Annotated in this window: 42 protein-coding genes (1 of these 42 only partly in view); 16 read left to right on the forward strand and 26 right to left on the reverse strand. The window is 59.5% G+C overall.

Features of this window, described 5'->3' with window-relative positions:
* On the reverse strand, positions 1-373 hold the 5' end (the start) of the coding sequence (locus AC07RZ_RS20235) for an SDR family oxidoreductase (RefSeq protein WP_494669312.1). Its footprint begins 383 nt before the window's first position; the window shows 373 of its 756 coding nt (coding positions 1-373); its start codon is at positions 371-373; the stop codon falls past the left edge of the window.
* A gap of 105 nt (positions 374-478) precedes the next feature.
* On the opposite strand from AC07RZ_RS20235, the gene AC07RZ_RS20240 reads away from it, so the two are divergent.
* Complete coding sequence (locus tag AC07RZ_RS20240) at positions 479-1396, forward strand: substrate binding domain-containing protein (RefSeq protein ID WP_494669351.1); 918 nt, start codon at positions 479-481, stop codon at positions 1394-1396.
* Positions 1397-2248: 852 nt separating this feature from the next.
* Positions 2249-3838, forward strand: coding sequence for an MFS transporter (locus AC07RZ_RS20245; protein WP_494669313.1), 1590 nt, complete (start codon positions 2249-2251; stop codon positions 3836-3838).
* Between the two features lie 178 nt (positions 3839-4016).
* Here AC07RZ_RS20245 and AC07RZ_RS20250 read toward each other — a convergent pair whose 3' ends face one another.
* Complete coding sequence (locus tag AC07RZ_RS20250; RefSeq protein WP_342829517.1) at positions 4017-4250, reverse strand: hypothetical protein; 234 nt, start codon at positions 4248-4250, stop codon at positions 4017-4019.
* Positions 4251-4548: 298 nt separating this feature from the next.
* Here AC07RZ_RS20250 and AC07RZ_RS20255 point away from each other — a divergent pair, with 298 nt between their 5' ends.
* The gene (locus tag AC07RZ_RS20255; protein ID WP_494669352.1) at positions 4549-5931 is read left to right on the forward strand and encodes an aminotransferase-like domain-containing protein; all 1383 of its coding nucleotides are present in this window, start codon (positions 4549-4551) and stop codon (positions 5929-5931) included.
* A gap of 297 nt (positions 5932-6228) precedes the next feature.
* Positions 6229-7947 carry a malate dehydrogenase (quinone) gene (gene mqo, locus AC07RZ_RS20260; RefSeq protein WP_494669314.1) on the forward strand — a complete coding sequence of 573 codons (1719 nt, stop codon included), beginning with the start codon at positions 6229-6231 and terminating at the stop codon, positions 7945-7947.
* 195 nt (positions 7948-8142) lie between these two features.
* Here mqo and AC07RZ_RS20265 read toward each other — a convergent pair whose 3' ends face one another.
* Together AC07RZ_RS20265 and AC07RZ_RS20270 are read right to left on the reverse strand one after the other, a co-directional pair.
* Positions 8143-9285 carry a branched-chain amino acid ABC transporter substrate-binding protein gene (locus AC07RZ_RS20265; protein ID WP_144737663.1) on the reverse strand — a complete coding sequence of 381 codons (1143 nt, stop codon included), beginning with the start codon at positions 9283-9285 and terminating at the stop codon, positions 8143-8145.
* A gap of 110 nt (positions 9286-9395) precedes the next feature.
* Positions 9396-10628, reverse strand: coding sequence for an NAD(P)/FAD-dependent oxidoreductase (locus AC07RZ_RS20270; RefSeq protein ID WP_494669315.1), 1233 nt, complete (start codon positions 10626-10628; stop codon positions 9396-9398).
* 300 nt (positions 10629-10928) lie between these two features.
* On the opposite strand from AC07RZ_RS20270, the gene AC07RZ_RS20275 reads away from it, so the two are divergent.
* Positions 10929-12335, forward strand: coding sequence for an aminotransferase-like domain-containing protein (locus AC07RZ_RS20275; RefSeq protein ID WP_494669316.1), 1407 nt, complete (start codon positions 10929-10931; stop codon positions 12333-12335).
* 156 nt (positions 12336-12491) lie between these two features.
* On the opposite strand, the gene AC07RZ_RS20280 is transcribed toward AC07RZ_RS20275, so the two are convergent.
* Entirely contained in the window at positions 12492-12812 is a 321-nt protein-coding gene (locus AC07RZ_RS20280; RefSeq protein ID WP_494669317.1) for a hypothetical protein, read from the reverse strand.
* Between AC07RZ_RS20280 and AC07RZ_RS20285 the strand changes: the two genes are divergently transcribed.
* The 5 genes from AC07RZ_RS20285 (at position 12811) to msrB (ending at position 19527) form a co-directional block, all read left to right on the forward strand.
* Positions 12811-14349 (forward strand): FAD-dependent monooxygenase, encoded by a 1539-nt coding sequence (locus AC07RZ_RS20285; protein ID WP_494669318.1) that lies wholly within the window; start codon positions 12811-12813, stop codon positions 14347-14349. The two genes, AC07RZ_RS20280 and AC07RZ_RS20285, sit on opposite strands and share 2 nt — an antisense overlap.
* Positions 14350-14567: 218 nt before the next feature.
* Entirely contained in the window at positions 14568-15485 is a 918-nt protein-coding gene (locus tag AC07RZ_RS20290; RefSeq protein ID WP_494669319.1) for a LysR family transcriptional regulator, read from the forward strand.
* A gap of 111 nt (positions 15486-15596) precedes the next feature.
* Complete coding sequence (locus AC07RZ_RS20295) at positions 15597-16799, forward strand: NAD-dependent formate dehydrogenase (RefSeq protein WP_494669320.1); 1203 nt, start codon at positions 15597-15599, stop codon at positions 16797-16799.
* Positions 16800-17149: 350 nt separating this feature from the next.
* Positions 17150-18916 (forward strand): cytochrome c biogenesis protein DipZ, encoded by a 1767-nt coding sequence (locus AC07RZ_RS20300; protein WP_494669321.1) that lies wholly within the window; start codon positions 17150-17152, stop codon positions 18914-18916.
* Between the two features lie 8 nt (positions 18917-18924).
* Positions 18925-19527, forward strand: a complete 603-nt coding sequence (gene msrB, locus AC07RZ_RS20305) for a peptide-methionine (R)-S-oxide reductase MsrB (protein ID WP_494669322.1) — start codon at positions 18925-18927, stop codon at positions 19525-19527.
* Between the two features lie 73 nt (positions 19528-19600).
* On the opposite strand, the gene xylB is transcribed toward msrB, so the two are convergent.
* The 11 genes from xylB to AC07RZ_RS20360 form a co-directional block, all read right to left on the reverse strand.
* The gene (xylB, locus tag AC07RZ_RS20310) at positions 19601-21076 is read right to left on the reverse strand and encodes a xylulokinase (RefSeq protein WP_494669323.1); all 1476 of its coding nucleotides are present in this window, start codon (positions 21074-21076) and stop codon (positions 19601-19603) included.
* Between the two features lie 17 nt (positions 21077-21093).
* The gene (locus AC07RZ_RS20315) at positions 21094-21984 is read right to left on the reverse strand and encodes an AraC family transcriptional regulator (RefSeq protein WP_494669324.1); all 891 of its coding nucleotides are present in this window, start codon (positions 21982-21984) and stop codon (positions 21094-21096) included.
* A 37-nt stretch (positions 21985-22021) separates the two neighbouring features.
* The gene (locus AC07RZ_RS20320) at positions 22022-23113 is read right to left on the reverse strand and encodes an ABC transporter ATP-binding protein (RefSeq protein WP_494669325.1); all 1092 of its coding nucleotides are present in this window, start codon (positions 23111-23113) and stop codon (positions 22022-22024) included.
* A gap of 5 nt (positions 23114-23118) precedes the next feature.
* Positions 23119-24153 carry an NAD(P)-dependent alcohol dehydrogenase gene (locus tag AC07RZ_RS20325; RefSeq protein ID WP_494669353.1) on the reverse strand — a complete coding sequence of 345 codons (1035 nt, stop codon included), beginning with the start codon at positions 24151-24153 and terminating at the stop codon, positions 23119-23121.
* Between the two features lie 76 nt (positions 24154-24229).
* The gene (locus AC07RZ_RS20330; protein WP_494669326.1) at positions 24230-25123 is read right to left on the reverse strand and encodes a carbohydrate ABC transporter permease; all 894 of its coding nucleotides are present in this window, start codon (positions 25121-25123) and stop codon (positions 24230-24232) included.
* Positions 25111-25989 (reverse strand): carbohydrate ABC transporter permease, encoded by an 879-nt coding sequence (locus AC07RZ_RS20335; RefSeq protein WP_494669327.1) that lies wholly within the window; start codon positions 25987-25989, stop codon positions 25111-25113. The genes AC07RZ_RS20330 and AC07RZ_RS20335 overlap by 13 nt, the downstream gene beginning before the upstream one ends.
* A 67-nt stretch (positions 25990-26056) precedes the next feature.
* Complete coding sequence (locus AC07RZ_RS20340; protein WP_494669354.1) at positions 26057-27334, reverse strand: ABC transporter substrate-binding protein; 1278 nt, start codon at positions 27332-27334, stop codon at positions 26057-26059.
* 189 nt (positions 27335-27523) lie between these two features.
* Complete coding sequence (locus AC07RZ_RS20345) at positions 27524-28525, reverse strand: NADP-dependent oxidoreductase (protein WP_494669328.1); 1002 nt, start codon at positions 28523-28525, stop codon at positions 27524-27526.
* A gap of 24 nt (positions 28526-28549) precedes the next feature.
* On the reverse strand, positions 28550-29404 hold the full coding sequence (locus tag AC07RZ_RS20350) for an oxidoreductase (protein ID WP_494669329.1): 855 nt from the start codon (positions 29402-29404) through the stop codon (positions 28550-28552).
* An 89-nt stretch (positions 29405-29493) separates the two neighbouring features.
* Positions 29494-30114 (reverse strand): TetR/AcrR family transcriptional regulator, encoded by a 621-nt coding sequence (locus AC07RZ_RS20355; protein ID WP_494669330.1) that lies wholly within the window; start codon positions 30112-30114, stop codon positions 29494-29496.
* A gap of 99 nt (positions 30115-30213) precedes the next feature.
* A complete protein-coding gene (locus AC07RZ_RS20360; RefSeq protein ID WP_494669331.1) occupies positions 30214-31176 on the reverse strand; it encodes a Dyp-type peroxidase in 963 nt (320 codons plus the stop codon).
* Between the two features lie 145 nt (positions 31177-31321).
* On the opposite strand from AC07RZ_RS20360, the gene AC07RZ_RS20365 reads away from it, so the two are divergent.
* Both AC07RZ_RS20365 and AC07RZ_RS20370 read left to right on the forward strand, forming a co-directional pair.
* Complete coding sequence (locus AC07RZ_RS20365; protein ID WP_494669332.1) at positions 31322-32413, forward strand: tartrate dehydrogenase; 1092 nt, start codon at positions 31322-31324, stop codon at positions 32411-32413.
* A gap of 123 nt (positions 32414-32536) precedes the next feature.
* Positions 32537-33754, forward strand: a complete 1218-nt coding sequence (locus AC07RZ_RS20370; protein ID WP_494669333.1) for a M20/M25/M40 family metallo-hydrolase — start codon at positions 32537-32539, stop codon at positions 33752-33754.
* Between the two features lie 280 nt (positions 33755-34034).
* On the opposite strand, the gene AC07RZ_RS20375 is transcribed toward AC07RZ_RS20370, so the two are convergent.
* The 10 genes from AC07RZ_RS20375 to AC07RZ_RS20420 all read right to left on the reverse strand — a co-directional run bounded on the left by AC07RZ_RS20375 (position 34035) and on the right by AC07RZ_RS20420 (position 41909).
* Entirely contained in the window at positions 34035-34430 is a 396-nt protein-coding gene (locus AC07RZ_RS20375; protein WP_144737906.1) for a RidA family protein, read from the reverse strand.
* A gap of 17 nt (positions 34431-34447) precedes the next feature.
* The gene (locus AC07RZ_RS20380) at positions 34448-34675 is read right to left on the reverse strand and encodes a hypothetical protein (RefSeq protein WP_494669334.1); all 228 of its coding nucleotides are present in this window, start codon (positions 34673-34675) and stop codon (positions 34448-34450) included.
* 90 nt (positions 34676-34765) lie between these two features.
* Entirely contained in the window at positions 34766-35479 is a 714-nt protein-coding gene (locus tag AC07RZ_RS20385; protein ID WP_494669335.1) for a formylglycine-generating enzyme family protein, read from the reverse strand.
* A gap of 54 nt (positions 35480-35533) precedes the next feature.
* Positions 35534-36454 carry an NAD(P)/FAD-dependent oxidoreductase gene (locus AC07RZ_RS20390; protein WP_494669336.1) on the reverse strand — a complete coding sequence of 307 codons (921 nt, stop codon included), beginning with the start codon at positions 36452-36454 and terminating at the stop codon, positions 35534-35536.
* Positions 36429-36893 carry an RrF2 family transcriptional regulator gene (locus AC07RZ_RS20395; protein ID WP_494669337.1) on the reverse strand — a complete coding sequence of 155 codons (465 nt, stop codon included), beginning with the start codon at positions 36891-36893 and terminating at the stop codon, positions 36429-36431. Before AC07RZ_RS20395 ends, AC07RZ_RS20390 begins: the two co-directional genes overlap by 26 nt.
* Before the next feature lie 106 nt (positions 36894-36999).
* Positions 37000-38832, reverse strand: coding sequence for a carbohydrate-binding protein (locus AC07RZ_RS20400; RefSeq protein ID WP_494669338.1), 1833 nt, complete (start codon positions 38830-38832; stop codon positions 37000-37002).
* 124 nt (positions 38833-38956) lie between these two features.
* Positions 38957-39220: a hypothetical protein gene (locus AC07RZ_RS20405; RefSeq protein WP_494669339.1), complete on the reverse strand. Its 264-nt coding sequence runs from the start codon at positions 39218-39220 to the stop codon at positions 38957-38959.
* Positions 39221-39223: 3 nt separating this feature from the next.
* Complete coding sequence (locus AC07RZ_RS20410) at positions 39224-40207, reverse strand: glycosyl hydrolase family 18 protein (RefSeq protein ID WP_494669340.1); 984 nt, start codon at positions 40205-40207, stop codon at positions 39224-39226.
* A gap of 430 nt (positions 40208-40637) precedes the next feature.
* Complete coding sequence (locus AC07RZ_RS20415) at positions 40638-41093, reverse strand: hypothetical protein (protein WP_494669341.1); 456 nt, start codon at positions 41091-41093, stop codon at positions 40638-40640.
* 36 nt (positions 41094-41129) lie between these two features.
* The gene (locus AC07RZ_RS20420; RefSeq protein ID WP_494669342.1) at positions 41130-41909 is read right to left on the reverse strand and encodes a molybdate ABC transporter substrate-binding protein; all 780 of its coding nucleotides are present in this window, start codon (positions 41907-41909) and stop codon (positions 41130-41132) included.
* Between the two features lie 174 nt (positions 41910-42083).
* On the opposite strand from AC07RZ_RS20420, the gene AC07RZ_RS20425 reads away from it, so the two are divergent.
* From AC07RZ_RS20425 to AC07RZ_RS20440, 4 genes are all read left to right on the forward strand, one after another.
* Positions 42084-44054 carry a putative Ig domain-containing protein gene (locus AC07RZ_RS20425; RefSeq protein WP_494669343.1) on the forward strand — a complete coding sequence of 657 codons (1971 nt, stop codon included), beginning with the start codon at positions 42084-42086 and terminating at the stop codon, positions 44052-44054.
* Between the two features lie 188 nt (positions 44055-44242).
* Complete coding sequence (locus AC07RZ_RS20430; RefSeq protein WP_494669344.1) at positions 44243-44464, forward strand: hypothetical protein; 222 nt, start codon at positions 44243-44245, stop codon at positions 44462-44464.
* A 28-nt stretch (positions 44465-44492) separates the two neighbouring features.
* Positions 44493-45029, forward strand: a complete 537-nt coding sequence (locus AC07RZ_RS20435; protein ID WP_494669345.1) for a hypothetical protein — start codon at positions 44493-44495, stop codon at positions 45027-45029.
* A gap of 181 nt (positions 45030-45210) precedes the next feature.
* On the forward strand, positions 45211-47199 hold the full coding sequence (locus AC07RZ_RS20440; RefSeq protein ID WP_494669346.1) for a putative Ig domain-containing protein: 1989 nt from the start codon (positions 45211-45213) through the stop codon (positions 47197-47199).
* Positions 47200-47424: the final 225 nt, after the last annotated feature.

A 47424-nucleotide genomic window follows, 5' to 3' on the forward strand; every position in this document is an offset into this window, starting at 1 on the left:
GGAGCGCCTTCTGGACGGTAAAGAGCACACCCTTCACGTTGCGATTGAATGTGTCGTCATATTGCTCTTCCGTGATGGCGCCCAGGGGCAGCATGGAGCCGCCGCCAGCGTTGACGTACAGTACGTCGATGCGGCCGGCTTCCGCTTTGACGCGTTCGTACAGGTGGTTGAGATCGGTGAGGTTGCCGGAATCCGCCTGGATGCCAGTGGCCTTCGACCCGATCGCTGCGACTGCCTTGTCGAGTTCTGTTTTGCGACGGCCGGTAATGAAAACCTGTGCGCCTTCCATTGCGAAACGCTTGGCTGTAGCCAAACCGATTCCAGAGGTGCCGCCGGTGACAACGGCAATTTTTCCTTCGAGTTTGCGTGACATGAATTTCTCCTTGATTGGGGTGATGTGCTGCTACACGACCAATTTATGGCATCATGGAGATCTTTAAAATAGCAATAATTGAAAATCATCTTTGCAAATTTGAAGATGTCAAAACTACCGGATTTTGAAGGCCTTGCAATGTTTGCCAAAGTCGCCGAGGAGGGCTCCTTCGCCGCGGCCGCCGCAGCAATGGGGGTATCGGTTGCCACGGTGTCCCGTGCCGTCACGCGTCTTGAGGAGCGGCTGGGCGGCCGCCTGTTCAATCGAACCTCGCGACGGCTTTCGCTGACGGACTATGGCCATTCGCTGGCCGAGCGAGCAGGGGCGATGTTCGCGGTGGCCGAGGAGGCGGAGGACTTTGCGCGCGAAACCTCGAGCCGCCCCCGTGGGCTCATCAAGCTGGCGGCGCCGTTGTCATTCGGATCGAGCTGGGTCGCGCCATTGCTGCCTGAGTTCTTTCGGCTCTATCCCGATATTTCGGTAGATCTTCACCTCGGGGACGCGCACGCCGATCTGATCGGCGACGGATTTGACGCGGCCCTGCGTATCGCCATCATGGAAGACTCGTCGCTGGTCGCGCGTCTCATCGCGCCGGTACGCCGATTTGTCGTGGCTTCACCCGCCTACCTGTCAAGATATGGCTATCCCCGGCATCCGCGCGATCTCGGGGTGCACCAATGTCTTTCCTACATGAGCAGGAGCAAGCACGATGTGTGGCGCTTCACCAACCGGGAAAGCGGCGAGGAATGTGCGATCACGCCATCCGGGATGTTACGGGGAACGAGCCTGGAAGCGCTGGTGCCGGCGGTCCTTGCTGGAATCGCCATTACCGAGCTCCCGGAGTTCGCCGCAGCCCAGTTCCTGCGCGAGAAGCAGCTTGAAGCCATATTGACCGATTGGCGCTTACCGGAAGGTGGCCTGTATTTTGTAACTCCCTCCAACCGCGCTCGAGCAGCAAAGATCAGGGCCTTGGCTGATTTTTTCATCTCAAAACTTACCGAGGCAGCATGGCGTGCGGATTAGATTAAGAAATGAAACTCGGCCAGGCCCATGCAGGTCATTGAAGGATTTCAACTTTCGTTACCGTGACAATCAATACATCTGCTCGATAAGACGCAAATAATTATTGGCCGTCGCGAGGTTTAGTGCCAGCTTTTCCGGTGTATGGATTTACGTTACCCTTGGTACTGTAGTTATCGTTTCTGGTGGAGTTGCGGTTGGTAGCATGGTACGAATTAACGTGCGTGCCATTGCTGCGCGTATAGCCATGAACTGTATGGTTTGAACTGTAACTTGAAGCCGAATGGGATGAGTATGAAGAGTGGGATGATGAATGACCTCCACCACGGGCATAAATGCTACCGGAAAGTCCCATCATCATTGCCAATACCGCGATGCCGAGTGCTATACGCATATTCCCCCCGAGTGATTGGTAATTTGAAAATGATAAGAGTAGCATGCTTTATGGCAAGATTTCGGGCGCCGCGTTCGAGGCAAATTTTATTAAAACTCGACAGACTTTATTCTTTCTTTTCAGATATTTCATGTTTTCCTTTGTACGACTATGACTTCGCATAATTTGTATTATGTAAAATTTAATTCGCAGGAAGCGGAGGCTATCTGCAGTATTCGTTGGTTTGCATAAGCTAGCCTCTCGTTCGGTAAGCCTCATGCTCAATCAGAACCTTCCAAATGTCCGAACTTTCATCCGGCTGCACATGTGAGGCCGAGTTCTCCCCCAGAAAACTTGACGGCAAATATGCCTGATTTTAAGGTCGCAGCAACTCGACGATTCTTCTCTCGGATATTGCACCCGGCATAAATAACAATTTAGGCTATGCTTGGCACACACCAGCTCATGCGGGAGTGATGTCAATGACTGTATCGCCTGCCCGCCCTCGCGACGAGGGCGCCGTTGCCGACGCGGCGGCGGATTCACTGTGCAAACTCAGCGCGCGCCCGTGGGTGCTGGCGGCCACGATACTCGCCTCAAGCATGGTGTTTATCGATGGCACCGTGGTCAACGTAGCCCTTCCCGCCTTGCAACGCGCATTCGGCGCCAGCGCATCTGATGTGCAGTGGGTAGTTGAATCCTACGCCCTATTCCTGGCGGCGCTGCTGTTGGTTGGCGGCGCCGCAGGCGACCGCTTCGGGCGGCGGCGCGTGTTTGCCCTTGGCGTCGCGCTATTTGCTGTAGCGTCCATCTGGTGTGGGGTGACTGGCAGCGTCATGCAATTGATTTTCGCCCGAGCGGTGCAGGGAATCGGCGGCGCCTTGCTGGTCCCAGGCAGCCTGGCGCTTATCAGTGCTTCGTTTCCCGAAAACGAACGTGGCAAGGCGATCGGCACCTGGTCCGGTTACACCGCCATCACCGCCGCGATTGGACCGGTGGTCGGCGGATTTCTGATTGAGCATGTTTCGTGGCGCCTGGCATTCCTGATCAACGTTCCGCTCGCCTTGCTGGTCGTGTTCCTCACGTTCAGATATGTGCCGGAAAGCCGCGACCAGCGCGCCTCAGGCAGCCTCGACTGGACCGGCGCTGCACTGGCCAGCATCGGGCTGGGATGCCTGGTCTATGGCTTGATTGAATCGTCGAACAAAGGATGGGGCGACGTTACGGTGATTGCTACGCTGGTTTTGGCTGCGCTGATGATCGCCATTTTCATCGGCGTCGAGTTACGGCATCCAGCCCCTATGCTGCCGCTCGGCTTATTCCATTCCCGCAATTTCAGCGGAGCCAACTTGCTGACGCTCATGCTATATGCGGCGCTTGGCGGCGGCCTGTATTTTCTTCCGATTAACCTGATCCTGGTGCAAGGATATTCCGCGGTCGCCGCTGGCGCTTCGTTGCTGCCATTCGTGCTACTGATGTTTTCCCTGTCAAGGTGGAGCGGCGGACTGGTTGACCGATACGGCGCCAAGAGACCGCTGGTGATTGGCCCGATGATTGCGGCGATCGGCTTTGCCTGGTTCGCCATTCCCGGCGTCGGCGGCAGTTACTGGGCAAATTATTTCCCAGCGGTGCTGATATTGGGATTCGGCATGTCGATCAGTGTCGCGCCGCTAACCACGACGGTCATGAATGCGGTCGACCAGAGCCTTGCCGGCGCGGCATCAGGCGTCAACAACGCCGTTTCGCGTACGGCCGCCCTCCTCGCCATTGCGATTTTCGGAATTGTGATGAACCTGGCGTTCAATGTTAGCCTGGACCGGCATCTCAAGAACTTGAATATTGCCCCGGAAACCCTACACGCGATACAGATGCAGCGTGCAAAACTTGCTGCAATCGAGTTCCCGGAAGAGGCAAGCAAACGGGAGAAAGCGCTCCTGAAAAGCGCAATCAGCCAATCGTATGTATCCGGCTTCCGATGGGTGATGTTGCTCTCCGCATTGTTAGCGTTGGGGAGTGCTCTAAGCGCTCGGGTGTTAATTAGCGCCCATTCTCAAGAAAACAAAAAATCTTGATCGGCTCTCCCTTTAGTTTAACTCGATGCATCTCACTAGCTAAACGACCCAAAATAGCATCTGCCACAGTAGAGTTTTTTCACCTAAATAGCTATGTGACCCGCCTGCCGAAGCTGCCCAATAGCCGCATCGGGAATTGCTGCCGCATCACTGGATATCGGCCGACTATTCTTTGCCATCATGGAAAGGTCAAGTCCAAACCGAGCATCCTGGCAAAGACGAAAGTGACGAGCACCAGGCCCAAGAGCGATAGCACGAAGGCTGCGGCCACCTTGCCGCCCGCGCGTAGCACCGCGCGCTTCTCCTTCCCCTTCTTCCCTTGGTCGTAATGCCACTTGATGGCGAAGAACATGCCCGTGCCGAGCACGAGAACCTTGAACGCAACTAAGACTATAGGGATCCAATCCATCATTTTGAGTATTTCCAGGCTATTGCTTGACACTATCTATCGTGAGGAACACTACCTCAAAACGCTGCTTCAGCAGCTTCATTTTTTGTTCAAGCCATCCCCTCAGGCATCCTGCTTGAATCTTTCATTACATCTTCCTATGAAATAAGAATGGCATCCAGCGGAGTGATTTGCCGAATGCAGACGAGAGAGGAGAAAACGTCAACGACTGCCATGCAAGGATGATGTTGCTGCACGTCCTGAGGCATACTACCTAAAAGCAATTTCCATACATCGAGACAAAATGTCCCAGTTGAAAAACATGCAAGATGAAAATTTGCCGATCTGGGCGCCGCGATTGGCCGTGCACGGCGGGCCACGTTTTTTGCAGATTGCGGATGCGTTGCAGGCGGCGGTGGTAGAAGGATCGCTGAAACCGGGTGACCGTCTACCTCCGCAGCGCCAGTTGGCAGCACAGCTGGACGTCGACCTGACGACGATCACGCGCGCATACGACGAAGCCAGACGCCGCAACTTGTTGGAGGGCCGCGGCGCTCGCGGCACTTATGTCGCGGCGCCGAAAGTCGAATTGACCTCGATCCTCGACCTGAGCATGAATACCCCACCACCGCCGGATGGCGTGGACTTCGACGACATGTTGAAACAAGGTTTGTCTCAAGTACTGATGAGGGCAGATAATGAATTGCTGATGACTTACCACTTGGCCGGGGGAAGCGACTCCGACCGTAACGCTGGAGCCAAATGGCTCGAACCGATGTTTGGACATCTGGATTTTCGACAGGTTGTTGTCTGTCCGGGTGCGCAAGCGGCGATCGCCGCATTGATCCTTGCGCTGACGGAGCCTGGCGATGTCATCCTGGCAGAACCAACGGGTTATCCCGGCCTGCTTGCCGCGGCGACCCAATTCGGCCGGCACATCATTGCGGTGGAAGCGGACAAGCACGGAATGGTGCCTGAGATGCTTGAGGAAGCGTGCCGCCGGCACAAGCCTGGGCTGGTCTACCTCAATCCGACATTACAGAATCCGACCGCCATCACCATTCCGGAACGCCGGCGCAAGGAGCTCGCCAGCATCGCGAAGCGCTGCAATGTACGCATCGTCGAGGACGATCCCTACTGGCTCCTTGCCGATGCCCCGCCACCGCCTATTGCCACGTTTGCCCCGGAACAGGTGTACTACATCTCAACCCTGTCGAAATGCCTGACGCCCGGTTTGCGTGTCGCCTTCGTGCTGATACGCGCCCCGCACGCGCGCGAACGTTTCCTGGTCGCGCTAAGATCATTTGCGCTGATGGTTGCTCCTCTGACGGCCGCACTGGCCACTCAGTGGATCCTCGACGGTTCGGCTGACGGATTGATGGAAGGCGTACGCAACGAGGCGCGCCTGCGCCACTGGATGGCTCGGGATATTCTGGCGGGGCGGTACAGCGGCGCCGGAGACGGCCTGCATGTATGGCTCGAGTTGCCGGCGTATTGGAACTCCTCACAGCTTGCGCGTGCAGCCGGCAGCGAGGGCATCGCAGTCACGCCGGCGGAGGCATTCGCAACCGGCAGCGGATCCGTGAATGCAATCCGGATCTCTTTGGGTAGCATCAAGGACCGTGGACGTTTACAGGCGGGTCTTCAACGGCTGTCTCATCTGCTTGCGCGGCGGCCCGAGTCGTTCAGCGCTGCTGTGGTTTGACTGTCCAGGAAACACGGTGCTTCATCGGGGAGTCCTCTCGATGTGGCCGCACATTGGTTTGCTGCCTCAGCGTTTATTTGTCGTGAGATCACGCGCGAAAGTGAACAGGCTGGAAGAAAGCTGCGTTAAGTTCACATCCGATCAATGAGATTGGAATCGTTTGTTTTGTGATGAGCTCGCAAATCAAGCATAATTGCGGACCTGTTCCTCGATTGAATGAGGTTTTTTCGGTATCCGGCACCGTTTTTGATTGAGGGTGCCTATCGCTTTCAATATTACTTACGACCAACAATTTCCATGAGTCAAGCAAATAACAAGAATACTGTAGCAAACGCCAAAGGCAAGCGCTTCTCCCGACGTAAATTTCTTGGAGCTGCCGTTGGCGCCGCAGCCGTCTGGGGCGGCTACTCGGTCCTGTTCGGCGGCCAATTCCGCGCCGCCAAGGCGGATCGCACGGTGGACGTGCTGCTGATCGGCGGCGGCATCATGAGTGCGACGCTCGGTGTCTATCTGTCCGAGCTGGAGCCTGGCTGGACCTATGAAGTGTTCGAACGCCTGGACCAAGTGGCGGAAGAAAGTTCGAATGGCTGGAACAACGCGGGCACCGGCCACTCGGCGCTCTGCGAACTGAACTACACCCCGATGGACGACAAGGGTGAAGTGCATATTACCCAGGCGATCGGCATCAACGAGAACTTCCAGATCTCGCGCCAATTCTGGTCGCATCAGGTGCGCAAGGGCATTCTGGGCAATCCGCGCGAATTCATCAATTCGACACCGCACATGAATTTGGTCTTTGGTCCGGAGAACCGTGAATTCATTCGCAAACGCGTCGCGGCTTTGAAGGCATCGCCGCTGTTCGCTGGCATGGAAATGACGACGGATCCGACCAAGATTGCTGAATGGATTCCGATCATGGTGGAAGGCCGCAAGCCGGACGAGATGGTCACCGCCACCCGTTCGCCGCTCGGCACCGATGTCAACCTAGGCTCGATTACCCGCCAGTTTTACAAGCATCTCAGCAGCAATGCGGGCGGCAAGATCACCACCGGATATGAGGTACGCTCGATCACCCGCAATGAGGATGGCTCCTGGCGTGTATCGGCTTTCGACATCAAGGATAGTTCCAAGATTCAGACCGTTGATGCACGCCACATCTTCATCGGCGCCGGTGGCGCCGCATTGCCGCTGCTGCAGCTGTCGGGCATTCCTGAGGCGAAGCAGTATGGCGGTTTCCCGGTAGGCGGCGAATTCCTGGTCACGGATAATCCCGCCATTACCTCGCGCCATCTGGCCAAGGTCTACGGTCTGGCGGATACGGGTTCGCCACCGATGTCGGTGCCGCATCTGGATACCCGAGTGCTGGATGGTAAAACCGTGCTGCTGTTCGGGCCGTTCGCCACCTGGTCCACCAAATTCCTCAAGAACGGATCGTATTTCGATATCGCGAAGGCAACCACGCCCTCCAATATCATTCCGCAACTTCAAGTCGGCGCCCATGAGTTTGCACTCGTCAAATATCTCGCGCAGCAATTGGAGCTGTCCAGGGAAGACAAGATGACGGCGTTGCGCCGCTACATGCCTGAGGCAAAGGACGAAGACTGGCGTTTGTGGCAAGCCGGCCAGCGTGTGCAGATCATCAAGAACATCCCCGACAAGGGCGGCGTATTGAAGCTGGGTACCGAAGTCGTGGTTTCTGAAGATCGCTCCGTGTCTGCATTGCTGGGCGCGTCACCTGGCGGCTCTACCTCGCCAGCGATCATGCTGTCACTGCTGGAGAAAGTTTTCCCCGATCGGATGAAGACACCTGCCTGGCAGAAAAAAATTCGCGAGATCGTTCCCACTTATGGACAAAAGCTCAATGAGAACCCGCAGCTGCTTGCGACGACATGGGCAAGCACCGCTGAAACTTTGCAATTGACTATCGCATCGCCAAGTTTGGAAGGCTTCGTTCAAGGGGCCGCTCCCATCGAGCACCCTGGACAAGTGAAAAAAGTGCCAGATATCGCGCTGTAGCGCTGCGAAGCTCAATTTAAGCGACATCCACTTACTCCCTATCTGGTTGGCAATAGGGTCAGAGCCGAATATTGCCACGTGAATATTCGGCTCTCCCCCAACCGGCTCCGACTGTCAAAACGTCGCGGAGCTCGCGCTGCAGAGTCCGGACGGGGCGGCAATGCTCTTTTCCACCGCATCGCTCATACCGATGCATCAATAAGTCTTCACCGCAACCGGCACGCTATTGGTGAAACGATAGACCGTCACCGGGGAATTCTTCAGATCCCTGTTTTGATCGAATTCGTAAGAACCTGCAATGCCTTTATAGCTGACGGTCGCCATCGCCGGAGCAAACTTTTTCGGATCCACCGAATTGGCTTTCTTCATTGCCTCTGCAACCACCATTACCCCGTCATAGAAGGATATTGAATACATCAACGGCTTCAGCTGGAAGCGCTTTTCATAGCGTGCCGAAAAGTCTTTACCGAGCGGATTCTGGTCAAGAATGATGCCGCCGACCGTACACAAGACTTTTTCATCAACCGCATCGCCGCCGAGTTTCCCCATCTCGGCATTGCAGATGCCGTCGCCGCCCATCAGGTAAACATTCATCCCCAGCTGCTTCATCTGGCGCTTCATCCCGGACCCCTGGCTGTACATGCCGCCATAGAATATGCCGTCCGGTTTTTTGCTCTTGATGGAAGTAATGATGGCGTTGAAATCGGTGGCCTTGTCGTTGGTGTAATCGCGCCCGATAATTTCAATGCCGTTGGCCTTGGCCTTCTTGATGAATTCATCCGCGACGCCGACGCCGTAGGCGCTGCGGTCATCGATCACCGCGACTCTTTTCAGGGCTATTTCCTTTGCTGCGTAGATGCCCATCGTGCCGCCCAGCGCGTTGTCGCTAGGCGTCACCCTGAACACGTAGGGATAGCCTTGCGTGGTTATTTTCGGATTGGAGGCGATCACCGCGAGCACGATCTGCGCATCGTTGTATACCTTGGAGGCAGGCATCGCGACCCCTGAGTTGTACGGTCCTATCACTGCCTTGACGCCCTCATCAACCAGTTTCTGCGCCACCTGCACGCCGATTTTCGGATCGGCCTGATCGTCTTCGTTGAGCAGCTGGAACTTGATTTTCGAACCGCCAATCACCAGTCCTTGCTGGTTGAGCTGATCAATCGCCATTTGTGCGCCGTTCTGGTTGTCCTTCCCGATCGCCGCTTGCGCTCCCGACAATGGGCTGGTCAGGCCGATTTTGACGATTTGCTCACCGGCGCCGAAACACAATGCCGGCATGAGCGCCGCTGTCACGCCAAAGCCTGCCAAGGCCTGCTGAAAAGATATTTTGTCCATGACCATCTCCAAGTTGATGTTTGAGAGAACACAAATCCCATTCTTGCCACGCGATTTCCTGAATCCGGATCTGTATTTTTTGCGCCCCTGCCGCCCTGCACTTCCTGCTTTCAGTTAAAACGATCCGCTGCATACGGCGCCAGGCTGAACGGCGCAGTCCGGCCGGCGACCAGGTCTGCAACCACGGCGCCGCTCAGGCCGCCCAAGGTCAGGCCGATATGCTGGTGGCCGAATGCATAAATCACACGTGCCGATGCGCGCGATCGGCCCATCACGGGAAGGCCGTCCGGCAATGTCGGCCGGAAGCCCAGCCAGGATTCGCTGGGGGCGGTCAACGCCGGCAAGGCGCGCTGCGAGGAAAATCGCAGCAATTCCAGCAGCCCTTGGTGTTTGCGCGGGTTCAGGCCGGCCAGTTCGACCGTGCCGGCCACGCGGATGCCTTTTTCCATCGGTGTCATGTAGAAACCCCGCTCCGCCCAGCCGACCGGGCGCGAGATGAGATTGGCGGTGCCGGGATAGGTGATGTGGTAGCCGCGTTCGGTGTCTAGAGGAATGCGGTCGCCGCACTGCATGGCGAAGGGGCGCGAGTGTGCGCCGGTGCAGACCGCGACGTAGTCATGGGCCGCGCCGCCTGCGGCGGTTTCCAGCAGCACGCCATTCGGTTGCGGCTTGATGGTATTTACGGCACGGGTCTCCATGCGCAAGCCCGATTGGCTTAGCCAGGTCTCCAGGGTTTTCAGAAAGGCCTCCGGGTCAGACAAAAACCAGGAGCCGGAAAACAGGACGCCGCGGTCGAAAAGAGGGCTCAATTGCGGTTCCATTTGCTGGACCTGCTCGCGGCTGACAATGCTGAAATCGACGCCAAGCGAGCGCCGCAAGGTTAACGCCGGCTCCGATGCACGGAAGGCCGCCGCCCCCGAATATAGATACAGGCACTCGCTGGGACGGATGAACTGCGCCAGGTTTGCCTGTCCGATCATTTCACGATAGCCGTCATGTGCGCGGCTCAGCAGCACCGACAGAGCGCCGGCGGAAGCCGCATAGCGCCGTTCCGTCGAGTTCCACAGGAACCGCGCCAGCCACGGCGCCAATTGCGGCAGGTAACTCCAGCGCAGGCGAAACGGGCTGTCCGAAGATAGCAAGAAACGGGGCAGATCCCGGAACACCGACGGATTGTTTACCGGGATGCACGCATAGTTGGCAAAGGTGCCCGCGTTCCCATACGAGGCGCCGCCGGCGACGCCGGCCGGATCGTACACGGTGACCTGGTGACCGTCCCGCATCAGCCAATACGCTGCCGACAGGCCAACAAAACCAGCGCCGAGAACTGCCACATTTGCCATGACCGGCCCGCCCGTAGATAAAGGAATGTCCAAGTACGCCGAGCTTTCCGCTGCAGACCGTCCGCACCGGGCGTGCTCTTCTACTTTAGATGGGAATACAAATAATTTTAGTATCCACACAAAATTTACAATTCACATATTTACATAAGTTTTGTATGGGTACAAGATATTTTTATCCTTCCTTTCTGGCAGCCACAAACTCTTATCTACCAGCAATGTTGTTGATAATTGGAAGAACAAGACTGGGTTACAATGCCCGTGTTTGCACGATTCAAATTATTTTTGTATGGAGCCATTCTCTTGCCAAAACACGAAAATCGTCGTTTCGCCCCTCCCCTGCGCGGCCCCGGACTGGCAAAACCGTTCACCTACCAGGAGCTGGCTGCCAAGCTGGAAGCCGACATCCGCAGCGGTGTCTATGCGCCGGGGAGTTGCCTGCCGCCGCAGCGGCAACTGGCGGAGGAAATGGGCATCAATGTCTCGACCGTGTCGCGCAGCTATCGCGAATTGCAGCTAAGCGGACTGGTGATCGGTAGCAAGCGGCGCGGTTCGATGGTGACCGGCGGCGCGATGCCGCATGTGCCGGCCGTCGGCCCGTCCCATTCCAACGGCATTGACCTGACCGTGAACCGTCCGGCGACGCGCGATTATCTTGACCAGCTGGCGCTGACCATGGCCGTTCTGCCGAAAGATCCGCGTTTTGTCGAATTGCAGGAGTATCAGCCGCCGCAAGGTCCGTCCTGGGCCAGGACCGCTGGCGCGAAATGGATGGCGGCGCCCGGCTTTGAGCCGGACCCTGAGAATGTCGTTGTCACCAGCGGCGCGCAGCATGCGCTGTACGCGGTGATGAACAGCCTGATGGGAATCGACGGTGCAATACTGGCGGACCGCTTGACTTACTATGGCTTGAAGGCATTGGCGCCGGTATTCCATTTCGAGATCGTCGGAGTGGCCAGCGACGCTCAGGGCATGTTGCCGGAAGTGCTTGAGCGCGAGTGCGCAACACGCAAGGTGAAGGCGATTTTCATCGTGCCGAACTTCCAGAATCCTACCGTCGTTGTCATGAGCCTGGAGCGCCGGGCCGCGCTGGCGGAAATTGCTCGGCGCCATGACGTTCAGATCATTGAAGATGATGTCTACGGCCCCTTGGTCGATCAGCGCCTGCCGCCGCTGGCAAGCTTGTGCCCTGAGCGCACGTATCACATTTCGTCGACTTCAAAACTGCTGGCTCCTGGCTTGCGCCTCGGCTTTTTGGCGACACCGCCGCACCGTGCCGCGATTGCCGCCGAAGCGGTGCGCACCACCGCCTGGATGCCGGCGCCGATCTCCATGCTGATCGCCTCCTTGTGGATCGAAAACGGCATCACAACCCAGCTGCTCGCAGCGCAACGCAAAGAACTGAAATATCGCCACGATCTGGCGCATGGCATACTCAACGGCGCACAGGTCAGCAGTGATCCCGCATGCATGTTTATCTGGCTGGTCCTGCCAGCTCCCTGGCGCGCCGATGACTTCGCAGCCAACGCAAAGGCGCGCGGCGTTAGTGTGATGCCGGCTTCGGCATTTGCTGTCGATCGCTCGGAAAGCGAACACGGCGTAAGAATCAATCTTTCCAGCGCTTCGTCGCGGGAAGACCTGATCGTGGCGTTGAAGATCCTTGCGGAAACGCTGAATGATCGCCCGCGGGCGCTTTACGGCAATGTTTAAGCGCTGGCATAGTCAATATGCAACGTGTCGGCGGCGCCTTGCCGTCCTTGCTGCCGGCGCCAACGTCGATCAACGATGCCTGCTCGATGGTTTTCTTGCCCGACGCGATCAAGCAATCATGTAGCACTATCCGGCAACTTGACACCTTGCGACTTTTTATCCAATATCACGCGCATCGGGAAATTTAATCCCGATGCACATTTCCTGTTTCATGATCCATATTGAAGCAGCTGAAACCAGCGCAAAATCCACACTTGCCAATCGAGGTTGCCCCAGCCGGCTCACATTCCTGAGCCTGCACGCTGAACGCCATTCACACGTTTCTGACTCGATCGGGACGATGAATTGAAACTCCGCCGCCAAGGCGGCAAGTTGCGTTGCATTTGCGGATTGCTTACCACTGCTGATCGTCAGCGAACCGCCCTTCTCCTTTTTGACAATACATCTTGGCGCCAAGGCGCTGAAGGAATTTTCCATGATTCATGACGTCGTGATCGCCGGCGCAGGTCCGGTCGGCTTATTTCTCGCCTGTGAGCTCCGGCTCGCAGGCATCTCGGTGCTGGTGCTGGAGCAAGCCGAGGACCCGCGTTCCCCGTTAAAGCGGCTGCCGTTCGGCATGCGCGGACTATCAGCGCCCACCATCGAAGCTTTCTACCGTCGCGGGCTGTTGAACGACATAACGACGCCGCCCCGCGCGAAAGATGGCGCGGGAAACAGCCCTGCCTCAAGTGCCGGGCCGGAGATGCAACAGCCGCGCCGCCAGGCCGGCCATTTCGCCGGCATCCCGTTCGACTACGACAACGTCGATGCCTCGCAATGGCCGTATCGCCTGCCAAGCCCGGCCACCACCAACATGGCGGCTGAGATGGAGCGCATCGAATCCGCCTTGGCCGCTCGCGCAAGCACGATGGGGGTCGAAATCAGGCGCGGCCTCGGCGTCGAAGACATCGACCAGTCGGATGATGAAGTGGCCATTCGAACCAATGGCGAAACTTTTCGCGGACGCTGGCTCGTCGGTTGTGACGGCGGCCGCAGCACGGTGCGCAAGGCAGGCGGCTTTGAGTTCGCCGGCACCGATCCCGAATTCACCGGCTATTCCGTCCAGGTCGAGATTGGCGACCCTGGCAAGCTTGGCTCAGGCCGCACCTACACGCCGACCGGCATGTATTTTCAATCGCGGCCCGGGACCATCGCAATGGTCGAGTTCGACGGCGGCGCTTTCCACCGGACCCAGCCGATCACACTTGAGCACGTACAGGCGGTGTTACGCCGTATCTCCGGCGCCGAGGTCACCCTGGCTGCCCTCCAGCTTGCCGCCACCTGGACCGATCGCGCTTACCAGGCGAAGGCCTACCGCAAAGGACGGGTGCTGCTCGCCGGCGACGCCGCGCACATCCACTCCCCTTTGGGCGGCCAGGGGCTTAACCTCGGGCTTGGCGACGCCATGAACCTTGGTTGGAAACTTGCTGCTACCATCCGCGGCCGCGCGCCGGCCGGCCTGCTTGACAGCTATTCGAGTGAACGGCAGCCGGTGGGAGCCCAGGTCCTTGACTGGTCACGCGCCCAAGTCGCGCTGATGCGGCCAAGCGTGCATTCGCGCGCGCTCGAAGCGATCATCCGCGATCTCATCGACACGCGCGACGGCGCAACATACTTCGCCGAGCGCGTATGGGGTGTTTCCCTCCGTTACGAGCTTGGCGGCAGCCACCCTCTGGTGGGCCGCAGCGCTCCTGATTTCGAGTTGGCCGATGGGACAAAGCTCGGTGCGCTCCTCAGCAAGGGGAACGGCCTGTTCCTGGACTTTGACGCTGGCAGGCCGTTTCAGGCGCTTGCAGGCGGCTGGGGCGATCGGATCGCGTATGTTGCCAGTGACGCCAAGGATCGCCTGGGCTTGAGCGCTGTACTGGTACGCCCCGACGGCGTCGTCGCCTGGGCTGCCGAGGCCGCCCCCAGTCACGAGGAAGCTGCGCGAGCCGCGTCGCAATGGTTCGGCGAACCCGGAAAGATGGGTTGATTTGCCGGAGCCGGCCAGGTGAAATATTGGAAGAAACCTCGGAAGTTTCAACTACTCGGCGGGGATCCGTCCGCTGTCATTTGCATCCAAACGTTATATTTTAATGGGAATAACGTAATATACGTTTCAGCCGCAATCGCCTCGATTGCAAAACCGCCTGGAAAACCTGCTTTGGCGGGTATTCATAACGTAGCCGGGTCGAAATCCTTATCGTTTCCATGTTTATAAGACAGCTCAAATATTTGGTGACATTGGCAGACATAGGACACTTCTCACGCGCCGCAGAAGCATGCCATGTATCGCAACCGGCTCTTTCCAATGCCATCCGCAACCTTGAAAAGGAACTTGATCTCAGCCTGGTGCGCCGCGGCAGGAATTATGAGGGGTTGACGGCGGAAGGCGAACGCGTTGTCGGCTGGGCGCAGCAGATGCTGTCGAGCTATGACGCAATGCGCCAGGAGACTGTCGATGCGCATAAAAACTTGTCCGGAACCTTGCGCATCGGCGCCATTCCAACCACGATGCCGATCGTCCCCTTGCTGACCCAGTCCTGCCAGGCCAGCTACGACCAGATCAAGGTCACCGTCCTGTCTCTGTCTTCCGATGAAATTGCGCGCCGCCTGGATACCTGCGACATCGATATAGGATTGACTTTCATGGACGACAAGTCGATGGAGGGTTTCCAGGTTTATCCTTTGTTTGTTGAGCGTTACGTGCTCGCCGTGCGTAACGGTTCCGTGCTCCAAGGCCGGACATCATTGACCTGGGCCGAGGTGGCGGAACTGCCCTTGTGCCTGCTGACCGCCAACATGCAAAGCCGCCGCATCGTCGACGCCGCCTTCCGGCGCGCAGGCGTCAGCCCGCGCATCCGCATGGAGAGCGATTCGATTTTCGCCCTGTATTCCCAGCTGCGCTGCAGCGATTTTTGCGCGATTGTGCCGCACAGTGTGCTGAGCCTGATCGAGTTGCGGCAGGAAATCGCCATGGCGCCGATCACCCCTGGACTTTCGCGCGACATAGGTCTCGTCGTGCGCCGCCAGGATACCTACTCGCCGGTCATCGCGGCGGCGCTTGAAATGGCGCTCAAGACACCGCTGCAGGCGCGCTTCGACAGTTTGATAAGCGGCGTGTATTGAACGATTGCTTTACGGTATTGGATCGTTGACGGTGAACCGCCCAGAATCCTCCATGTCGCCTTGCTTGTAAACCAGCAACGGCAACGACATCAACCTACCAGGAGGATTCAAATGGCAAAAATTGTCTGTGTTCTGTATGACGACCCGGTCACCGGCTATCCGAAAACCTACGCCCGCGACGACCTGCCGCAGCCGGAACGCTATCCGGATGGGCAAAGCCTGCCTACGCCGAAAGGCATCGACTTCAAGCCCGGCGCGTTGCTGGGGAGCGTCTCGGGCGAACTAGGCCTGCGCAAATACCTGGAAGCCCAGGGCCATCAACTGGTGGTCACTTCCAGCAAAGACGGCGACAACAGCGTTCTCGACCGCGAACTGCCGGATGCCGAGATCGTCATTTCCCAGCCGTTCTGGCCGGCATACATGACCGCCGAGCGCATCGCCAAGGCCAGGAAACTGAAAATGATCGTCACGGCCGGCATCGGTTCAGACCACACCGACCTGCAGGCGGCGATGGAGCGCAACATCACGGTCGCCGAAGTGACCTACTGTAATAGCCACAGCGTGGCCGAGCACGTCGTCATGATGATACTGGCACAGGTGCGCAATTACATTCCGTCCTACAACTGGGTGGTCAAGGGCGGCTGGAATATCGCGGATTGCGTGGCGCGCTCCTATGACCTGGAAGCCATGAATGTCGGTACGGTCGCCGCCGGCCGCATCGGCTTGCGGGTCTTGCGCCTGCTTAAGCCGTTCGACGTCAAATTGCATTACCTGGACCGCCACCGCCTGCCTGAGGCCGTGGAAAAAGAGTTGAACCTGACCTACCACTCCAGCCTGGAAAGCCTCAGCAAGGTATGCGACGTCATCACCCTCAACTGCCCCCTGCATCCGGAAACGGAGCACATGGTCAATGAGAAGTCGCTGAAAAATTTCAAGCGCGGCGCCTACCTGATCAACACCGCACGCGGCAAGCTGTGCGACCGCGACGCCATCGTCAGCGCGCTGGAGAGCGGACAGCTGGCCGGTTATGCCGGCGACGTCTGGTTCCCGCAGCCGCCTCCGAACGACCATCCATGGCGCACCATGCCGCACCATGGCATGACGCCGCACATTTCCGGAACCAGCCTCTCGGCGCAGACGCGCTATGCCGCAGGCACCCGGGAAATCCTGGAATGCTATTTCGAAAACCGGCCGATCCGCGACGAGTACCTGATCGTTCAAGGCGGCAAGCTGGCAGGGGTAGGCGCGCATTCCTACAGCAAGGGCAATGCCACCTCAGGATCTGAAGAGGCAAGCCGTTTCAAGAAAGCTTAAACCGGCCGCAGGCCTGTGAATTCAGGCCTGCAGCATTCCACGCGTGGAAACCGCCTGTCGCGCCAGGCCCACGCATGATTAACAGCGGTCATGCGCCCCTGCCCCATTTGGAATGACCAAATTGTCATTCATTTGTAATGCATTTGCCCTCCCTCCTGCCCTACCCTGTTTTCCTGGAATCCCTCGGTGCAATTATCGGATCCGCCCTCAACGTCACGCGCCATTCGGCGCAGAATATTGTTGTAATGACTTGGCGGAACCGGCGACTAATCTGTTGTAGCCCGGGAAACGGTGAAAGACTGCATTGCCGCAGCTGACACGATGCCGATCGCATTGATAACGGAGAAAAAATGATCTTGTTTTTGCTGGTGTTCCTTGGCGGCGTGCTGACCATTCTCAGCCCTTGCATCCTGCCGGTTTTGCCTTTCGTGTTTGCCCGTGCCGAACAGCCGTTCCTGCGGTCCGGCCTGCCGATGCTGGCCGGCATGGCCGCAACCTTCGCCGGCATCGCGTCGCTGGCGGCGGTAGGCGGCGCCTGGGCTGTGCATATCAACCAATATGGCCGCGTGCTGGCGCTCGTCATGCTTGCGGCATTCGCGCTGACGCTGCTGTCCAAGCGCCTGGCCGATATGGTTGCAAAGCCATTCGTTTCGCTGGGAAACCGCCTGGTGCAAGGCGCATCGGATAACCAGGGCGGTTCCGGCGCGGTGCAGGCGTTCTTGCTGGGCATCGCCACCGGCCTGTTGTGGGCGCCGTGCGCCGGTCCTATCCTGGGGCTGGTGCTCACCGGCGCAGCCATTTCCGGTCCGAATGCGCACACTTCGCTGTTGTTGTTTGCCTATGCGGCTGGTGCGGCAACATCGCTTGGCGCCGCATTGCTGATTGGCGGCCGCGTCTTCACGCTGATGAAAAAATCGCTGGGCGCGGGCGAATGGATCCGGCGCGGCCTGGGCGTGGCGATTCTGCTGGCTGTCGTCGCCATTGCCGCCGGCTGGGACACCGATGTCCTGACGCGCTTGTCGCTCAACAGCACCAACCGCCTGGAACAATCCCTGATTGAACGGATCAAGCCCGCGCCTGCCGACGATGCTGCCATCGCAATGAGCGGCGGCAACGCCATGATGAGCAGCGCGGGGAAACATCGGGAGCCGGGCGTTGAAGGCCAGCTCCCTTCTTTGGCGGGCGCGACGGCGTGGATCAACTCAGCGCCGCTGACGCCAGAGGCATTGCGCGGGAAAGTCGTCCTGGTCGATTTCTGGACTTACTCTTGCATCAATTGCCTGCGCTCCCTTCCTTACGTCAAGGCCTGGAGCGAGAAATACAAGGACTATGGCCTGGTCGTGCTAGGCATCCACGCTCCTGAATTCGCCTTTGAAAAAGACCTGACGAACGTGCAGCGCGCGGTCAATGAAATGAACATCGGCTATCCCGTGGCGCTGGACAACAACTTCAGCATCTGGCAGTCCTTCAATAACCAGTATTGGCCGGCACATTACTTTATCGACGCGCAAGGCCGGATCCGAGGCCATCATTTCGGCGAAGGCAACTATGACGAATCGGAAATGCTGATCCGCCAGCTTCTGGCTGACGCCGGCGCAAAGAACCTTCCGGCGCCGGCTGCATCGATCCATGCCGGCGGCGTGCAAGCCGCGGCCGACAACGAGCATATGCAGTCGCCGGAGACCTACCTGGGGTATGAACGTGCCGACGACTTCGCGGCAGCGCCGGAGCTTCAGCCGGACCGTGTGGCCGAATACCGGCTGCCGAAGCCCTTGGCGCTCAATCAGTGGGGGCTGGACGGCAAGTGGCAAGTCGACAAGGAAAAAGCCGTGCTGGCCGGCGCAACAGGCAAGATCTCTTTCCGCTTTTATGCACGCGACCTGCATTTGGTGATTGGCCCCGGCGCGGACGGAAAGCCGGTGCGGTTTCGCGTCACGCTTGACGGCCAGCCGCCTATGCAATCGCACGGCGCTGACATCGGCGACAAAGGCGACGGCACAGTCCGAGAACAACGGCTCTATCAGCTGATCAGGCAGACTGGCAATGTCGGCGAACACACCTTTTCCATCGAATTTCTCGACGGCGGCGCTCAGGCGTTCGCATTCACTTTTGGCTAGGAGGCGATATGAATATCCCGGATAACAAGGCAAAGGCCGGTGCAACCGCGCCGAATGCCCAGCGCCGCATGTTCATGAAAATGGGCTTGGGCGCCGTCGCGGCCGGCAGCTTGCTGGGGCGAGCCGTAGCGGCGCCGCTGGCCACTGCAAACCCGGGCACTGAAGTGACCATCGATCTGTTTTCTCCTGCGGGAAAACTCGACAAGACGGTCCGCCTCCCGAAACTGGTAAAGACCGACGCTGACTGGCGCAAGCAGCTCTCCGAGACCTCCTACCTGGTTGCACGTCAAGCAGGAACGGAGCGGCCGTTTACCGGCAAAGACTGGAATAACCACAAAGATGGCTTGTATCGATGCATCTGCTGCGATACCGCGCTATTCGACTCCAAAACCAAGTTCGAATCGGGCACCGGCTGGCCGAGTTTCTGGCAACCGATTTCAGCAACTAACGTTGTCAGCGAAACCGACCGCAGTTTTGGCATGCAGCGCACGGCGGTATCTTGCCGTTTGTGCGATGCTCATCTGGGGCACGTATTTGACGATGGCCCCAAGCCGACCGGCCTGCGCTATTGCATGAACTCGGCAGCCATGCGATTTGCCGCCCGCGCATGAAATTGCAAGTTCAGCAGGCGGCGGCCCGGTACCAACTGATCCTGGGCCGCCGCCTGTGATGCCGGCATTCGGTTCAGCCCGTCCGCGGCTGTTGCAGCGTGCTGTCATTCGTCGCCAGGTACAAGCGTTTGTAACGTTCATAGCGCGGCTTGAGACGTGCCGCTAGCGCGGCGGACGGCACAATCAGCTCATCCCCCGGCAAGCTGCTGCACACCACCTCCGCCGCTTCGCCGGTAGCCGCCATGCGCGCCAGCCGGGCAGCACCGAAGGCAGCGCCAAGGTCGCCATCGACCGGCCGCTGCAGCGCAAAGCCGCAGGACGAGGCTACCAGCGAGCCCCAGAAACGGCTGCGGGCGCCGCCGCCGACGAATACGGCCTGGCTGATGCGCGTGCCTGCCGTGCCTAGCGCTGCGTAGCCGTCGGCCAGCGAGAATGCCACGCCTTCCATCACGCTATAGGCAATCGCAGCGGCATCGGTATTCGAGCTCAGGCCGAAGAACATGCCGCTGGCCTGGGCATTGTTGTGCGGCGTGCGTTCGCCGTTCAGGTAGGGCAGGAAAATCGGCGCCGTTTCGATCACGGCGTCTTCCGCCAGCCGCGCAAACGCCGCTTCACTGCTGTGCCCGGTCAGGCGCGTAGCCCATGACAGGCTGGTGGTGGCGGCCAGCGTTACGCTCATCTGGCACCAGCGCTGCGGCAAGGCGTGGCAGAAAGCATGCATCGCCTGCGCCGGGTTCGGCGAGAAATGATCGTTCGAGACGAATATCACGCCCGAGCTGCCGAGCGACACCACGGCGCTGCCGGGGGCCACGGCCCCCACCCCGACTGCCGCGGCGGCATTGTCGCCGGCGCCGCCGGCTACCAGCACTTTGCCGCTGAAGCCCCATTGGCGGACCAGGTCGTCCTTCAGCTGGCCGGCCACATCGCGCCCCTCGATCAAGGCAGGCATCTGCTCGCGGCCCAGGCCGGTCGCCTCCAGCATGCGCTCCGACCAGTCGCGCCGGGCGACATCCAGCCACAAGGTGCCCGCGGCATCCGACATGTCCGACACCAGTTCACCCGTAAGGCGGTAGACCAGGTAATCCTTGGGCAGCAATACCTTGGCGATGCTGCGGAACACGGCCGGCTCATGCTTTTGCAGCCATAGCAGCTTGGGCGCGGTGAAACCCGGCATGGCCAGGTTGCCGGTGATCTGGCGCGATTCCGGCACCAGCGCTTCCAGTTCGATGCATTCGGCGAAAGAACGGCTATCGTTCCACAGGATCGCCGGCCGCAGCACACGATGGCGCGCATCGAGCAGGACGGCGCCGTGCATCTGGCCCGAGACGCCGATCGCGCGCACCGCGGCAAATGCCGCCGGCGCCGCTGCCCGTAATTGATCCAGGGCGTCGCAGGTCGCTTGCCACCAGTTTTCAGGACTTTGTTCCGACCACAGCGGATAGGGCCTGCCGATGCTCTGCTTGACGGCGCTGCTGGCGATCGCTTTGTTGCCGCCATCCACCAGCATGGCTTTGATCTCGGAAGTGCCGAGGTCGATTCCCAGGTACATGAATGAATCCTTCTTTTTTATTGGGTTGCGGACTGGCTGGATCCGCAGCTGCCTTGCGTAAGATGGCAGGCCCTGAACTTGGACGGCGACATCTGCTTTTTCTGCAAGAACTGGTGATTGAAATGCGAGACGTTATTGAAGCCCACCCGGTAACAGATATCGGTCACCGACAGCTCGCTGTTCATCAGCAGTTCGCAGGCGCGGTTGAGCCGCAGATGGTTGACGTACTGGACGAAGGTCAGTCCGGTATTCTTGCGGAAGAAGCGCGAGAAGGCGGCGCCGGCCATGCGCGCCAGCTCGGCAACGTCGGCTTCCCTCAGGTCGGCGGTGTAGTTTTCCAGGATATACGCCAGCACCTGATTGATGACGGCGTTGCGGCGCTGGTCGATGCTGGGGTCGTAGCTGGGGCTGGCCAGCCGCACGCGCGGCGCATGCGACAGGAAATCCAGCAGGTCCAGGAACAAGATCACACGCCGAGTATCGCTGGCGTTGAGCATGGCGCTCAGCGCTTCATGCGCGCGCGCCTCCGCTTCCTTGCCGAACTGGACGCCAAGGCGCGCTTCGTCGAGCAGGTTCTGCACCTGGCCGAATTCGGGAAACAGCGCCATGCAATCCTGTATGAATTCGGCGCCGAACTGCAGCACCAGGTCGCGCTCCGCCACGCTGGCGCCGGGCGCCAGTTCGCTCACCCAGTTGTGCGGAATGTTGGGGCCGGTGAACACCAGGTTGCCCGGCCCGCAATCGCCGATGTAGTCGCCGACAAACATCTTGCCGCGGGTCTCGCGCAGGTAGTGCAGCTCGTACTCGGGATGGTAGTGCCAGCGCGCCACCTGGTGCGGATAACCATGCGACCAGACGCGGAACGACTGGTACTGCACTTTCTGGATAAGCTCAAGGTCTGGCTGCATGGTGTCGTCTCCTGTTGTTGTCTGTAGCCAATAAATATCAATGGCGCACTACCAGGCTGCGACCTGTCTCTGCATCGAACACATGCAGGTCGTTCATCGAGACATTAAAGCATACTTGCTCCCCCATCCGCGGGCAACGGTTGGCCGGCACCAGCGCAGTGATTTCGCGCCCGGCATGCAGCAGGCTGACCAGCGATTCGGCTCCCAGCAGTTCCACCAGGTCGACCTGCCCCAGTATTTCAACCTGCTGGTCGCCGGCGCTGGTGGTGAACATGTGGTTGGGCCTTACCCCGAGCACGACGGATTGGTCGTCGCCGATGGCAAACAACGATTGCGGCAGGCGCCACCGGGCTTGGCCGCTGTCGAGCACGGTCATCCCATCCTTATGGCTGGCGACGCAATCGATGAAATTCATGGCCGGCGTGCCGATGAATCCGGCGGCGAACCTGGATACCGGGTGGTTGTAAATTTCCGCCGGCGTGCCGACCTGCTCGATCCTTCCCGCTTTCAGGAGCACGATGCGGTCGGCCAGCGTCATCGCTTCCAGCTGGTCGTGGGTAACGTAGACCGAGGTGGTCGCCAATTGCCGGTGCAGGCGCTTGATGTCGCCGCGCAGCTGGGCGCGCAGCTTGGCGTCCAGGTTGGACAGCGGCTCGTCGAACAGGAATACCGCCGGCGTCTTGATCATGGCGCGGCCGATCGCTACCCGCTGCTGCTGGCCGCCTGACATCTGCTTCGGCTTACGCTGCAGCAGCGGCTCCAGGCTGAGCATCTGCGCCACTTGCCCGACCCGCTGGCCGATCTCGCTTTCCGGCGTCTTCAGGCGGCGCAGGCCAAAGGCCATGTTGTCGTACACCGTCATGTGCGGATACAGGGCGTAGTTCTGGAACACCATGGCGATATCGCGTTCGCGCGGCGGCAAGTCATTGACCTGCCTGGCGCCGATATGCAAGGCGCCGCCGCTGATTTCCTCCAACCCCGCCATCATGCGCAGGATGGTCGATTTGCCGCAGCCGGAAGGGCCGAGCAGCACGATGAATTCAGCGTCCGCGATCTCCATGCTGAAGTCGTGGACCACCGGATTGCCTTCGTAATGTTTTACTAGCTTGTCGCAAACAATGCTGGCCATGGTGCTTACTCCAATTCGATCTGGATCTTGACGTCGTGCGGATTGCCGCTGGCGGCCGCGTCGAAGGCGGCGACGCCGTCGGCGAATTTGAACGAGCGCGAAATGAATGGCTTGACATTGATCTTGCCGGAAGCGATCAAGGCCAGCGCGCGCGGGAAGATATTGGCATAGCGGAACACCGATTCGATGCGGATTTCCTTGGCCAGGATCGCCACGATATCGATCGCCACCTTGTCAGCCGGCAAACCCACCAGCACCAGGCTGCCGCCCGGGCACAACAGGTCGAAGATGCCGTCGTAAGCCTTGTCGCTGCCGCTGGCCTCGAACACTATATCGGCGCCCCACTCGCCGCTCAGGCCGGTGACCACCTCCAGCAGCGACTGCTGGCGCAGGTTGACCGTGGTGATGCCGGGATAGGCGTGGATCAGGTCCAGTTTTTCCTGCACCAGGTCGCAGATCACCACCCGGCTGCAGCCGCCGGCCAGCGCCGCCAGCGCCGTCATCATGCCGATTGTGCCGGCGCCCATCACCACCGCCAGGTCGCCCGGCTTGATCCTGGCCTTGGTGGCGGCCTGCAAGCCGATCGCCAGCGGTTCGACGATTGCGCCTTCGGCGAAGCTGACATTGTCCGGCAGCTTGAAAGTAAACGCGGCCGGATGCGAGACAAACGGCGTCAGGCAGCCGTGGACCGGCGGCGTCGCCCAGAAGCGCACGGCCGGGTCGAGGTTGTAGAGGCCGAGCCGGACCGCCTTCGATTCGAAATCCGGCACGCCCGGCTCCATGCAGACGCGGTCGCCTACCTGCAAGTGCCTGACGTCGGCGCCGATTTCGGTCACCACGCCGGCGGCTTCATGTCCCAGCACCATCGGTTCCTGCACCACGAAGGAACCGATGTTGCCATGCTGGTAGTAATGGACGTCGCTGCCGCAGACGCCGACCGTATGGATCTTGATCTTGACGTCGCGCGGACCAATGGCCAGCGGCAAGTCAATCTCGCGCAACCGGATGTCATGCTGTTTTTCGAGAACCAGGGCTTTCATCATCTACTCCATTATCTTGTTAGCGCAGCGAGACGGCGCTGCTCCGTTTTTTGTCTTGTCTGGTCTTGCGCAAAGCTCAACGATGCTTGAGCATGGAATTGAGCAGCTGGCTCAGCAAGCCGAGGAACACCAGCGGCGGCAATGCCAGCAGCACGGTGGAAGCGTTGACCACGCCCCACGGCACTTCCTGTCCCATCGAGGTAAAAGTGGCGGCGATCACCGGCAGCGTCGCGGCCTGTTGCGAAGTCAGGGTCAGCGCCATCATCAGTTCGTTCCAGACCAGCACAAAGCTGAATACAACGCCGCCCAGCAAGGTCTTGGACGCGATCGGCAAGGCAATGCGCCAGAACACCGCATACGGTCCGTAGCCGTCGATGGTCGCGGCTTCCTCGACTTCGCGCGGGACCCGCTGGAAGGCCGGGATCGAGAGCCAGATGATGGTCGACAAGGTAGTCAGGAGATAGGTCACTATCAGCGAAAAACGGGTGTCATAGACGCCAAGGTCGATCCAGACCGCCATCAGCGGAATCGCCACCGCCACCGGCGGCAGGAAACGCAGCGACAGCACGAAGAACTGGACATCGTCGCGCCGGCGGAACGGATAGCGGGCGATGGCGTAAGCAGCGGGCACGCCCAGCAGCGCCCCCAGCCCCACTGCGGCACCCACCACCAGGATGCTGTTGTACAAGCCCGACAGCACTTCCGGCGTGTGCAGCACCTGCCGATAGTTGTCCAGCGTCGGCCGGAACAGGAAGCGCGGCGTCGGCGAGATGATATCCATCAATTCCTTGAGCGAATTCAGAAACGCCCACAACACCGGGAACAAGGCCACCGTCACCAGCAGCGCCAGGCCCAGCCAGCTGATCGTCTTGGATAACCCGTGCACCAGGCTGCCTCGGGCGGCAGCTTTGCCGGGCGCTGTCAGTTGCACTTCGGCCGCCACCGGCATGTCTGCAATTATTCTTGCCATTTTTTCGCTCGCTTCCAAATGATTGTGAACAGCGCGGTGGTCAGCACCATCATCAGGACCGCCATCGCCGAGGCGTAGGAGATATCGCCGGACAGGCCGATGCCTTGGGAATAGGCGTACATGTCCAGCGTCTCGGTGGCGATGCCGGGACCGCCTTTGGTCATGACGTAGATCAGGTCGAATGAACGCAGCGACTCGATCATCTTGATCAGCGCCAGGCTGACCAGCGGCGCCCGCAGCATCGGCAGCGCCACCAGGGCATACACTTCCCAGCTGCGGGCATAGTCGATGCGGGCCGCTTCCAGCGGTTCCGGCGGCAAGGTTTCCAGCAGCTTGAGCACAATCACGGCAAAGAACAGGCCCCATTGCCAGACATCGACAAACGCCACCGCCAGCAGCGCCAGGCCGGGATCAGACAGGAACGCGATGTTGCCAAGGCCGACAAAACCCAGCAGCCAGCTGACAATGCCCAGCAAGGGCGAGAACATGAATTTCCACAGGAAGGCCGCCGACACCCTCGGCAGCAGCACCGGGATGATCAGCAGCACCGACAACAGGTTGCGCGTGCGGGGCGAAGTTTTCTCGAACAGCCAGACCGCCAGCAGCACGCCCACCACCAGGGTGCCGAGCACGGTGACCGCTTCCCATTGCGCGGAAACCTTGATGGCGTTGAGGAAGCGGCGGTCCGCCGCCAGCCGTGAAAAATTTTCGAACCAGACGAAATGGCTGTCGGCGTACTGCAGCATGCGGTCGCGCAGCGCCAGGTAGATCGCGCCGATGGTGGGCACCAGCGCCAGCACGGCCAGTATCAGCAGCGGCGGCAGCAGGAACACATAGGGCAAGGAAGAGCTATGGCGTTTATTCATTGTCGTTTCTCGAAAGGCTGCGCCAGGCGGCGCCGGACCGGAACCGCCTGGTTATCCGGAGCGGCGCTCAGTTGCGGCGGCCGGCGCGGGCGATGACGGCGTCGGTATACCTGGCGGCGTCGTCCAGCGCGGCCTTGGCGTCGGTACGGGTGCCGGTGAACAGTTCTTCCAGCACAACGCCAAGGTTATCGCCAACCTGCGGCCACAGCGGCGACGACCAGATATTCAGCCTGGTGGTGTCGGTGATCGCGTTCAGGCCGGCGACGATTCCCGGCTGCACATGCTGCTGGAAGTAAGGGCTGCCGATCGTGCTGCTGCGGTTATAGTCGCTGAACACACCGTCCTTGAGGCGCGCCTGCTCCTGCTCCTTGCTGCTGGCCCAGGCGATGAATTTGCCGGCTGCCTGGCGCGTGCACTCATCCTTGCTGCCGTAGGCGGCAATCGCAAAGCCGTGGCCGAAACCTGCCGAAGACAACGGCGCCGGCGGCCGTGCATAGCCGACCTTGCCTACTACCGACGATTTGGTCGGGTCTTCCATCCAGTCGGCGAACGGCGTCGACTCGATCATGAAGGCGACCTTGCCGGCACGGAAGCTTTCGACCGCATTGCTCCAGTCGTAGGTGGCGGTGCCGGGCGGCGTGTACTTCAGCAGGTCCATGTAGGTTTGCGTGGCTTTCACGCCAGCCGCCGAATTGAAACCGGCCTTGCCGTCCTTGCCGACCCATTCGCCGCCCACGGCGGTGAAGAACGGCGACCAGCGCCACACGTTCATGCCCGAACCGCGCTGGCCGCGCGCCACCCAGCCGTAGACCGCCGGCGGGTTATTCAGCTTCTTGATGGCGGCCTGCAGTTCTTCCAGCGTCTTCGGCACCGCAATGTGCGCCTTGTCCAGCAAGTCCTTGCGGTAATAGAGGAAGTCGCCGCCGCCATACAGCGGCGCAAAATAAGCGACATCCTTGTAACTGGCGACGGCACGGCGGCCGGGCAGGAAATCGTTGTAGTCGTATTCCTGCGGATAGTATTTCAGCAAGGGCAGGATCCAGCCGGCGGCGGCGAACTCTGCCACGTTGGCTTCGTCCACGTAGTAGACCTGGTAGGCGCCGGCCTTGGTGGAGGCGTCCAGGCGCGACTTGCCGCGGCGGTCGTTTTCGCCGAAATACACCAGGTCGACCTGGGTGCCGCTGGCCTTGCGGTAGTCGGCCAGCGACTTCTCAAGCGTGGTGAGGCCCAGGGTCTTCTGGGCCAGTACTTTCAATTGCGGAACGCTGCAGGAATCGGCTGCGGAAGCGGCCGGCATCAGGAACACCAGGCCGGCAAGCGCACCGGCATAGGCGAGTTTATTCATCACTATCGTCTCCTCTGTTTTTTATGTGCCGCGTCTGTGTGACGCAGGGAGACTATAGGGTTGCCCGGCTGGCGGGCGCTACCACAAAAACCGGGGCCGGCTTGTAGTATTTTCACACCCGGGCGGGCCGGCGGATTTTCTACAAACCCGCCCTTCTGGCCGTTTTCTGGATGGGCAACGTGATCTCAACTAGCGCACTTTGACCACGACTTTCCCTTTCGCGCGCCCGGTTTCGACGTAGTCCAGCGCCTGCCTGGTTTGCTCGAACGGGAACACCCGGTCGACCACCGGCCGGATGTGGCCGGCTTCGATCAGCTTGCCGATTTCGCTCAACTGCTGGCCGCTGGCGCTCATGAAGTGGAAGGAGTAGCTGGCGCCGCTGCGCCTGGCTGCTTTCCGGATACCGTAACTGAGCAGTCCCATCACCAGCTGGAGAAAACCGTTCATGCCGCGCTGCCTGGCGAAGTCGGGATCCGGTGGGCCGGCAATGCCGATCAGCTTGCCGCCTGGCTTGAGCACGCTCAGGGATTTCTTCAGCGTGTCGCCGCCCTGCGTGTCGAGCACCAGGTCGTAATCGTTCAGCTTGGCTGAAAAATCGTCTTTCCTGTAATCGATGACGATGTCGGCGCCCAGGCTTTTCAGCATGTCGGCGTTGGCCGCGCTGGCGGTGGTGGCGACCGTGGCGCCGATGTACCTGGCCAGCTGGATCGCGATCGTGCCGACGCCGCCTGAACCGGCGTGGATCAGCACTTTCTGGCCTTTCTTCAGCTGGCCTTTTTCGACCAGCGTCTGCCATGCGGTCAACGCCACCAGCGGAATCGACGCGGCCTCCTCCATCGTCAAATTGCCCGGCTTGAGGGCCAGCGAACCTTCCTTGATTGCGATGAATTCGGCAAAGGTGCCGATGCGGTCGTCGTCCGGCCGCGCATAGACTTCGTCGCCCACCTTGAAACGGCGCACGCGCGCACCGATGCGCACTACCACGCCGGCCAGGTCGCAGCCCAGGATCAGCGGCATCTTATACGGCAACAGCAGCTTGAATTCGCCGTCCCGGATTTTATTGTCCACCGGATTGACGCCGGCAGCGTGGATCTGCACCAGGACGTCGTCGTCGCGCAGTACCGGCTCGGGGCGGTCGCCCGAGGTGATCACATCCGATTTGCCGTAGCGGTTGATGAAGTAGGCTTTCATGTGCTGCTCCCGTTTTATCGTAGATTATTGTGGCAGAGCCGTGACAGGTTTGCGCAGCGCAGGCTGGGAGTCAAGCCGCAAATCCTTGCGCACGCCGGCTTCGACCAGCGCGGCGGGCGCGAACCGGCGCAGGAAGCGCAGGCGGCCGGCCAGCGCACCCGAGGTATAGCGTACTTTCGGCGTCGCCGCCAGCGCCACCTGCACCACCGTCTCGGCCACCACGGCCGGACCATCCGCGCCTTCCAGCGCTTCCTTCACGCGCAGATCCAGTCCGGCGCGCAGGTCGCGATACTCGTCGAGCGCCTGGTCGGGCTGCAGCTGGTTGGCGTCGAACGCCGACTTGATGTAGGCCGGTTCGACCAGCGAAACACGGATGCCCTGGGTGCGCAGCTCCTGGTCCAGCGATTCCGAGTAGCCTTCCACCGCGTGCTTGGTGGCCGAGTACAGCGCCATGTACGGCATCGGCACAAAACCCAGTACCGAGCTGATGTTGATGATGCGCCCGCTTCCGCGCTGCCGCATGTGCGGCACGACGGCGCGGATCATCCTGACGATCCCGAAGAAGTTGGTGTCGAAAATCGCCTGCGCCTGCAGGATCGAGCTCTCTTCGGCGGCAGCGGGCGCGACGCCAAAGCCGGCGTTGTTGACCAGCAGGTCGATGCGCCCTTCAAGCCGCAGCACTTCGTTGACGGCGGCCGCCACCGATTCGTCGCTGGTCACATCCAGCGCCAGCATCTGGAATGCGCGCTTGCCGTTTTGCCCTTGCGCGCCACGGCGGCTGCTGCCATACACCTTGTAACCCGCCCTGGCGAGCTGCTCGGCGGTGACTTCGCCGATGCCCGATGACGCTCCGGTCACGATTGCGATCTTGCTGTTCATTGTGTTTCCTCTCAGTGTAATCATTTAATATGACGATCGTCATATTTTGTATCAAAAAAAAGCCCGGAACGTCGGCTGCCAGGCCGGCCTTATTTGCCAGCCTCGGAAAAATGCCTGAGCGCCGCTTCGCGCAACGCGGCGGACAGCCTGGGATCGTCGACCGCCCGCGCCATTATCATCGTGCCGACCATCGAAGAGACCATGAACATCGCCTGCTCATGCGCGCCCGGCGTTCCCCAGTCGGGCAGCTGGCGGGCCACCATATCGATCATCGCCTTGATGTGGCGCGTGGCCGCGTGCCGCACCTCCGGCGCCTGGCGGTGCATCTCGGAGCCCAGCGCGGCCACCGGGCAGCCGTTCTCGACGTCTTCCAGGTGCTGCTGCGATAAATAGGCTTGCATCACTGCCTGCAAGGATTGCCCCGGCGCGGCGGCAGCGGCGATGTCAGCCGACAAGCTCACCGCTTCGGCGCCGGCGCTGTCAGCCGCTTCAGCCAGCAGCGTCTCGCGCGAGTCGAAGTGCGCGTAAAAGCCGCCGTGCGTGAGGCCGGCTTCCTTCATGATATCCGCCACCCCGGTGCCGGCATAACCGCTGCGCCGGATCGCGCGCGCGGCTACCTCGACGATGCGGTCGTGCGTCGCTTCCTTGCGGCTCTGGGTGGCGCGCCTGGCGCCTGGGCGGGTTGGCTTAATCGGCATGACGATCATCATATATTATTTTCAAAAAACATGCACGATGTCTGATTAGACAAATATTCTCCATGCGGCTTTGCCTTGGAGAACTGCCTTGCCAGGCAGTTGAACCAGAAATCAGTCAGGATCCGCGGGCGAGATATGCATTTTCGACAATGCATCCAGGCTCGGCACAAAATAGATCGCCGAGGAAAGTGCGGTAGAGAAATCCAGCAGCCGGTCGGTTTTCGAGACACCGTCGGGGCCTACGCCGTACATCTGTTCAAGCATTCCCATCGTGACCGTGATGTCGCTGCAAAAACCGACAAACATGATGCCCGCCTCTTTCGCGTTTCCGTAATTGGCGTTCCTGCGGACGATATCCTTTTCTTCGCCGTTTCTCCGGAACTGGTTCCTGCCGACATGGGAATCTTCCGGCAAAGGCGATAGCTGGTGGCTTCCAGCCTTGGTCCTGCCCCAGACGTTTTCAGCTTCGTGAACAGGCAAGCTCCTTAATTTTTCAACATCCATCTTCCATTTCTGGATCAGCACGGTTGACCCGCCCGCACCCTTTTCGCCGTCGGCAATGATGGCCACGCTGTTGGCGCGGAACGGATTGGGATTCGCAACGCCATCCGCAAAGCCGTCGAATGTCACGTTGTTGTGATAAGGGAAGCAAATCTGCTCGCTGGCAAGATCGGCAAAAGGACCCAGCAGCGACACCGCTTTGCTCATGCTGTCATACAGGGTTGCGGCGTTTGATTGCGTGATCCAGATCCAGACGTCCTGCTGGGCAGCGGGGGCGATCTTGCCGTCGGCGCCTACGACATCCTTGTCAAAAGAATAAAGATTATCCGGGACATCCGCCGGACAAGCCTTCCGCCATAGTTCAGGCTTGAACCCCAGGACAATATTCGCACTGCCGCCGGTCAATTGATGATGCCGGTTGAGCGTTGGATCGGCAATGCCGGTTATTTCCGACTCCCAGAGCTGTCCCAGCGTCTTGAAAAATTGCCCGGTGTCGATGCCCTCTTTCAACGTAAACTGCAAATGAACCTCATCGCGGGCCACTACCGAAAGCATTGTCTGCGGGATTGCCATATCATTTGACCCTGTCTTTATTCTCTGTGGTGATCTTAAACCAAATCCGCGGTCCGGCTGCAGCTGCGACGCGTGTACAGGATAGGAAAACGCAAATGACAAGGACACCCTGCCCGGCGCCGCCGACACCGATGAAAGAGGATAAATGATGAGCACATACAAAATTGCCGTGCTTCCCGGCGACGGCATCGGCAAGGAAGTCATGCCGGAAGGCTTGCGCGCGGTCGGCGCCGCCGCCAAACGCTTCGGCATCGCTCTGGAACTGACGCAATTCGACTGGGCCAGCTGCGATTACTACGCACAAACCGGCAGCATGATGCCGGAAGACTGGAAAGCGCAGCTGTCGCCGATGGATGCGATTTATTTTGGCGCAGTCGGCTGGCCGATGATCGTCCCCGATCACATTTCCCTGTGGGGATCGCTGCTGAAATTCCGGCGCGAATTCGACCAGTACATCAACCTGCGCCCGGCGCAGACCTTCGAAGGCGTCCGCAGCCCGCTGGCGGGACGCAACGCCGGCGACATCGACATGATGATCGTGCGCGAAAACACCGAGGGAGAATATTCATCGGTCGGCGGCATCATGTACCAGGACACGCCCAACGAGATCGTCATGCAGCAGGCCGTATTCTCGCGCCGCGGCACCGAGCGGGTGCTGAAATACGCGTTCGAACTCGCCAGGACCCGGCCCCGCAAGCACGTCACCGTCGCCACCAAAAGCAACGGCATTTCGATTTCCATGCCCTGGTGGGACGCCCGGGCGGCGGAAGTCGCCGGCGCCTATCCGGACATCAGCTGGGACAAGCAGCATATCGACATCCTGTGCGCACGCTTTGTATTGCAGCCGCAGCGCTTCGACGTAGTGGTCGCCTCCAACCTGTTCGGCGACATCCTGTCTGACCTGGGCCCGGCGTGCACCGGCACCATCGGCCTGGCGCCGTCGGCCAACCTGAACCCGGAACGCAATTTCCCGTCGCTGTTTGAGCCGGTGCACGGTTCCGCACCCGACATCTACGGCAAGAACATCGCCAACCCGGTCGCCATGATCTGGTCGGGAGCCATGATGCTCGACTTCCTCACAGGCGGCAGCGGCGCCGGACGGCAGGCGCATGACGCTATTGTCGCCGCGGTCAAGTCGGTGCTGGCGAGCGGACCGCACACGGCCGACCTGGGCGGCAATGCATCCACTACCGAGATGGGCGAAGCCATCGCTCGCCGCATCAGCGAAGCCGCCTGAACCAGTTCACTGAATCCTTTGCCGGAGCCATCCAGTCTGTGCCAGAATCCAGTTCAATAATTCAACAATCCAACATTCAAACGGGAGGTCACAATAATGTTTCATTTTGCACGATCCGCATTCATGTCAAGCCTGGGTTTAGGCATAGCTCTTGGTTTAGCCGCTCCCCCTTCTTTTGCCGAACCCGACAAACAGGTTTATGAAAAAGCCGAGCAATACAAGGGCGAAGCCTTGAAACTGCTGGAACGTCTGGTGAATATCGATACCGGCACCGGCGACGAGCCGGGATTGAGCCAGGTCAGCGGGATAGTGATCGAAGAATTAAAAAAAATCGGGGCGCGCGTTGAAACCTATCCGGCAGCGGCGCCCGCAAATGGCAACAACGTGGTGGCGACATTCACCGGAACCGGCAAAGGAAAAATCTTGCTGATGGCGCACATGGATACCGTTTTCAAGCACGGAACAGCCACAGCAAAGCCGTTTTACATCAAAGACAGCCGCGCTTACGGCCCTGGCGTCATGGATGACAAAGGCGGCATCGTCGCCGGCCTGTATGCGTTAAAAATCCTGCAACAGCTAGGTTTTAAAGATTATGCGCAGATTACTTTATTGCTCAACTCGAACGAAGAGACCGGCTCGGCCGGTTCACGCGCGCTGATCGAAAAAGTCGCCAAACAGCACGATGTGGTGCTTAACCTCGAACCGGGCCGGCCGGCCGACGGCCTGGTGGTATGGCGCAAAGGCAGCGGCACGGTGAAGGTTGAAGTGACCGGCAAGGCAGCGCACGCCGGCGTTGCGCCCGACAGCGGCCGCAATGCGGCGATGGAAGTCGCGCATCAGATATTGCAGCTCGGCCAGCTTGGCAATCGCGAAAAACAAACTACGGTCAACTTTACCGTGATAAACGCGGGCGGCGCGACCAACGTCATTCCAGATCACGCTACCGCCTTTGGCGACGTGCGTGTTGCGGTTCCCGATGAGTTCGACCGCGTCGAAAAAGACCTGGCCAAAGTGTCGGAGAAAAAACTGATCCCCGATACCCAGGTAACGACGCGCCTGACCCGCGGTTTCCCGCCGATGCCGGCCAACCCGCAATCAGAGGCGCTGGCCGCCAAGGCGCAAGCGATCTATGGCGAACTGGGCAAAAAACTGACGCTTGAAGGCAGCGGCGGTGCAGCCGATTCGAGCCTCTCGGCTGGCGTCGGAATCCCGACGCTGGATGGTTTCGGCATTGTTGGCGGCGGCATCCACACGCCGGAAGAGTACGCCGAAGTCGACAGCGTGGCGCCGCGCTTTTATCTGCTGACCCGCATGCTCATGGAACTGGGCAGCCGCAAATAAGATTTGCTCCACTATCTGGCCCGGCTGCCGCCCCCTCATGTGCGAAGGACGGCAGCCGGCAATCCGGTCAAAAACCGAGGCGGCGCGGGTCCTCAGGCTCGAACGCCTGGCCGCTACGGTTTTTTACGCTAGGCAGTTCTGCAACTTTCGAGCGCCAGGCTAGCAGCGCATCGCAGCCTTCCGGGATCTTGGGCAGTCGCTGTACGAAAGCGCCGGGCGCCAGGCGTCGGCCGCCGTTTCCAGCTGCACCGTATAAGGCCCCTGTTTCTCTAGCCGATGATCAGCCCGGGATTGCCGCAATCGCATCGATCTCGACCAGCACATCAGGATGAAACAATGCCGCCGCGCCGATCAGCGAACTGGCCGGCGGGTGCGCCGTATTGATGAAGCGATCGCGCACGGAGCGTATCACCGGAAGTAGCTCAGGCTTGAAATCGCGCACGTAGATCGTCAGCCGCGCCACATTGCCAAAACTGCTGCCGGCGGCTATCAGGGTCGCCTCGATATTGGAAAAAACCTGTTCAAGCTGGATTTCGAGCCCCGGTCCGGCAACGGAACCGTCGGCACGGAGTGGCACGTGGCCGGAAAGCAGCAGCAGCTTTCCGCTCTCGATAATCGTCGCTTGCGAAATTCCCGGGATCGTGGCCCCAGGCGGGTTGACTGTGCGGAATGTCATGGGCGGATTTTCTCAGGTTACATGCCAGACATCTTCAATCCAGCCGCTTCAAGCCGGTGTCCGATGTCTGCAAGTTCTTTCATCGGCAAGGCGACGCCCAGGTCCTTCGCAATCGCCACATAAATATCGTAGGCCGCGCGAAAGGAAAGCATCCCGGTTCCCGCCTGATGTTCCAAAATCGAAAGGACATTCGTCAGCAGCATGTGATCCAAGCTGCCGGCTGTCCCCTGTCTGGTCTGAGCCATGATTTATTCGCCTTTAAATTGACGATAGGCAATTATGCCAGAAACACAAAGAAGCCCATGCTGCTTTTTTTTCAAGCAAGGCGCGCCGAATCACGCTCGACTGGCGTCAAACGATCTGGCAACCCGGAAGCCAAGGTCGTCGATGGCAAATGTCGGATGGCTGCGGCGGCGGTTGGTGGCGAGGCAGCCTCGTTCGAGGTCAGACCAGCCGCCGCCGCGGAATACGCGATACGGGCCATAGACCTCCGGGTCGTACTGGTCCGCACACCACTCCCAGACATTGCCCAGCGTGTCGTGAAGTCCCCAGCCGTTTGCCTGCTTCTGCCCGACCTCGTGCGTGCGGCCCTGGGAGTTGTCCCGGTACCAGGCGATATCGACGAGTTCGCCATAGCGCGGGCCATTGGTCCCGGCGCGGCATGCGTATTCCCATTCGGCTTCGGTGGGCAGCCGGTAGCCGTTGCTTCCGGCGGCCAGGGTGGCGCTGGTGCCATCCTCATCGATTGCATAACAGTTGCCCAGGCCGGCTGCCCTCGACAGCATGTTGCAGAAACGGACGGCGTCCATCCAGGAGACATTCTCCACCGGGGACTGTGCAGCGGCATATGCCGATGGCGACTGCCCCGTCACTGCCGCATATTGCGCCTGGGTGACGGGATAGCGGCCGATGGCAAAGGGCTGCAATTCGACCAGCCATTTGCGGCCGGTCCGGTCGTCCCTCAATGCGATAGTCCCGGCGGGGATGCGCACCATTTCCACGTCGGATGTTGCGGGCAGATGTTCCATTTTTTCCACGATGTCGCGCACGCAGAGAACATTCAAATTCGTGCGTTGGTTTTTGTCAGCCGGGTATTCTAAGCTTTAGGCAGCAGCAACTGCACCAAAGATCAGCGACCGGTGCGCAGCCACGCCCGCCATGACGCCGTCGGCAACCGCTGCGGCCACGCCGGGAGCCATGCGCGCGGCGTCGCCGCAGCAGTAGACGCCGGCCACGGTGCTGGCCTTCTGCATGTCGGTGCGGATGAACATCCCCGTCATGCCGTCGTCGAATGCGCAGCCCAGCTGCTCGGCCAGCGGACTGGCCGCGTGGGTGCGGCTCATCACGAACAGCCCGGCCAACGGCTGGATGCGGCCGTCGCCCAGCACCACATCGGCCTTGCCTGCGATACGCGCCACCGGCGCCGGCTCGATCGCCACGCCGCGCGCGGCCAGGCTGGCCAACTGCTCGCCATCGGGCTCCAAGGCGCCGTTGAGAAACAGCGTTGTCTTGCCCCAGTCGGGCAACATCAGAGCCTGGTGGATGGACAGCGGTCCCGTCGCCAGCACCCCGATGCTGCCTTGGCCGAGTTCGTAGCCGTCGCAGTAGGGGCAGCTGAATACGCTGCGGCCCCAGCGCTCAGCCAGTCCTTCGACTTCGGGCAATTCGTCGACCACGCCGGTCGCCAGCACCAGCCGGCGCGCATGCAGCTGCTGGCCATTGTCCATAGCCAGGCGGAAGCCATCGTCGCCGGCGGCGGCTGCCACTGCCGTGCCATCCCGCCAGGTGACGGTAGGATACGCCAGCAGCTGCGCGCGGCCTTCGGCGACAATGGCGGCGGCGTCGCGGCCGTCCTGCGTCAGGAAACCGTGCGAATGACGGGTAAAGCGGTTGCGGCGCCGGCCGGCGTCGATCACCAGCACGCGGCGGCGCGCCCGTGCCAGCTGCAGTGCCGCGGACAGGCCGGCATAGCTGCCGCCGACCACGATCGCGTCGAACTCATTTTTTGGATGAGGGATGGGCATAGTTTTTTTCCTTGTGTTTCGCGTACTGGAGGTTGAACCGCTCTGACAGGTCGGCCAGCGTGATGTCCTTGAAATGCTCGATCAGCAAGGCTTCGGCGGCGTCGAAAGCACTCGACAACGACTGGTTGACGACCTTCTCGACCAGGCATTCCGCATGGTCGACCCGGTTCCCCATCGCAAATACGGTCGGCGTGCCGACCGCTTCGTAGATATCGTGCAAGGTCACCGTGCGCAAATCGCAGGTGATGGTCCAGCCGCCGCCGTGGCCCTTGCCGGAGCCGACGTAGCCGCGGTCGCGCAGACCGGCCAGCACGCGCCGCACCAGCACCGGATTGGTGTCCAGGTAGACCGCCAGTTCTTCGGAGGTGAATGAACGCTCGCCGTGCGCCATATGCAGCAGCACGTGGAGGATCGATGAAAGTTTGCTGTCTCTTCTCATGTAACTAATGATAGTACATAATCGGAGTTCGTGCAGGCATCAGGCAGAAAAAAACGCCGGCAGGATGTCCCAATGCTTTTGGCAATGCAACATCCTGCGCGTCTTGCTACTGCGAGATCGGCCGTGTCGGCTCCAGCGTGCGGGCGCCGCTCAGTACGCGGTTGGCCTCGCGCGCCAGCCGCAGGTAAAAATCGCTGGACAGGCTTTCTCCATCCGCGTCCAGCGTGATGAACGGCGGCCGGTTGGTCGACGCCGGCGGTTCGGTCGGGATCAGCGACTTGTCGGGAGCCACCTTGTACATCGCCGTGCCTTCGTCCACTTCATCGAACATGGCGGTGTAGAAGATATTGTTGCCGGCCGACTTGAACTCGTAGAACTGGGTCCACCAGAAACGGCCGCCCTTGCGCGGCAGGTTGCGTCCGCCCGGGAACATGACCGGCATGTAGCGGCGCCCCACCCGTTTGGCCTCGGCCAGGTCCGGCGCGATGACGTCGCGCCGCCAGGCTTGCGCGCCGGCTTCATCGCCATAACGGCCTACGGTCCAGGGGCTGATGACGTCGAAGCGGCGGTAGACATCCGCCCATGCGGGATCCTGCAGCGAGTCGTCGCCCAGCGTACGCCAGCGCGAAGGCACGCCGCCGATCACGAAGGCGCGCTGGTTGTCGGGCGCGTTTTTGGTGAACCAGTCGATCAATTCGTTCGCTTGCGCCGGCGTCGCGTTGTGGCCGGTGAATCCCATGCCCCAGATCGAAATGACCGGACGCCCGCCCTGGTGCAGGTAACGGCTCGACGCCAGCGATCCGTCTGCCGCCAGCGCCGCCCAATGATCCTTGATGCGCGGGATGATGTTCTCCGATTTTTCTCCCGAAATGTCGTACATCACCGCCCAGGCCCGGCCGTTTGCTTCAGCGCCGGCACGCACGTTGGCCGTCACGCCGTCGCGGAAGCGCCGGTCGGCCGAACCCGGCGCCAGCTCGACCACGAACTCCTGCAGGAAAACGCCGTCCAGGCCATACGCCTTCATCCACTCGAAATGGCGGTTGACCGTGCTGCGGTTCCAGGCGCTGTAGAGCGTTGCGGGAGATCCGTCGGGCATGACGAACGCGGTATTGCAGCGCTCGCCGGCCGGCACGTCGCGCATGTCGGGCCACATGTCGACGCTGACGTTCTGCGGGTTCGGCGTTGCGCTTGGCGCCCAGTGCCGCCAGCCGTTGCCGGCGGCGCTCAGCGGCGAGCCGTCGCCGTTACAGGCAAACCAGCCCTGGTAACCGAACATGTGCCTGCCGTCTATGGTGCTGGCGTCGACCACGGTCGACGCGCTGCCGATGCTGAACCAGTTGAAATTGCCGACCAGGCCGCCGTTGACCACGCTGTCCAGGTGCAGCTGGATCACGTGCTGGCCTGCGCTCAAGGTGATATTGCTGGAAAGCGTTTGCCAGTTCTGCCAGCCTTTGGTATCCGGGATCGTCAGCTGCGGTGTGGCGCTGACGCCATCGACGTTGAAGTGGAAAGTGCCGCCCTGCCCCTGGCTGGCGACCCGGACTTGCGTGGCATAGGTGCCGGCAGCCGCCACATTGACCGTGTAGTTGAGCCATTCGCCGGCGGTGGTCCAGCCGACGTCATATCCACTGCCGGTATCGGAGGCCGCTTCGATGCCGACGCCTTCCGTCTTGCGGTACTGGCCGCCCTGGTTGGCATTGCCCGGGTTGTAGTAGCCGACATTCTGGCCGCCGCTGTCAAAGTCTTCGGCCTGGATCGTTCCCGGCAGCGGCCAGGCTTTCCCGCCGTAAGGGGAACCGGCGTTGGCAGCCGCCTTTGCGCTGGCGCCGGCCGTCGCCGAACCGGCGCTGCCGCCGTCGCTGCAGCTGCTCAGGAGGCACATGCCGATGAAGACAGGTGTGATGCTTCTTAATAGATATCGGATGGGAGTAGTTTTCAAAATGGATTCCAATATGGGTTACGGTGGTCTTGGCTTACCGACGATGGATGATTGCCGATTGCCGGCGCTGCAGATGACCGGCCATCGCGCCGCGGCGCCCGATGGCCGGCCTTCATGGCCCCGGCTACAGCCCGAGCGCCGAAATGAACTTGTTGGTGTAGCCCAGCGTGCCCGCCTTGCCATAGTCATTGCAGGTGCCGGACGAGTTGTTGTCTGAGCTCGGCGGAGCGCAATCGCGGTCGCGCGAGAAGGCCCAGAAATGGACGCCGGCCAGTTTTTTCGACAAGGCATAGTTCGACACGGTGACCGCATCGGCCAAAGTGAACGTCTCCGCGATGCTGTCGTTGCCGCCTATCATCGGCGTCACTTCGATCTGGCTGTACGGCACCTTTCAATGGTTGTGCAGGCTTTCGGCGGCAGCGATGGTCGACTTGCCCATGTCGCATTTGCCGCTGCTGTTCAGCGTGCACAGTGCCGCATTTTCCTGGCCCGACTCGGCAAAATCCATGGTCATCAGGTTGATCGTGTAGTTTTTCAATCCGTAGTTCTGGATCGCAGTCATCACCTTGACGCCGGTGCCGCCCAGGCTCTGGCTTTCGTTGCCGCCGTCGGTCGCCAGCGTAAAGCTGTAGCGCAGGTTCGGATATGCCGCCTGCGCCGCCGATACCCGCGCCACCAGGTTGTTGATGTCGCTCTGGGTCTGGCTGCTTTCTATGTCGAAGTCGATGCCCAGCAGGTTGGCGCTGTAGTAAGTCTTGATGAATTTGGTGAAATTGGCGTCCGAGGTGCAGGTAAAGCTGCCGCCGCCGCCGCCGGTCGCCACGATGTACTTCTTGCCCGCGTTGACGAAGCTGGCCACATTCGCCTTGGCAAACGCCGCGGCGGAGACGCCGCTCCAGTTTTCGCTGCCGCAGCTGCCGGTGGCGAAGGCCCAGGTCACTGCTTGCAGCTTGGCTGGCATCACCTTCAGCAGGATTTGCGAACTGCCGGTAACGGTGGTGTTGAGCTGGTCGCCGTTATAGTCGCCGGAGTAAAAATAAGGGCTGTAGATGAATCCGGTCGGCGGCGGCGCGGCCGGGCCGCTGCAGGTGGTCGGCTGCCAGTACCAGGTGCTGATGGTCGGGTCGGTGCCGTCGCTGCCGTTGGTGCCGGCATTGACCTCCTTGTAGAAATTGCCGTTGGCCGGAAACTGGACCACGCTGCCGATCGCATAATTGATGCCGGCGGTCCAGGTGGTGTACTGGCAGGTTGCGGCAGGTGTCGCAGCGGCCTGGCTGAACCCGGTTTCCGCCGTTGCCGGCTGCCCGGCGCCATGCGCCGAGAACGCCATGCATGAAAGACTGATTGCGAGTCCTTTTGTCATCTTCGATTTCATTTGATTCTCCTGGATAGATTGGGATGGCTTGCTTGTTGCGAGCGTGGTCTGGGTGCCGGAAAATGGCCGGCCCCGGTTTTTTGTCGCGCTCTGTGATCTATCCTCGATATTTCCACATGGAAACAGTTGTCCGATGACTGTAGGGTGCACAAAATTTGCTGTCAACCTGTATCTTGGTGGTATTACCGCAAAGGCTTTTGCGTCATGCTGCGACGCAATGGATATGGCTGCAGGTCGTTGTTTACAATGGCTTCCCCGCAAGTCATCAGACCTGTTGTTTTTGCAAGTGGACTTACTGTTTTTTCAGGGATTTTTAGTAAAAACCAGGAAATTTCAGTGAAATTGGAAAAATCCTGGTTTGCGCGCACAAGGAATGTGCGATAAGGCCCGTCTCCCGGCGCGGAGTGTTGAGACGGGATTGAAGCTGCGTCTACTGTGGAGATTGCTGGCCGGCAGGCGCTTGTTGCGCCTTATTGTGCTCAGCCAGCGCTACCGCTTTGTAGTCGTAAGAAGGATAGAACTCTGTCCTGTAGCTGCCCCAGGCGGTGTCTTCCAGCACGCGGTTTACCTCGCGCAGGCGGGAAGCCGGCAAACGCAGCGTGATGACTTGCCCGATGCCCATCGTTACATACCAGCTTACTACCTCTATTCCCGGCGGCGGGAACGCTTTGTAAAACCCTTGCCTGGCAAGCTGGGCATTGAGCTCGCCAAGCGGGCGCGACTGGTCGTGTTTCAGGAACACGGTCAGCAATAGCGCATTGTCAGGCGTGGCGGCCGCATTGCCGGCTGTCGGAGCGGCTACCGGCTGCGCATTGGCACCGCCAACGCAGAAAGCCGCCGACGCCAGCAATACGGACATCAGCAACGGCTTGAATTTTCCTTGCATAAGGTTCTCCATGTGGTTAACCGCGATTCGGTCATTCTAAGGTTTGACCGTTTCCATGCCTCTTTCCTGCAGCACCCGCGCCGTTTCGGGACCTGCCAGCAAATGCAGCAGCGCCTGTGCAGCATCCTGCTCCTTGCTGGCGGCGCCGATGGCCGCGGTATAGACGGTGAAATTCTGGATCTCGGCCGGCAACGGCCCAACAAAAACCACGCCTTTCACCGCAAGGATTTCGCTGACCTGCTGGAAACCTAGTGTCGCTTCATTGTTCAGCAGATGGTCGCCAACGTAGCCGCCCTGCACTTTTACCGCCTTGCGCTCGATCGCGTCGCCGATTCCCCATTGCTGGAACAGTTTCGCCATGTAGATCCCGCTGGACCCGCCGGCGGCGGGATCGATATAGGCAACCGACCTGGCGTCAAGCAGCGCCCGTTTTAACCCTTCTACGGTACGGATGTCCGGCTTCGGCGCGCCTGCCGGCACCATGGCGCCGATGCCCACCCGCGCCAGGTCCACCACGCTGGCGGCGTCCGCTTTCCGGCTGGCGACCAGCCGCGCGACCAGGTCCGGCGTCATGATGGCGACGTCGAACGCTGCGCCGCCCTCGATGCGCCTGGCCACGCCGCCGGCGGTATCGTTTTCCAGGATGATCCGGTGGCCGGTGCTGGCCTCGAATTGCGGCGCCATGGCTGCTACCACTTGTTTGTATGCGCCGGCGGTCAGCACCTTCAGGTCGTCAGCCGATGCGGACTGTGGCAGCCCTGGGCCGAGCGCAAGCGCCGCCGCGCCGAAAACGATGGTTTTTCTTATCGCGTTCATGCCGAATCTATAAGAAACATTCCTGATGCGCAGACAAAGTAACGGGATCATGCAAGCCCCTAATTTCTCGAAATTAAATTTATAGGCAAATTCCTATATTTTCACTTGAAGTGAACGCGTAACGTCTTCGATTTTTTTACCTGACAAACAGTGGCTAAATTGTAAGGATTCAAAATGCATCGGATTCATCGCTCAAATTGTAATGACATCGCAGGAAATCGGGTGGCGGCACTGCTTTTAGCATCGTCGCATAGGTTTTTCAAGAAACTGTATTTGTTTTTAAGTATTGCCGTGCTGGGTTTGCTGTATGGCTGCGGCGGCGGTGCGGGCTCAGGTTCTGATCCCGGCCCAGGCGTCGACATCAATCCTCCGACCGGCCTGGTCTATGCCGTCAGCTCGGCCAGTCATGCACAACATCAAGCAATCACGCCGAATGTCCCGCACAACAGCGGCGGCAAGATCACCAGCTATAGCGTGGAACCGGTCCTGCCGGCAGGCCTGGCGCTGGATGCGGTAAGCGGCGTCATCAGCGGCACGCCTGCCGAGGCCGGTCCTGCGACGATCTATACCGTCACCGGCAGCAATGCGCATGGCGCGGCAACCGCCTATCTGCGGATCGAAGTCACTGCCGCCGTCACGGCGCCAACCTTGCTGCGTTATATGGAGAACCCGGTTTCCTATCCGGTCAACGTAGATATCAATCCCAACCTGCCATATACCGAAGGCGGTGCGGCCACACAATTCAGCAGCACTCCCGCCTTGCCGGACGGATTGCAGCTGGATCGCCTGACCGGCGTGATCAGCGGCGCGCCAAGCACGGTAATGCCGGAAACAACTTATGTCATCAGAGCCAGCAATGCCGCCGGCGCCGTGTCGCGGGAACTGACGATCGCCATCACAGATTCTTTGCAGGCGCCCGAAAATCTGGCCTATAGCCAGCCAGTGGCCATCTATTCGCAAGGTAAAGTCATCGCTCCGAATTTGCCCACTGCCGCTGGAGGCGCCATTGCCGTATTTGACGTCCAGCCATCGTTGCCAGAAGGACTGAGCCTGAACACGGAGAGCGGGGAAATCAGCGGTACGCCAACTGCCCTGCAGGCAGAACAAACCTACACCGTTACCGGACGTAATGACGCTGGCAAGGCCGTGGCAACCATTGCCATCACCGTTGTCAAGTCAGGCTCGCTTGAGCCAGGTCCTGACATGAGCCAGCTTCGCGTCGGCCTCACCGCTACCCTGCTGCCCGATGGCAAGGTATTGGCGACGGGGGGAAATGACCTCTCCGGGTCCGGGGACTCTAATACAGCAGAACTTTATGATCCAAATACCAACACCTGGACGCCCACCCGATCGATGAGCCACGCCCGCCAATATCACACCGCCACCCTGCTGCCCGATGGCAAAGTACTGGTCGTCGGGGGAGACGTCGGCGAGCGGGGAAGCGCTGAAATTTATGACCCAAGCACAGAGATCTGGACACCCGCCGAAATGCCTAATTTTGCACGCAGGGAGCATACCGCTACCCTCCTGCCAGATGGCAAAGTACTGATTGCTGGAGGTTTTCGCATAAATGCACCTACCTCATATCCCGCGATAACGGCAGAGATTTATGACCCGAGTTCTGGCGCCTGGGCGCTCACTGGTGGGATGAATCACCCTCATTCCGTTGGTCATGCCGCCACGTTACTGGAAACTGGCAAAATTCTGATCGCTGGCGGAAACGTTCAAGGAACCGCTGCGGAGCTCTATGATCCTGATACTGGAGTCTGGACATTAACAGGGAGTGCGAGGGCTGCTAGTGACCACATTGCCATGACCACATTGCCAGATGGAAAAGTTCTGGTCACGGGCGACTCAACCCATACAGCACAGCTTTATGACCCTGCTTCAGGCACCTGGGCACTGACCGACGCCACGAACTATGGTCATCACTACCCCGCCCTTACACGGCTACTTGATGGAAAAATTCTGCTCACTGGCGGGCGTACAAGAACGGTAGAACTCTATGATCCAAGTACCAAATCCTGGACGCTAGGCGGCGACCTGCATGCCATGCCTTCTGGTCGCCACACAGCCACGCGGTTGAAAAACGGCAGAGTACTGATCGCTGGTACCGCTCTTGCGTCGGAACTCTATAACCCGTAATTCGATTTCAATGTGCTGGCCGTCAGCTTAAATTTGCGGCCTTACCCGTTCTTTAGTCATGAAACCACAACACGGTAAGGCGTACCCAGTAGGGCGTAATAGCGCAGCGTATTACGCCGCATGCGATGTTCAAATGAAAAAACGATGTCAAATTAATTGGGCCGAATAGCAATAAGAAAATGCTGCTTATGTCGATCAAACGTACGGCGCAATACGCTGCGCTATTGGCGCCCTACGCCTTACCGCGTTGCGGCCGCGAGGAGCATGCAAGCCGGAGCAATCTATTTAACAACTACGGTTTGCAGTATCTCATCAAGGAACTGAAGGCAAAGTATCAGCTCAATCGCTTTTGTATGTACCCGCTGCGGGAATGGGATGTGGCGGCTCGCCGGTCCAGGCACAAAATATGATTACCCCATGACACTTTGAGGAGACGATATGAAATCAATTGGACATCTTGCTTCATTCATTCTTTTTTCTACTCTTGGATTTTCCTGCAGCACCAGCGTCGTCGCAGCAGAAGGTGGCGCTGACAGCAATCAATCAGGCACATTAAGCGTCGAGTTTGGAAAGCCCACACACATACAGCGGCTTTATTACAAAAAGATGTATGACAAAAAACCATTTCGCGATGCGATTTTATTTTATTACGACAATGGCTTATACAAAATCATTTCTCCAGGCGAAGATCATTACGGAAGCTATGTAGTGGAAGGCAGCTTCGACGATCCGAGATACACGGTGCATTACATCGCATTTCCCTCCACCGACTGGAACAACACCAGTGCATATCATGTGCTGGAATTCGATAATGCGGCGGGTCGGTTCACGCAGCGCGCTGTCGTGCCTATCGATGGAAAAATTCCGCAGCAACACGGCGATTTTTCGGTGGGCGAAAATAAAGTGATCAATCCTCTTGCGGTTAACTGGGAAAACGGCAAGAGCTTGATGCCTTCACTTCCCTCTAACAAATAAACGGAATATGGCGATGTGGGCTTGGCTTCGTCGTCCAAGATGGCCAAATGGCCGAGGTCGCCCTCATTTTTTCATCATTCAAATTTTTTAGGACAATTCCTATATTTTCATTAGAGGGTAAATATGTATTGTTTTCGATTCTATTGCCGAACAGCCCGTGACCAAACTGTAAGGATCCAAAATGAATCGAACTCATCCCCTAAATTGGAATGGCATCACAGGAAATTGCCGGGCGACGCTTGCGTCGTCGCGGCAATTTTTCAAGAAGCTGCATTTGCTCTTGGGCATTGCCGTGCTCTGTTTGCTGTACGGCTGCGGCGGCGGCAGCGGTGATTCTGGCTCTGATCCAGGCATCGAAGTTAATCCACCAACCGGCCTGGTCTATGCCGTCAGCTCGGCCAGTTATACGCAACATCAAGCAATCACACCGAACCTCCCACGCAACAGCGGCGGCAAGATTACCAACTATAGCGTGGAACCGGCCCTGCCGGCCGGCCTGGCACTGGACGCGTCAGGCGGCGTCATCAGCGGCACGCCTGCCGAGGCCGGCCCCGCGGTTATCTATACCGTCACCGGCAGTAATGCGCATGGCGCGGTAACCGCTTATCTGCAAATTGAGGTCACGGCCGCCATCGCGGCGCCAACCTTGCTGCACTATGCGGAAAATCCGGTTTCCTATCCTGTGAATACCGCCATCAATCCCAACCTGCCCTACACCGAAGGCGGTGCAGTGACACAATTCCGCAGCACTCCAGCCTTGCCGGACGGGTTGCAGCTAGATTCCTCGACTGGCGTGATCAGCGGCGCATCCAGCACCGTGAACCCGGCGGCAACGTATGTCATCAGCGCCAGCAATGCTGCCGGCGCTGTGTCGCGGGCCTTGACGATCAGCATTACCGATTCTTTGCAGCCACCTGATAGTTTGACTTATCGCCAGCCAGTGGCCATCTATCCGCAAGGTAAAGTCATCGTTCCGAATTTGCCCATTGCCACTGGAGGCGCCATTACCGCATTCAGCGTCGACCCATCGTTGCCAGAGGGGCTGAGCCTGAACACCGAAAGCGGGGAAATCAGCGGTACGCCAACTACCCCGCAGGCAGCGCAAACCTACAAGATTACTGGACTCAATGGCGCTGGCAGTACCGCGGTAAGCATTACTATAGCCATTGCTGGACCGGGAACGTTTTATCCGGGTACAGATATCAACCACACCCGTTTCAATCACAGCGCGACCCTGCTGCCAGATGACAAAGTACTGATTGTTGGGGGGCAAGCCGTCACTGGTGGCACCATTCTCGATACAGCGGAACTCTATGACCCAAGTACCGGCGTCTGGACGCTCACCGGATCGATGAGCAGCCCTCGCAGCAACCACACTGCAACTCTGCTATCAGATGGCAATGTATTAGTAACCGGAGGAAACACATTAGGGACTGCTGAGCTTTTTGATCCAAAAACTGGTATCTGGACCCTCACCGGAGCGATGAATCGCAATCGCTCCAGCCACACCGCCACCCTTCTGCCAAATGAAAAAGTACTGGTTGTTGGAGGAGGAAACTTCAGCGCCAGCGCGGATACAGCGGAACTTTATGATCCGAGTACCCGCAATTGGACGTTCACGGGATCGATGAAGAAGCCTCGTTACCGCAACCATACCGCAGTGTCGCTGCAAAATGGCGAAGTGCTGGTAACTGGTGGAGCACCTTCCTTCGGCGGCCTTGCGCAAGCCGCTGCGGAGCTTTACAACCCCGCTACTGAGTCTTGGATATCCACCGGAAACATGAACAGTGCTCGCTACAATCACGCCATCACCATGCTGCAAGATGGGAGGGTTTTGGTTCTAGGAGGCTACGATGCCAGCAACACCAGTTTGAATACGACTGAGGTCTACGACCCTGGTGCCGGCGCCTGGACATTGACCGGGCCCTCAAGTTATATGCAGACCGCCCCTACCCTCACGGCACTACAAAATGGAAAGGTGCTGGCCACTCCCGGAGGCGGGATGGCAAAACCGGAACTTTATGATTCAAGTACTGGTATATGGAGATCAACCGGCCACCAAAATTTCCCGGGAGGCGGCCACACAGCCACCTTGTTACTGGACGGGGAGGTATTGATCGCTGGCGGGATCAAGAGTGTTCTTACGTCTGAATTCTATATTCCTGATTGATCACCAACGCGGTAAGGCGCACCCGGCAGGGCGTAATAGCGCAGCGTATTACGCCGCATGCGATGTCCAACTGAGAAAACGACGTCAAATTAATTGCGGCGAATAGCGATAAGAAAAATGCTGCTTATGTCGATCAAACGTACGGCGCAATACGCTTCGCTTGTATGGTTAGAAATGACGCTTTCTGGGAAACTAGAAGGTGCCGGAGTGGAGGGACAACGCTTC

It is taken from the genome of Collimonas sp. GW821-FHT07E08 (genome assembly GCF_059418905.1).

Excerpts from the sequence above, each read along its gene's own strand:
- AC07RZ_RS20240 (WP_494669351.1), top strand. The coding sequence starts at position 479 with ATGTCAAAACTACCGGATTTTGAAGGCCTTGCAATGTTTGCCAAAGTC.
- AC07RZ_RS20245 (WP_494669313.1), top strand. The coding sequence starts at position 2,249 with ATGACTGTATCGCCTGCCCGCCCTCGCGACGAGGGCGCCGTTGCCGAC.
- AC07RZ_RS20250 (WP_342829517.1), bottom strand. The coding sequence starts at position 4,250 with ATGATGGATTGGATCCCTATAGTCTTAGTTGCGTTCAAGGTTCTCGTG.
- AC07RZ_RS20255 (WP_494669352.1), top strand. The coding sequence starts at position 4,549 with ATGCAAGATGAAAATTTGCCGATCTGGGCGCCGCGATTGGCCGTGCAC.
- mqo (WP_494669314.1), top strand. The coding sequence starts at position 6,229 with ATGAGTCAAGCAAATAACAAGAATACTGTAGCAAACGCCAAAGGCAAG.
- AC07RZ_RS20265 (WP_144737663.1), bottom strand. The coding sequence starts at position 9,285 with ATGGACAAAATATCTTTTCAGCAGGCCTTGGCAGGCTTTGGCGTGACA.
- AC07RZ_RS20270 (WP_494669315.1), bottom strand. The coding sequence starts at position 10,628 with ATGGCAAATGTGGCAGTTCTCGGCGCTGGTTTTGTTGGCCTGTCGGCA.
- AC07RZ_RS20285 (WP_494669318.1), top strand. The coding sequence starts at position 12,811 with ATGATTCATGACGTCGTGATCGCCGGCGCAGGTCCGGTCGGCTTATTT.
- AC07RZ_RS20280 (WP_494669317.1), bottom strand. The coding sequence starts at position 12,812 with ATGGAAAATTCCTTCAGCGCCTTGGCGCCAAGATGTATTGTCAAAAAG.
- AC07RZ_RS20290 (WP_494669319.1), top strand. The coding sequence starts at position 14,568 with ATGTTTATAAGACAGCTCAAATATTTGGTGACATTGGCAGACATAGGA.
- AC07RZ_RS20295 (WP_494669320.1), top strand. The coding sequence starts at position 15,597 with ATGGCAAAAATTGTCTGTGTTCTGTATGACGACCCGGTCACCGGCTAT.
- AC07RZ_RS20300 (WP_494669321.1), top strand. The coding sequence starts at position 17,150 with ATGATCTTGTTTTTGCTGGTGTTCCTTGGCGGCGTGCTGACCATTCTC.
- msrB (WP_494669322.1), top strand. The coding sequence starts at position 18,925 with ATGAATATCCCGGATAACAAGGCAAAGGCCGGTGCAACCGCGCCGAAT.
- xylB (WP_494669323.1), bottom strand. The coding sequence starts at position 21,076 with ATGTACCTGGGAATCGACCTCGGCACTTCCGAGATCAAAGCCATGCTG.
- AC07RZ_RS20315 (WP_494669324.1), bottom strand. The coding sequence starts at position 21,984 with ATGCAGCCAGACCTTGAGCTTATCCAGAAAGTGCAGTACCAGTCGTTC.
- AC07RZ_RS20320 (WP_494669325.1), bottom strand. The coding sequence starts at position 23,113 with ATGGCCAGCATTGTTTGCGACAAGCTAGTAAAACATTACGAAGGCAAT.
- AC07RZ_RS20325 (WP_494669353.1), bottom strand. The coding sequence starts at position 24,153 with ATGAAAGCCCTGGTTCTCGAAAAACAGCATGACATCCGGTTGCGCGAG.
- AC07RZ_RS20330 (WP_494669326.1), bottom strand. The coding sequence starts at position 25,123 with ATGGCAAGAATAATTGCAGACATGCCGGTGGCGGCCGAAGTGCAACTG.
- AC07RZ_RS20335 (WP_494669327.1), bottom strand. The coding sequence starts at position 25,989 with ATGAATAAACGCCATAGCTCTTCCTTGCCCTATGTGTTCCTGCTGCCG.
- AC07RZ_RS20340 (WP_494669354.1), bottom strand. The coding sequence starts at position 27,334 with ATGAATAAACTCGCCTATGCCGGTGCGCTTGCCGGCCTGGTGTTCCTG.
- AC07RZ_RS20345 (WP_494669328.1), bottom strand. The coding sequence starts at position 28,525 with ATGAAAGCCTACTTCATCAACCGCTACGGCAAATCGGATGTGATCACC.
- AC07RZ_RS20350 (WP_494669329.1), bottom strand. The coding sequence starts at position 29,404 with ATGAACAGCAAGATCGCAATCGTGACCGGAGCGTCATCGGGCATCGGC.
- AC07RZ_RS20355 (WP_494669330.1), bottom strand. The coding sequence starts at position 30,114 with ATGATGATCGTCATGCCGATTAAGCCAACCCGCCCAGGCGCCAGGCGC.
- AC07RZ_RS20360 (WP_494669331.1), bottom strand. The coding sequence starts at position 31,176 with ATGGCAATCCCGCAGACAATGCTTTCGGTAGTGGCCCGCGATGAGGTT.
- AC07RZ_RS20365 (WP_494669332.1), top strand. The coding sequence starts at position 31,322 with ATGATGAGCACATACAAAATTGCCGTGCTTCCCGGCGACGGCATCGGC.
- AC07RZ_RS20370 (WP_494669333.1), top strand. The coding sequence starts at position 32,537 with ATGTCAAGCCTGGGTTTAGGCATAGCTCTTGGTTTAGCCGCTCCCCCT.
- AC07RZ_RS20375 (WP_144737906.1), bottom strand. The coding sequence starts at position 34,430 with ATGACATTCCGCACAGTCAACCCGCCTGGGGCCACGATCCCGGGAATT.
- AC07RZ_RS20380 (WP_494669334.1), bottom strand. The coding sequence starts at position 34,675 with ATGGCTCAGACCAGACAGGGGACAGCCGGCAGCTTGGATCACATGCTG.
- AC07RZ_RS20390 (WP_494669336.1), bottom strand. The coding sequence starts at position 36,454 with ATGCCCATCCCTCATCCAAAAAATGAGTTCGACGCGATCGTGGTCGGC.
- AC07RZ_RS20395 (WP_494669337.1), bottom strand. The coding sequence starts at position 36,893 with ATGAGAAGAGACAGCAAACTTTCATCGATCCTCCACGTGCTGCTGCAT.
- AC07RZ_RS20410 (WP_494669340.1), bottom strand. The coding sequence starts at position 40,207 with ATGAAATCGAAGATGACAAAAGGACTCGCAATCAGTCTTTCATGCATG.
- AC07RZ_RS20415 (WP_494669341.1), bottom strand. The coding sequence starts at position 41,093 with ATGCAAGGAAAATTCAAGCCGTTGCTGATGTCCGTATTGCTGGCGTCG.
- AC07RZ_RS20420 (WP_494669342.1), bottom strand. The coding sequence starts at position 41,909 with ATGAACGCGATAAGAAAAACCATCGTTTTCGGCGCGGCGGCGCTTGCG.
- AC07RZ_RS20425 (WP_494669343.1), top strand. The coding sequence starts at position 42,084 with ATGCATCGGATTCATCGCTCAAATTGTAATGACATCGCAGGAAATCGG.
- AC07RZ_RS20430 (WP_494669344.1), top strand. The coding sequence starts at position 44,243 with ATGTCGATCAAACGTACGGCGCAATACGCTGCGCTATTGGCGCCCTAC.
- AC07RZ_RS20435 (WP_494669345.1), top strand. The coding sequence starts at position 44,493 with ATGAAATCAATTGGACATCTTGCTTCATTCATTCTTTTTTCTACTCTT.
- AC07RZ_RS20440 (WP_494669346.1), top strand. The coding sequence starts at position 45,211 with ATGAATCGAACTCATCCCCTAAATTGGAATGGCATCACAGGAAATTGC.